The sequence below is a fragment of the Candidatus Mycoplasma haematohominis genome, from assembly GCF_902712995.1.
GTDB classification, from domain to species: Bacteria; Bacillota_I; Bacilli_A; order Mycoplasmatales; family Mycoplasmoidaceae; genus Eperythrozoon_B; species Eperythrozoon_B haematohominis.
This window is the reverse complement of record NZ_CACTIB010000031.1, coordinates 1-57671: the sequence shown is the minus strand read 5'-3', so window position 1 is coordinate 57671 and position 57671 is coordinate 1. Positions and strand designations below refer to the sequence as shown.

The window sequence follows — 57671 nt, the reverse complement described above, 5'->3', positions numbered from 1 at the left end:
CTCTTTATTATTCTTGAATCCCTTTGTTACTTTTTTAAATTCATCACTTATCTCAGACTCTTTATTGGTCTTGTCTCCAACTAAAACTTTATGCACAGAATTCCATCATTTTTCATTGCCTTCAAAGAAAGGATCTATCAACTGAGACTTATTGTTATCTCCGATAGTACCACTTACATAACTAGTAAAATTAGATTTTTCCAGAGTTGTGTAACTAACAGAAAGATAACTGTATCCCAAATAACTACCTCCTGCTAACAATGTCCCTGCTCCTAAAGCTCCTGCTGCTTGTGCCGCATTCATGATTAATTATTGAGCTGCTGTTGACTTTTTAAAAGTACAAAACTTAATAGCATCCGTAGCAGTAGCATCATTACCTTCTTTCAAGTAAGCTGTTTTGCAAACACCTTTTAATCTTCCTCCTGTTACGCTCAGAGAACCTCCTTCGTCAAATAATTCTTTAAATGCAGAACCATTCTCTAATGATTTGCCTATTGGTTGTTTTCCGTATCTGCCATAGAAAAACTCTTTTTCTTTTAAAGCTCAAAATCAATTGTTATTTTCAGAACTTATTGAAGCTAAAGTTTCTTCATTTTTCTTGCCTATTTGACTATCAGTGTAAGTTGTTCCGCTTGTACCTTGATCTTTCACAGTTTGTAAAGTTTTGCCGCCCATAGAACAATATTTCCAAATGTTTTCTTTGTAATCATTTTTGCTAGCCAATTCTGTCTCTGTTTTTTTATAAGCCGCATCACAAACTTTATTTAAAGACTTTTCGTTGTCTCCTTCTGTTTCAGAACTAGTTTTATAGGCTGACTTAATGCTATTCTTTCCAAACTCAGTTCCTAATTTATTATCAGTAGCCTCAGAATCCCTCTTTCAAATTTCAAAAACTACTTCTCATCATCGTTTATTGTCTTCAGACTTTTTATTAGCATCAGTGGAAGCGCCATATCCATAAGGAGATACAAAATATTCTCCATATATCTCTCCTAATTTGCCTTTATACCCTGAATTATCTCCAGGAAATCCGCTAAATTCAGACAAAGAAACTGGATCTCTATAGTTAGTTAAAGTTCAAGCTCCATAACCTGTTGCTCCAATAGCAACCACCGCTACCGCTATTCCTCCTGCAACTTTTGTTGAAACCATAAAATTAATTTTTAAAAGTCAGACTAAATAAACATTTAGATATACATCTATTGCCTTTATTTAGGTTAAGGGGTATATAGATATATGCTACAAAATGATTTTTTGTTATAGAAATAAAGATGCCTGTTTAATTGCCTAAATATTCACAAATCAAACTAATTCTTCAATACTGACTACTTATCTAACAAATGAAATTTAAGAAGATTTGAGTTTTTTAATAAGTTCTCTATCAATTGAGATCTAAATAAATTTTCTATATAAACCTACTTAATTTCCTTAGTGTTCGTTATTCAAATTAATTTGTTGTCTCAGGAACTAAATAACAGAATTTTTTAATGTCTTCATCTGTTACATTAGATGAACTGGAATCTGTAGGCTTAGTAGTTGCATAAACTGTTTTACAAGTTTTCTTTACAGTATCATTAGCTTCTTTGGCGTCTTTTTTGCCATAAAGAGTAGCAAAAATAGATCCTTGTGATAATCCATGCCCTGTTCCTTCTTTACCCTTTTCTCCGAAAAATTCTTTTTCTCTTAATTCTCAAAACATTCTGTTATCTTCCTCATTATCTTTGGCAGATGCGGCTTTATTGTGGTGTTTAGTATCTCCTCCAAATTTAGTATTGTCAGAATGATCAGAAGCAGAAATAAATTTAGGTTTAGAACTCAGTATTGAACAATAAGTCCAAACATTTGCTTCTTTATTTTCTTGAGAGTCTCAACCAACCGCGTCAGCCTTAATAGCTTCCCAACAAACTTGACTTAAAGCTGTTGCTTCTGATCCAAACGCTGACTTTATCTTTTCTTCATTTGCAACATAAAAAATTGAGTTCAATTTAGATTTCTTATCTTCAACTTTTATATCTTCTTTTAACCTCTTAAAACTAAGATCTCACCATCACTTGTTCTTTGAATTTTCGGGATCTACTAAATATTTCTTATATTTACTTGCAAATGAACTTGCTTCTCCATACTTAGGAACCAACTCAGTCCCGTTCAATCTCTCCAACAATATAAGTTCATTTCCTTTAAGCAATTGATCATATGTCAGATATCCTCCTCCTACAACAGCTGCTGCACCTAAACTTGCTCCAACTGCCAATTTAATTGATGCCATTAGTTAGATGTCTTCTCTAAATAACAATAATCTTTTAGATTCTGCTCAGTAACCACTGTTGTATTGCTTGAAATCTCGTTATACGCGTCTTGACAAATTTGTTTAACATGTCTTCCTGTCCCTTTTCCTTTTTTAAAAAGATTATTAGTGTCCGTCACGCTTGACAAATCTGCAGATTTAAGCTCTCTATCTTTTAAATCTCAAAATCAATCATTTCCTTTAACCCTGGTTGAAACCAAATTATCTTTTTTACTTTTGCCTCACTTAGTATTACTTCCTGCATCCCCTACAATTCCTTTATCAGTATCATCTTCTGAATTCACTAATAAAATCGGTTTATTTCTATTAGGAGATATGGAACAGAACATCCAAACATCAGACTCTTGAAATTTGCTATCTTCTTTTGCGACAGAAGGGCTCAAAATATTCTCCTTTGAGTCTTTATATGCGCTCTTACAAATCTGATTTAAAGCTTTATCTTTGTTACTTGTATCGCTATCTTCTTTGTAAGAAAAACTAACAGTTTGAAACTTCTTTCCTAACTGAGAACTATCTTTAGTTTTTCACAACCTAAAAGCTCATTCTCATCAATCTTTGTTCTTGGAATTTTCTAATTTATCTGGATCAACTAAATATCTACCATATGAAAAACCGTACTTTCCACTCGTATAATCTCCACTTGATCCAAAACCAGTTTTTGAATACAACAAATCGCATTCAGGCATAGAGTCAATGGAATTGTAAATTCCGTATGCTGTACCTCCAACAACTAGTGCAACAGCTCCTGCTCCTGCAGCGACTTTTATTGGATCCATAAGAAATTATCTATTCATTAAGTTCAAATCGTGATTCTATGAAAACAATAATTTGAAAACGGTATTTAGAATTTGTTGCTCACAAATTCGTAATTGTCAGAAGAACTTTTTACTTTATTTAAATAACGAATTAGAATCTCAATAAGATAAGTTCATATGAAATTTCCTTTATTAAGTTCCCTAAGTAAAAAACATGTAGCTGCTGGTGGCTTAATTGTGGCTTCTGGATCTGCAATTGCAGGTTCAACATCATCTGGAACCCCTACTCAGATTAATAAAGAAGAAACTTCAAAACAAGAAGAAGTTAAAGAAATCATACAAGAGAAAAAAGAAGTTCCTAAACCTAAAACTCCTGTCTACTCTCTACCTCCTAGAAAAGGAGCTTTTTATAAATACACACAAGACAACAAACTAAATTATTTAGCTAATTCAATGTGAAACTTAAATGAAAAATTTAGAAAAGATCGAGGGTTTAGCGGTAAATTTTGAAAAACAGTAAAAGAAAACTGGGGCGCATTTTATGACGAAAGATTAAAAAAAGATTGAGTGGGTGAGTACTGGACGACTTATCAAAATCCTTCATTAACCGAATACTGCGCTTACAGATGATGCGAATTAAAAGCTAGAGATGAGTCAGACGAAACAAGTCAAAAGTTTGAAAAGGAAAATGGAAATTACAAAGCTAACTTAGAACAAGATCCGGAATTCAAAATATTTAAAGCAGCTTGCATAGGTTAACAATCGTTCAATTAATACAAACAAAACATCTAAATATCAATCTCTAACAAACTACAAAGTATCAACAATAACAAATACACATTTCAAATGCTTTCTTTAAATACAATGGCCAACCACAATAACAAACAATTTAATCATGTTCAACAAAATAGGCAAATTAGTGCTTATCGTTCTTGGAATCAGTAGCCCCTTTATAACGACTATCTACTTAACCAACGCTCCAAAAGCTCCTAAACCTTTTGAAGAAAACATAACTCTTATGTCCATGATTGAAATAGAGGAAGAAGACAAGATTTTTATAAGTGACGGAACTGGGGATGGAGACAGTGCAACAGTAGGCGGTAATGGCGGAGGAGGGGATAAAGGAACTGATAATTCAGAACAAGGAGATTCTAGTGCTCAGAATCCAGAGGAAAAAGGCAAGGAGAACGAATCTAATGGAAAACAAACTCTTCAAGAACAAAAATCAGGCGAAAACGGCGACGAAGAATCTAAAAAAGATGAGCCAAAAACAGATGCAGAAAGTGAAGCTCCTAAAGAACAAAAAGCTAATGATGCTGATTCTACGCCACAAGAAACAGGAAATGAAAATCAAGATCCTTCATCTTCACAAAAATCATCAACAGGTTCAACAAATATAGGGGATCCTTGTGAAGATATATTGACTCTATTTAAAAAAATATCCGAAGCAGCTGACCAAAATTTAACTGTTTCAAATACCTTTTCAGTTACTAGAAATGTAGAAATAATAAGCCAATGCGTAGAATCACTAGAAAAAACAGAAAAATCCGGTTAATTATTTGTTACTTCTAACTTCTGTAGTAGTTCTTGTTGTAACACTATGAGTAGAAACATTTACTTGTTCTCCTTTGCCAGTTCCGTTTTTTAATTTATCTTCCGCCCTTACTGCTAACTCATCAAACTGTTTTTTAAGTTCTCCATCTTCTTTAATAGTAAACTCAGGCTGCCTGTTAAAGTCTTCCTTAGATTTATCAATCCCATATTTGAACAAACCTATAAAAGCTGCTAAACAAGCAACTCCTATACATGTACCGCCAACTAAGTAACCAGCTCCTAACCCAAACATTTCCTAATATTATCATTACTATTTATTTTTTGCTCATCACAAGTATTTAGAAGAACTCTTTACAAAGATGTAAATTATTTTTTGGTTGTAAAAACCTTATTAGAAATATAAAAAGAATTTTTTTGACTAAATATTCTCATTTATCTCTATAAATAGAAATTCTTTTATCAATACATGTTAAGAAACATTAGTAAGTTACTTCTAAGCATCTTAGGTATTAGTACTCCTTTTATGGCAACTATATACCTAACCAACACTCCTAAAGTTCCACAACCATTTGAAGAAAACTTAAAGCTTCTATCTATAGTACAAATAGAGGAAGAAGACAAGGTTTTTATAAGTGATGGAACTGGAACAGGGGAAGGAGGGGCAACAATAAATAGCGGCGAAAGTGGTGGGGGAGGAGATGCAGGTTCTAGTGATGTCGGGCAAGGATCCAGTTCTTCTTCAACATCAGGAGATGCAACGCCTCAGGCTGAAACAAATGGTGATAAGGGGGGGGAAGGAAATTCTCATTCTGAACCGGAAAAAGCTGATACTAAAACAAAAACAGAAGATAAATCTACTAAAGAACCGCAATCAGAAAGCGTCACTAAGGAAAGTGACGATCAAGAACAACAACAAAACCAAACACAAGAAAGTCAACCTCCAAGTTCAGAACCACAAGCGCCTTCCTCCGGTTCTCAATCTAAAAGTAATTCTGATATAGATCCAGAAGAACTACTAAAAGCTCTGATTGAAAAAGTAGCCGAAAAATCTATAAATTGAATAAACAATCCAAGAAGTTTTCACAATTCATTTGAAATGATCAACGATATATCTAAATTACAAAACGCTCTAGACTCATTTGAATCTCAATCAAAAACACAAGTTGCATAAAAATATTCTCTCTACAAAACCACCTACTTCAGTAACTTCCGTTTTTTTATTTTCTTAAAGAAATTTATTAGTATGGAACACTTTTCAATAATTAGTCCGATCACCATTAACAAAATGGCAACTCTTTTCTTTTTCTACACATGTTCGGACACATCAGTAAATTCCTGATGGGAATACTAAGCGTTGCTCCCATAATAACCACAATATATTTAACGAATACACCTAAACAAAAAGAAAGAGAAGAAAAGATTTCATTACTGCCTCTAATACAAGTACCTGAAGAAGATCACATACCTCTAAGTAATGGAACTGGAGAGTCTGGAGAAGCAGTTGACGGAAGTGGCTCACCTGGTGGAGCAGGAGGAACAGAAAGTAAAGATGGCACTCCTCCGGCTGGAGAAAATCAAGAAAGTACTAATCAAGCTGGAGATAAAGGAAATGCAGACAGCTCAAGCGGACAAGATAAAGGTAAATCTACAGAAGACGGAGAGAAAAAAGAAAAACAACAAGATGAAAATGGAGGCGGAAAAGATGAAGAAACACAGAAAGGTCAAGATGATGCAAAACAAGATCAAGCTTCAAATGCACAAGGGCAGGAAAACAATCAAGAACAAAGCAGCGGTGATAGTAATCAACCTCAATCTATGGGAGATTCCAGATCTGGAAATAACTCAGAAATGAATGAAGAAGAATTAGAGAAACTAATTGCCTCTCTTATTAAAAAAATGAACGCTCATATTCCAGAATGAACAAGCAATCTGAAAAGTTTTGAAAACAACTTCGAAATGATGAACGAAGTTGAAATGCTAAATAATGCTCTTAATTTATTAGATAAAAAATCAGCCAAACCAGCTTCTGATTAGTTATCAATAATGCTTTCAAGAATAAGTAAATTGTTATTAGTAATAGTTGGAATAAGCAGTCCCTTTATAACAACTTTGTATCTAACTAATGCCCCTAAAACTCCTCAACCCTTTAAAGAAAATATAGAAATTAAACCTATTCCAGAAATAGAAGAGGAAGACAAAGTCTTTATAAGTGATGGTCAGGGGGAAGGAACTGGGGAAGCAACAGTCGGTGGCAGTTCCGCTGGATGAGGTAATGAAGAAAAAAGAGAAGGGGAAGGAGAATCTGGAGGAAAACAAGATCCAGAAGCAGGAAAAGATACTGTTGATAAATCTGATCAAGAAAGAGGAGAACAAAAACAACAAGAATCAAAAGACCAATCCGACCAAAAAGATGGAGGACAAGATTCATCTGAAGAAGCAAAAACTATTGAACCAGAACAAGAAGGAGCTAAAAATGGAGCAGATGAGCAAGGAAATCCTGATCAAACAGGAACTAATAATTCTCAAGGAGGCAATCCTAGTGGAACTATGACAGATGAAGAACTAGCTGAATTGCTAGCAAGATTAATAAATCAAACGCAAATCAGTATTGATAAATGAAACGAAAATCCTAAAGCTTTTATTAATGCAAATAACTTAATCTTCAATACTGCAAAACTCGGTTCAGCTTTAAATAACCTAGAAGAGAAAAACCTGATTCTAAATAGATAAATACCGCATAAATAGAGGGATTTTACTGAATTTGTAAAATTATGCGGATATGTCAAGAATAGGGTTTAGAAAGTCCTTAATCTATACAGGCACAGCAGCAGCTTCAATACCAATATCCATAACAATCTACTTAATCAACAAATACAAAACAGTACTGCTTAATTCACTGATTTCGCCTTCAGTAAAGCCAGAAGTAGAAGAGGAAGAAATAAAACCTGTTCCTCCGCCTGCAGAAGAAGAGACTAGTGATGCTCCTTCTGAAGCAAGTTCCGCAGAAGGAAATCAAGAGGGAGGAAGTGCAGGGGGAGAGGGCGTTGCTGTCGAGGAAACAAGTGAAGAATCCGGAACTAAACAGCCCGAAGAAAGTCAAAGCGAAGAAGAAAAGGAAGTAGAAGAACCTACGGAAACAGAGCCAGAAGACAAAGATAAAGAAGGGGAAGATAATGAAAAAACAGAAGAGGGGGGTAAAGAAAATAACGAAGCATCTGGCACGCCAAAAGGATCAGAAGATGGCATTGAAAGCGGAATAGAAGGAGGTGTAACTTGAGAAGAAGCCTTTGTCAATACAGTAATGGAAATGACAAAAAGTTCTAGCAATTGGAACGAAAAGGGATTAAAGACTCTTGCAGTTTTAGAACCTTTATTTAGGAACATAAATACTATAAATGAGCTCCTAGGAAAAGTAAAAACCAAAGAAACAGCAAAAGTTCAAGAAGAATAAGTATGTTCATAAACCTAAAAAGCTTGACAAACGCAATATCTTTGTCAGATAAGCCGGCTATAGCAACTCCAGCTAAGAAATTATCAACAAGTGGAATTTTGTTCGCGGCTGTACCAATATCAATAACTATTTACTTAATACATCTTTACATAGATGAAATAATGGGAGGAGAAACAGGAGGAGCTGCTCCAACTGCTGCTGAATCTCAAGAAGAAGCAGCAAGTGCTGAGAGTTCAGAAAACAATGAAGAAAGTTCTGACACGGGAGAAATTAAAGCAAATGAAAGCGAAGAGGAAGAAAATAATGGAGAAGTAGAAGCTCAATCTGATGAATCACAAGCAGATGAAGAAGAAACTGAAGTTGTTGAAACAGCAAACGCAGAATCTCAAAAAACACAACCACAAGACGATGAATCAGTTCAAAAAGAAGTAGAAGCTACTGAACCTAGCTCTTCAAACAACAGCGAAGCATCTTTATCCGGAAACGGAATGGATAAAGTAATTCCAACCTTAATACACAATCTATCTCTACTTAAAAGAAATGGAAGAGATTGAATAAAGGATGCAAATGGTTTAAGGAATGCTCACGCTATTTTTCATACAGTAAGTGCTCTTAATAAAGTGTTAGCTATAGGACAAAAAAAGCTTCAAGAAGAAATAACAAAATACCAGGAAGCTAAAAAAGCTGAGTAACTTCCCTTGTTCTAAGGGCGGCAGAAGGGGTAATGATGAACTACTTTATATTTACTGTTCCTACACTGGGAGTAGGAACAAAGATTGGTTTTTCTTTAGGGTTGCTTGCTTTAGCAACTACTTCAACTGCCTTCTCTTTTATTTCCTACAATGCAAAAACCTTATCTGATCTAGAAGCTATTAAAAAGCCTTCAGAAGATTTCTTAAATGATATTTTTTCTGGTTTATTTACAACTGGAGGGGGAAATATATACAAAAAATATGAAGAATGAACAGGCAAAGCAAAGAAAGAAAACATAAAAGATAATTTCGATTCAGAAAATATAGATAGATTTAATGGCGCTTACAAATCATGAATAGCAGGAGCTAAAACTTTAGGAAGTTCATTGAACGATGAAACAATTCAAGATATCAACTACTACTTATTTAAATTAGGAGGTTTCACGAAAGCTGTCTTAAAAACTATTCCTTACGCTTTTAGAGACTCAATTTTTGAAGAAGTAGGTTTAAAAAGAAGAAGACTTCTATTTGGTTATCGACAAATAAAAAACTTAGTAGGCGCTAACGAATTTAAAAAATTTACTGAAGAAATTAAAAAAGTAATTAAGAAACATGAATCAATAGTTGATCAACTGACAGCTAAAGACGGAACAGACGTATTAAATATTCTTAAACATATCTCTCAAGAAGAGAGTAAAGCTAAATATGCTCTTAAATCTATAGCAGATAGAGCTAAAACAGCAGAGGGAAAAAACTATTCAAGCTATAGCAACCCTAAAGAAGAACTTCTAAAAGATTTGTTTGTTGGCGATTGGAAAATAATCAAACAAAAAGTCGAAGAAACCAAAAAGGGTATTGAAGCATTAAAGGAAGTGCTTGAAAAAATAGAAGAGTTAGGAGTAGGCAAAATAGAGGAATTCACAGAAATAATAAATCAACTAATTAGCAAACTTCCAGAAGCAGAAATTAAAGAAGAGGCCGCATAAACACAGGCATTTAAGGAAATATGTATAAATACCTGTGCAATATTTACTACTATCAAGTCCTATCCTAGGCCAAGGAGCCAAAATAGGTTTTTCAGCAAGCTTATTATTAGTTTCCGCTACTGCAACAATTTTTTCTTTCAATGCTCCAACTCAAGAAAAAATTAATGAAATACAAAAGATAAATGAACCTGTAAAAAACTTTTTCAATACCACTCTTTCTCAAGCCTTCACAGAAGGAGTAAGTAGTATTTATGAAAAATACAAAAGTTGATTTGGCGAAGAAATAAAAGAAAACATCAGCAAAGAGAGTTTAGAAAGAATTACCAACCAATTAAAAAAATGAGGAACTGGAACTAAATCATGAGGAGGGGCTATTGAAACAACATTTAAAAATGGAATGGTAGAAGAAATAAACTACTACTTATTCCAATTAGGAGGAGTAATAAAGGCAGTTATAAGGAATATTCCTCTAATAGCAAGAGACTCAATTATCGAAGGGATTAGAGGAGAAACCCCTGCAGAAGGAAACAAAAAAGTTCTATTCGGTTATCAAAAAATCCAAAAATTAGTAACAAACTCCAAAATGATCAATTTCTTAGAAGCAGCAAAAGAAGTTTTGCAAGTGCACGGAAAAGTTCTTAATAATCTCACTTACAGAGACGGAAAAGCAATAATCAACACCTTTAAACATCTATCTCAGAAAGACGAAACAAGAATAAAATCGGCATTAAGTCTTTTAGAAACAAATTCAAAATCAGTTAAATCTAAAAATTATTTAGAAAACGAAACTCAAAAGTTATTGAAAGATATATTCTTAGGTGAAGGTTGAAAAAAAATGAAAGGGGAAGTTGAAAAACTTAAAAAACAACTTGAAGAGATGGAAGCGCAAGTTAAAGAGGCTCTTAAAGAAGCAGGAATTTCCGTTGAAATAGAACAATTCAAAAAACTTTTAGAAGGATTGAAAGGTTCGCTACCAGAATTTGAAGAAGCGCAAGAATAACTCTAAATAAAAACAACAGATCCTACTATCAATAATTAACTAAGTGTTTACAAATCTAATTAAATAATCACGATTATTAAATGTAAAAGCTAGAAAACTTTTTAGTTTTCAATAGTGTCATATTTATTAACTGTTCCCTTTACATCTTCAACTCTTAGTCTTCCCCTTAAAGGTGGATTATCAGTAGGTTTATTAGGAGTCTCATCAGTAACAGCAGGAATATCTACTTGACAGAACCAGAATGTTTCTATAGATGATGAAGTCAAAAAAGTATTTAACGACACAATTCCTGCATTTCTAAAAGAGAATTTGTGAGATGGGGGAAAGTCTATATTTGACTCCTATGGAAGTTGAAAAGATGCTCTACAAGATGGAATTATTTCTACAGAAAATCCATTACTAAAAACAATGGGCGAATGAGGCAAAACTATTAAGGGGGGGGGTAGCGAGTGTAGGTAGTTCAACTACTTCCAGTTCTTCTTCAGATGCTGTATTAAAAATAGCTGAAGAAATCAACTATTACATATTTAAATTAGGAGAAATTAGTAAACAATCAATTGAATTCTTACCGACTGTAATCATAGATACCATAACTGAAACTGCTTTAGGGAAAGAACTGGAAGCAGTAACTTTAGGCTACAACAAAATAAAGAAGATAGCTGAGGACAGTGGTTTTAAAGATTTTGGCGCCGCTTTGCAAGGGGTAGCAGATACATTTAAAGAGGAAATAGAAGGATTAACCAGAAAACAAGCAAATGCTATTTTTCAAATATTTAGAGAGGCGGAAACAAACAATATCAATAAATTTTTGAGCGATATAAAAGAAAATGCAAAAAAAGTAAAGGGGCAAGGAAATGATTACAAAGGAAAACTAGAAAAAATACTTAAACACGTATTTATAGGGAAGGAAAAACTTGAACAATTGAAACAAACTATCAGTTCTTTACCAAGCATTATAGAAGCAGCAAAAGGCAAACTAAAAGAAATAACAGAAGATATGATACAAGCGCTTAAAGAAAAATTAAAACGATTAGAAGAAAGCATGAGTGCAGAATAATTAAATTAGAAAGTTCAAATATCAAATTTCACAATCAACAAAAACATTTAAGTATTTAAAAAAGTAACCCACAATATTAAATTCATCAGATATTTTCTAATCCCTCATTGAGGGTTAATGTCTTATCTACTAACTGTCCCCTTTACATCCTCTACTCTTAGTCTTCCTCTAAAAGGAGGTCTATCAATAGGTTTATTAGGAGTCTCATCCGTAACAGCAGGAATATCCACTTGACAAAATCAACATGTTTCTATAGATGATGAAGTCAAGCAAGTATTTAATAAAACAATCCCTTCTTTTTTCAAAGAAGAATTAGGAGGTGGAGGAGAATTAATATTTAATGCCTATAAAACATGAAATCAAGAGTTAAATGATGTTATTACCACTGATAATACATTATTAAAAACAATGGGCGCATGAGGAGAAACTATTAGGGGGGGGGTAAGCAAAGAAAGTATTTCAAAAATTCAAGGTTTTTTTAAAGTAGCCGAAGAAATTAACTATTACATTTTTAGATTCAGTGAAATAGTGAGGCAATTTGCTGAAGCCATACCAACTATAATCACGGACACCATACAAGAAGCTAACGCTGGAGCAAATAACGAAGTTGAAGCTTTAAGTTTCGGAAAAATAGAATCAATATTTAGCAGTGACAAATTTGACCCGTTTTATAAATCATTAGAAGAAGTTTCTGCTCAATTTGCCGAAACATTATCTGGAATAAACTCAAAGCAATCAAATGCAATTCTACAAGTTTTTAGATCTGAAAAGAAAAGCAAAATTAACGATCTTTTAGAAGAAATAAAGAAAAATGCGGAGAAGGTTAAAAAAGAGGAAAATAAGTACAAAAATAATCTAGATAAATTATTGACAGATGTTTTCATTGGAGAAGGAAAAATACAAGCACTTAAACAAATGATAACTTCCCTTAAACAATCTGTAAGTACAAAAACCGAAGCATTAAAAAAGATTGTGGATATGAGCTTGATAACAAGTCTAGAACAACACCTAGAAAACTTAAAAACCCAAATGTCAGCTAACAATTAATCGACACTAAACCCTTTCTAAAACTTCATCACATCCAGTAAATAAAACAACTTTCAACCAAAAATTCACTATATGAGACAAAAAAATCAAAAATAAATGAAAAAACTATTAGCCACAATATGTTACAAATAACTAATAATGAAAATTATTTAACGATTAAATGAACAAACATGCCCTCAAATTCATAAATAGTTATATTTTTTTAATACTTACTTGTTAAAAGAAATAAGAAAAATCCATTCACAACAAATGGCTTATGTCGCAAATATTACTATCCCCTATAACCTTAAATACTCTAAGTCCAACTCTAAAAGCTGGATTATCAATAGGCTTACTAGGAGTTTCATCTATATCTGCAGCAGTTGCTACATGACAGAATAAAAATCAAGGAGAAAACCAAAAAACTAAAGAAATTCTAGAACCAATAAAAAATGTATTTACAAATACAATACCTAACTTCTTAAACGCAGAGATAATAGATGGCGGAAAAAAGATATTCGAAGCATACAAAGATTGAAAAGACAAAATACCAGTAGAAGCATTTTCAACTAGCAATCCAGTTATAGACAAGCTTCAAAAATGAAGAGCAGCTTCCAGTTCAGAAATTAAGACAGCTATAAACAATTCCTCAAAAAATACAAAACTACTTGAAGAAATAAACTACTACATATTTGAAATAGGAAACATTATCCTAGAGATAATTCCACACATACAAACAATACTCATGGATACACTCAAACAAACATATAAATCAGATGATACTTCCGGATTAATAAGTATTCAAAAAATAGAAACAATAATTAAAGATAGCAACTTTAATCAAATGTCATCTTCTGTTGCAGAAATGGCTTCAAAACTAACTGAAACTATGTCTCAAATAAATCAAGAGCAAATTGATACTGCAGTAAATATTCTTAAATCTTTGAATCAAAACGATATTTCCAGCTTTCTTCAGAACACTAAGACAAATTCAGAAGAAATTAAAAATAATCAATCAGACTATGAAAACAATCCTGAGGAGCTTATGAAAGTCTTGTTGTTGGGTAAAGATTACTCTAAAAACTTAAAAACAAACGTAGAATCATTGATAAATCAAGTTAAGCAAAAGAAAAACCAACTGAAAAAGAAAATAAATGACAGCTCTAATGCAGTAGATAATTTGGAAAAATCTCTTGAAGGTTTGAAAAACAAATTACAAGAAAAAACTACAAATTAATAAAACCTTCTCTTCATAGCAGCAGCTTTTCTCTTCTCTCTCAATCTCAAACCAGGTCTCAAATAATAACTACCTCTAATTGTCTTTCTCTTTATTTCACTAAAGTGTTTTCTGCACTCCTTAAGAGCTGCATCAACATCATTATCGTTGACTTTAATTCTCATTAAGCTTCTTTTTGTTGTTGTAAATTAATCGCAAACCTAGACTTTAATCTATTGCATTTATTCTTTTTAATTATCCCTCTGCTCACTTGACTATCTAAAATCTTATATATTTTACTTATATCACCCTCTCTGACTATTCGTTTAAGCTTCTTCTTTTCAGCTATTCTGACAAGACGTCTTGCTCTTTCTTTCTTCAGAGACTTCTTACTAGATAATATATTAGGCATTTGAACAATAATTCTATTTTAAATGGAACCGATTTTGGTTCTATCTTTCTACTGTTTTTACCAGTAGCATTAATAATAATCACATTTATTTACATAAAAAAGAAAAAACAAGATGAAAACAAGGAATTCAATAGGTTCGGAAGAAGAGGGAAAAAAAACCACGTTTGACAGATAATAAAGGAATACCATAAGAAAAAAAATAAGATAGGAGGAACTATAGAAATGTACTTTTTATTTGAAAGAGTACATCCTGCAGATTTAGAAGACTATCTAAACAGGGCACATAAATTCAGAGTAAAACAAGAGGCCAAAAAACTAGGTATTAAACCTCCAAAAATAAAAAAACAAGATTTTTCAGAAATAAAAATATATTTTGATGATCTTGAAGAAGAGACAAATGAACTTAATAACAAAGAAAAAATAAACGCAGTTAAATCACAAAAAATAGAGAACATAAGAGATAGCATACCTAAACAAAGAAAGAGAAGAAAAAGATACGTAATTCTCTACAAAATGAAGGACAGAAATGTTGTCTCAGACTGAATAGCTATAGAAGTTGAATTAATAAAACAAAACACTAAGGAAGGGAAAATGGAAGATAATGTAGTAATCAACAAAGAATTAGATGTAGAAATGGAAATGAAATGAATGGAACCATTGTTACAAGAAAAACTAGATGCGAGAGATAAAAAAATAGAAGAAGATAATAAGAGAGCTCTTAAAGAACAAAAGAAGAAAGAAAAGAAATCTTGAATGTCAATATTTAAATCTTCAAACAAAAAGATTTAACTAAATACCAATCATCATCTTCTGATCTAAAAGGTACGCTATATCTTTGCAAACATCAATACAACAATTTCTCTTTAACATCTATACCTATATTCTTATGAGCAGATTTAGCTATCTCATATAACTCACTATCCTTAATATTTCCTCAACCTAAATAACCAACTAACTTTTTTAAATTCCTATCAAAAGCTGGATCATTGAAATTTAAATCCAATACTTCTACACTAAAGCTATCCTGAACAGGCATAGAACAGAAAATAAATACATCATCCAACAAATTCTTGTTCTCCGCAATACTCCCTTCGTACTTACTAGTACATCAAGCTTTTAATATATGACTATTCTTAAATCTATTCCTTGCTTCCCTCTTAATATTCAACCTATCTCTTGCATAATGTTCCTGAAACCTAAACCAGGCTGTCTTCTTCTCCTGATGATGATAAGAAATAATACTCCTATGTAATTTCCTTCAGTAAGCATCACTTGCTTCAACAGGTAATACAAAATACTTCAATTTTTCATAAACATTTGAATAACTACCTCCTACAGAACTTACGTTCCAAAGATAACTATTGCTTAAACCAACAACTAACGCACTTGCTAATGCAATCAACCCTTTTGAAACTCAAGTCATCTATCTTTAAAAGGGAGTCAATTGAGATAGGTAAAAAGAATCATTTACCTGTGTTGTATAAAACCATAACAAAACTACTAAATACTTCTATTCAAGGGCAGCAAATTAACTATTGTTCGTTTTGGTTCCAGACCATGAACAATATTTGAAGATATCTGTTTCCTGAGAATTATTGTTTTCGGTAGATGTTGAATACGCCTCTTTGCAAGCTCGCTTTACTGCATGACCCTTATTTGCATTTCCCGTACTACGTAGTTTCTTGAATATATTATTATCTTGACTGCCTGTACTACTTATTCCAGCACTAGTCTCTCCAAAAAATTCCTTATCTTTAAGAGTTCAGAACAAATCGTTTCTTGAATCAGTTACAGAAATTAATGTATTTTTATAAGTGCTTCCATATGTACTATTTGAATAACCATCAACCTCTTCTTTCTTTTGATGATTTCTCAGAACTCCATTAGCTTCAGAAATAACTGTTGGTTCTTTTACAATAGGTGAACAATATCTAAGCAGGTTCTCGCTTAATTTAGGTGTACTATTATCAGATTTAAATACTTCATTCTTAGCTTTCTTATAAATAGAATCACAAACTTGATTTAAACCGTTGACATTACTGCTATCTGACTCATTGGCTTTTGCAAAGGCAACTTTAATATTTGCCGACTTAAAATCTGCGTGCATAGAATCTGGCAGATTTTTCAAATCATAATTTCATCATTTATAAGATCACTCTCATCAATCTCTGTTATTTTCCTTATATGCATCTACTAGATATCCCTTATAAAAATGGCCTACTTTATCAGTTCCGCTTTCACTAAAAGTCAATAATTCATAGTTTTCAGGCATAACTCATGCTCAAGAATCGTAGAGTCCAAAACCAACACCGATACACAAAGAAATAGTTGCTAAAGCTGAAAATAATTTAAATGAATTCATGATTGCTTTTCTGAATTATTCAAATAATTGATCCAGTTTTTGAAATATCTGTCTTTAAATTTCTAAATTCCCTATTTCTTCAATAGTAAAAAAGAGGAAGACAACTTAGTAATATTTGTGTTCAACATCATTTTTTGAGCCCTTTTTAAATTATTTTTTTTGATTTTTTTTAAAAATTTATTACGCAACTAAATGTCGATTTTTCTAAAAAATACCAAACTTCAACAGTTTTTTATTAACTAGAAGACTTCGTCAATCAAAAAGGATTTTTCCTCTTCCGTAAAGCTAAAAAAGTCAATACGCTTATTAAAAAACCTGTTGAAGAGAACTATAACAAATGTCTTTTTAGTTTTGAAATTACTAACTTTTATGAAAAAAAATAAAAGCAAAAAAATTACAAACAAACAATTTTTATCGAGTTCGACTACTGTGAAATCTATCCTTATCTAATTTAAAAATTATTTTCCGTCTAGAGTACAAAACTTAGTTATGTCTGCTGTAGGATATTGAGTATTGCTTGTTGTTGTTACTGCTAAATAAGCTTCTTTACAAATTTCTCTTATGTCTTTTGATATTTGTCCGTTCTTTTTATTTGTATGCTCAGTTTTGAAAACTCCATTATTTGTCGCTCCAGTTCCGGATTTAGCTCCTGAATCTGCATAAAATTCTTTATTTCTAGCTTCTCAGAACTTGTCATTTCCTTTAACCCCTACATATTTAGTTTCATTAGCTTTTCCATTAGTGTTGTTTCCATAATCTTCCCCTGTTACTTCTTGAATTGTCTTTGGTTCTTCTCCAAAGAAAGAACAATACTTCCAAAGATTATCTCTTAGAATTTTGTTTGTCGTAGCCGAACTTCCTGTTGTTTCTATGCTAGTTTTTTCTTTTTCAAAAACATTCTTACAAACTTTATTTAAAGATCTGTCATCACCTTTACTGGTGTCAGTTTCAGTTGAATTTCTATAAGCATATTTAACATTTTCAACTACAAAATCGGCACTAAAAGTTAATCCCTTCTTGGAATCCTCTTGCCATCTTCTAAAAGATCATTCTCATCATTTCTGATTATTATTTCCAGAATTTCCGAAAGTGGCAACTAAATAATTTCCATATAAATTACCAATTTTGTCATCTCCAGAAATAGTTTCGCCACTACCAAAAAAAACAACATAATCGGTTGGCATAGGATCATGAGTTGCATAACTGTAAACTCCATAACCTGTTCCTCCTATTACTACTGCTCCTGCTCCTAAAACAGCGGCTCCTTTAATTGGATCCATCTAATTACTCTTTTCCTTTTAAAGAACAAAACTTAAGAACATTAGCTTCTGTTGCTTTATCTGATCCGCTTTCTGAGCTTGATAAACCGTATGCTTTTTTACAAGCATCCCTTATATGTCCTCTATTTTCTCCCACAGGGGTTTTAAAAAGTTTGTGAAATACTGAATCGTTTGTAGCGTCCGCGCTTGAGCCATTAATTTCCGCATCATTACCAAAGAATTCTTCGTTTCTTACTTCTCAGAAAACTGAATTTTCTGGATCAACAGTAGATATCAAATTGGCTTTCTTAGTCTCTCCATGTTTACCACTTTGATAAACCTCTTTTTCATCTTTAACTCCAACAGTTGTGGGACTTTTTCCTAAAAAAGAACAATATTTTCAAAAATTGTTTTTTAAATTATTAATTCCAGACGTAGGATCTACATCTGAAGAATTTCCCTTATAAAGCCCTTCACAAACCTTATTTAAAGCTTTCGCATTATCTGCTGAATTATCTTCTTTGACAGAAAAAGCGGACTTAATTTTGTCTGAGCTGTTGAATTTATCGTCTAATGTGTTGGAATTATTCTTCAAATCATATTGCCATCATCTATAAGATCAATTCCATCATTTTTCATTTTGCTTATCATATGCGCCAATCAAATATCTTCCATAATCCTTTCCTGCTTTATTGTCAGAACTGTAATCACCTTTATTAGAGCATTTAGACAAAACCAAATAATCATCTGGCATAATCCAAGAAACAGCATCATAAATACCGTAACTTCCGCCAGCTAAAATCGCAACCCCTAAAGCCCCAGCAGACAACTTAATTGGATCCATTTAACTTCTCTTGACTTTTAATTAAAGTAAAGCAATTTAATAAAAATAAACTTAAAAATGACATTAAAGAGATTAATTACAAAGAAGATAATAAAAAAATAGATATTGTTAAAACCTATTTGCTTTTAACAGCATAAGAACCTCTAATAGAACAAAACATAAGTACTTCCTTAAGTCCTACTTCATCTAACTCTTCAAGTTTCTTTTTGTAATTTTCTGCACATCTACCCTTCAAAATACCTGTTAAATTCTCATCTTGCTTACGTTTTTCAAAAATATCTTTAAATCCTGCTTTATCTGAAGTTGCTTTACTTCCTAAACCATTATCTGAATCGAAAAACCCTGCAGACTGATTCTCCCAAAAAACACGGTTATTTTCATTGATAGAAACTAATGAATCAGCGTAAACAGAGAATTGCAAAGCTTTTTTACTATTCCTATTTTCATCAGTACATTCAACTACAAGATCAGGAGGAAAGTTTTCGTCATCTTCAAACTCATCGCATGAATCTACCACATCCAAATCATCTTCTAAAGTAACCGGAGCATGCCCCTCTACGGAACAAAAAAATCAAACATCTCCCTCCAAAAATTTCTTGTTGTAATCTTGAACTTCAGCAGAATCTATTTGCTTAGAGTAAGTGTTTTTGCAAAGAGCCTTTAATTCAGAATAATCACTTAATTCATTGACTTCAGATGATCTGAAAAATAAATATCTACTCTGAAAACTCCATTTTCATCACTCATCATTAGTTTCATTTTCTGCATCAACAAAATGATGTTTAAAGTTATGTCCAAAAGTTGCTAATTGAGGACTTTGAATAAATTGATGTTTGGGAGCATTTTCGTTATTCAGAAATAAATTAAATTTCCTTCTCTCTTCGCCAGATCTAGAAAACAAACCTAGAAATTTCATTGCCAGCAAAGATGCTGTACAAACACCAAAAACTCCAACGCCTATAACAGGAATATAAAATTTCAAAGCCAAAACTTACTATTCAGAAGAACCAGCCAAAGAACAGAAACGCAATGTCTCTTTAGCTATATCTGTTATCACATCATTGTAAAGATGATTGTAATTTTTCTCACATAACGCCCTTAAAGAGTCAAGAGTTTTAGTTTCTGAGTGGAATAATTTTTTAAATCCAGCTTCATCACTTTTAGCGTCCTGTCCTGAACCGTTCAATTTATCTTTTTCTCCATAAAAAGATGCAGCATGTCTAGATCAAAATCTTCTATTTTCTGGAGAGCTAGTAGAAATCATTCTTGATGAATACACATTACTTAATCTACTTCTGCCTTGGAAAACATCTTTACTTTCTTGCACTGTTACAGGAACTTGCCCTTCTTCAGAACAATAAATTCAAACATCACGCTCATATTTATGTTGTTCTAGATTTCTGCTAATAGGAGAAATATATTTCCTAGTATTCTTCTTGTAAACATCCCTACATTTATCCTTTAGATCCTGAGCGCTTCTAACTTTAAGAAATACAGCGCTAGTTTTTCTATAACCCTCCCCACTTTCCAAATTCTTAAGAAATCTATTTGAATAATTTCAATCTCATCAACCATTATTAGCCGCATCAGTAGCATCTACAAAATGATTTTTGAAATCGGAACCGAATGTACCAGGATCAGAGTTTTGAATAAATTTACGAACAGTAGATCTCTTGCCAATTCCAGAACGACGTCTATAGTTGTGCCTAATGTTTAAAGTGACATCTCTAGACTTAAGTGAATAAATACTTACGCAAACTCAAATAAAAATAGCAGACCCTGCAACTAATGAAAGAGTTCCTCTAAAAGAATTAAACAATGTAATTTGATTGAAATTTAATTGTTGATTCTAGATTTTTTATACAAAAAAAATAAATAAAAAAACATTTTATTTTTAAGATTTTTCAATCATAAAATCTAACCTAAAATATAACTTCTACACAACTCTTTAAAATACTTAATTATTTTTTAATAATAAACAATACAAATAAATTAACAAGCAGCAAAAGAAACAGTTAATTAATCTTGTTTGCCCTGAAGAGAACAGAATCTTAAGGTTTCTTTTGGCTTAGTCATAATCACCTTTATATCTTTCTTTACAAATATCTTTAAGTCGATTCCTTAATATAGCTTTCGATCCTGAATTATTAACTGGTTCAAAAACGATACCTGATGACAAAAAAGCAGCTTAATTAAACCCGACAACTAACCACTTTTACTTCTTTTCAAAGAACAATATGTAAAAACCTCTGATTCAATAGCTTTTGGATTGATCCCACTTCCATCTTTCTTTTTTCCATAGGCTAACCTGCATTTATCTCTAAGAACATTATCGGGAATATTTTTCTTACCTTTGTGTTCGTCATAAAGCTTTTTAAAAATAGAATCAGTATCTTCTGAAGAAGAACCGCTTCTATTTCCTTTTACTTGGAAAAACAATCTTTGTTGCTCCTTTCAAAAGAATTTATTTTCTTCTGCGGATGTAGCAACTAACTGTGATTTATATTGTTTACCATAAGAAGTTGCTTCTGTATATTCTGCATCTTCTTTCTCGGTTGCTGAATTACCATCTTTCTTTGCGTGTTCAACTAATATTGGTTTCTTCTTAACAGCCGTACAATACCTCCAAACATCTATTTCTTCATATTCTCCACTTTGATTCGCTCCGCTCTTAACCTTACCTTTATCCGCTGAAAAAATCCCTTCACAAACCTTCTGAATAGATTGACTTGTTTCTCCTGAACCTGCATTTAAATTCATAAAAGATAACTTGGGATCAGGCCTGCTCTCGCCATCAAAATCTTTATTTTCTGAATCAACTAAATATCTTTTTTTGTAAACTCAATCCCATCAAGGAGCATTCTTTCCTTTAGTTGCATCCACAAAATAATCAGGATACTCATCTACATACTTGATTGTTCCTGTTCCTGAACTAACAAAAGGAGAATAACCCGGCATTTCCGAATTAACGAATAAAATGCTAATTCCATATCCTCCGCCTCCCAAAACTAATGCTGCAGCACCTGCACCAGCTGCTAACTTAACTGGATCCATCTTAAATCACCAAGAATAAAGAAATAGACACTTGTCTAACCTCTATTTGCGCAAAACATGAAAATTTCTCTTCTACGTTTCTTAGATAAATCTTGATCTTTGTCCTTAGGCTTAGTATAAACCTCAAGACATTTTTGTTTCACATGAAAAGTAGAAACATCAGATATATATTTATTGCCCAAATAAAGATCCTTAAATCCTAAATCTTTATCTTCTGCTTGAGCTCCTATACCTCGAGAATAATCTCTTTTTCCAAAAAACTTAATATCCTGTTTTTTTCATCACCAATCATTTTTACTTGACATACTTACCAATTCATACTTATATATCTCGCCTCATGAATCGGAAGAACCATATATTGTCTGATGATCAATAGTGCCTTCTGTATTTCCTTGCTTCCTACTTTGAAAAATAGTCAATGGAGGTCTTACAGCTTTAGATATTCCATAACCAGCAACACTAATTATCACTACAGCGGCAAAGGCTTTAAAAATTGAAATCATGGGATTATCGAAAAATTCTGCGTAATTATAGCCACACTCATAAATTTCGCCCTTATTTGAAATTCATAAACAAAATTTCGAATTAAATAACACTTTAAAAAGTGCTTTTTGCAAAAAAAGAAAATGGAAGCTAATACAAATATCATCTAATGCCCATTTGACCTCTATTTCCTCAACTTAATTCTTCCATTTTTATATTTTCGAAACAATACTTAATTAGAAAATTCAATGCAACTTTTAGACATCAAACATAAACAAATGCTATTTGGTGCAAGCACTAAAACAGCTACCAAAACAGTAAAAAGAAGCGGCGCTTCAACTGCAAAGAAAAAAGTTGTAAAAACGGCAAAAACAGACACAACAAAAAGTACAACGAATAAAAAAGAAACTGAAACTAAAACAAGCAAGACTTCAACTGCCAAAAAAACAAAAAAGGAATTTCCTGCTTCTTCAGGAATGATGCATGCTGCTGGTGCAGCACCCGAACCAAAAAAAGATGATGAAAAAACAATTAAGAAAAAGAAGAAAACACTAACTGAAAAAGAAATAAAAGCTCAAAAGAAAAATGAGGTCTACTCTGAATTCAACAAATATGGACTTATATCTATAACAAGCGGAGCTATATTAAATCACTCCGTGAACACAATAAATAAGTTAGTTGCAGCAACAAATGGAGATGAAAACAATTACAAATATTACGAAGAAAAATCAAGAAACTATTTAAAGCCACATTTTTCATTGCCAGCTCAATGAAGTCAAAATAGAGTTACATTTGGAACGCCTTGATACTATTAATGAAAAAATTAAATACAAGTCAAAAAAGACAAATATCAGCAGGAGCAATACCAGTTATAGGTGTAGGAGCTATAAGATTGCTGCATGGAATCTTGGCTATAAGTTGATTAATTTTGGATGTAATTAACATAGTCGCAGACTACATTCCCAAAGAAGAACCAAAATCAAAAAATCAAGATAATTACTTTCTCAAATTAGAAAATGGTCTTACTAGATCCAAAAATACTATATTGAGTTAAAAAATAAACTAACTTTTTCTTCGTTTGGATTTATACTTATTAAAAGATTTAAGAATTTCCATATCCTCTGAAGAAATCTGAATCTTCTTAGCATTTACTATCTCATTAATCTCTTCTGGAGAATTAACGGGAACTACAGGAACTATACCTAGTTCTAGTAGATAAGCGATAAGAAGGTTTTTGACGGAACATTCATATTTCTGAGATAGCTCTTTGAGAACTGGATTTTTAGAGTTTGACTTAAACTCTCCTAAAGGCTCATACGCCTGTAGTTCAATATTATTTTTTCTACAGTAGGAGAGAACTTCTAAATTTAGGTTATTTATAGAAAGATTGTGCTGAAGAGTATGAGGATGCTTTTGAGTAAACTTAAACAATCTTTCTAACAAGTCAAGGTCAAAATTACCTAGACCAACCTTCTTAGTCTGACCTTTGTTCATACATTCAATTAATTGTTTGTATGCCAATAAATTGGCAGCCCAAGAATCAGATGGATAGTGCAAGAAATAAGTGTCTATACAACTAAAGGCACCTATTTTTTGCAAAGCAAATTTAAGTGATTTGTTTATCCCTCCATTAAATTTAGTAGGTCAAACTTTTGATTGAAATGGCAAAGAAAGATCAAAAGACTTATCTTTTTGTCTGAGTTGTCTTAATGCCATTCCAATATAAGGTTCATTACCATATCTCCAAGCACAATCAATAAAATCAACACCGCTATCGTTGGCTGCTAAAAGAAAAGATTCAAGAGACTTTGTATCTCTTAAAGATTCTGTAGCTAATCCAAGTTTTCTAATTTTGATACTTTGATCCTGTTTTTTTGCATCAAAAATATTTGTTTCGCCCGTGACGACACAATCATTGCCAGTGTGAGTGCCGGCTACACTATCCAGTTTGCTAATAATAATTTTTTTTAAAAAGAATTTAAGCTATCAAAAATAAAAAAATATTTACTCTGAATAACTTACGTTGTTAGGATACTGAGAAGCAACCAAACGAAGATACCTTCTGAGGAAGGCGTACTCATATTCTAAATCTAACGGCAAATTGCTATCCCGAAATCTAAATAAAAATGTAAATTTTTCTTCTCTTAAAAGATTATTTTTTTCATTATTTGCATCTTTTTTCAAATTTTTGTTTTTTTCTACTGTTTTTGTAATAAAAATTTCTTCCCTGTTTTTTCATAATTCAGCAGCACCAGTAACTAAAACTGAGACTGCAGCACAAACCAAATCATTTCCCTTAGTGCCTGCATAGGCATGTCCACTAACACTAAGAAAATCTTTCTTAGCGACTATTTGGATCAATAAATTTGCATTACTTCTAAATTAGTGTATTTAGTTCTATGACCTTTTCATTTTTCATGTCTCTTCTGAGGCCTAAAATTCACTATTCTTAACTTCTTACTCAAACCTTGTTTAACTATTTTCAACTCAATCTTAGCTCCACTCAAATATTGACCAGCAGGAGAACCAATAGTATCATTGATACCTAATACTTGCTCAGTGAAAAAGATATCACCTATATCACCCCTTACAAAAGGACAATTAACAAGAATATCTCCCTTCTTTGCTATATACTGCTTACCAGCTACACAAAAATATGCGAACATAATTTAAATAATATTACAAATTTACTTCTCTTCTTTAAAGTCTAACTCTAAAGATTCAAAATGTTTATTTTTATAAGTATTCAACGACCTCATCAATTCTATATCTTCTGGGTCTAAAAGAATTTCTTTTGCCTTTAATAATTCTCCGATTTCTTCTACATTTTCAGGAATAACAACCGGAACTATACCTTGATTCAACAAGAAAGCTAAAAGAATATGTTTAATAGAAGTGTTGTACTTTTCTGACAATCTAATTAACAAAGGGTTCTTCAGATTCTCTTCATAATCTCCCAAAGGCTCATAAGCTTGAATCTCTATATTATGTTGTCTGCAATAATGAATTCTGTCATATCTCATATTATTCACTGACAACTCAATCTGCAAAAACTGCGGTCTAATTCCAGTCGCTTCATAAAGTTTTTCAATCAAATCCTTATCAAAATGACCTAAACCAATATTTTTAGTCAATCTATTTCTCTTACATTCAATTAATTGCTTTCATGCTGACAAATTAAGCGACATATCATGTGCTGGTCTATGCAACATATAAGCGTCTATAGCGCTAAGAACACCAATTTTCTGAAGAGTAAATTTAAGTGATTTAGTAATACCTCCAAAAAACTGAGTAGGTCAAACTTTAGACTGGAAATTTAATTTAAGTTCAAAATTAGGATCTTCTCTTCTCAAAGATTTCAAACTAAGACCGATAATAGCTTCGTTCCCGTATCTCCATGCACAATCAACAAAGTCATAAGGATGATTATTCACCTCTCTAAGATACTTAATTAAAGTCTCCTGATCTCTCAGTGTACTAGTACCAAAACCAAATCTAGCAGTTTTAGGGTCGTAACTGTAAGAATATGACATACTCACCGAATCTTTTAACTGTGACTTAAATACCTAAACACATAAAAAATTCAAAAAGAATAAACTCAGATAACAAAACAAACAAAGGGGAATGCAGTATCTAGTACTCCGGAGAAGGGATATAGTCGTATTTATGGAAAAAATACCTGATTATATCCTTTGATTTTAATCAGATAATTCAAAAATACGAATTTTTTTCTCTATCTTTTCGTAAACTGTGGAGATCTTCTAGCTCCCATTTTACCCACTTTCTTTCTTTCCTTAAATCTTTTGTCTTGAGTCAACAGATTATAGGTTCTCAAAATAGGCTTAAAACTAGGATCTATTTCAAGCAGAGCTCTAGCAATTCCTAACTTAACTGCATCTGCCTGAGCACACTTACCTCCTCCCTTAACAAACAAATTGATATCTAAAGAATCTTTTTTACCAACCAACTTTAAAGGATAAAGAAAACCATCAATCAAAAAATCATTGCAGAAATACTCTTTAACGTCTCTTTCTTTTCTATTCGCAACATTTCCTGTCCAAAGAGTAATCTTTCCAGTGCCAGCCATAAGATGAACCTTGGCTACAGACTCCTTTCTGTTACCAAAACCAAAATACTTTCTCTCTGCGCTCACTATGTTATTTGATAGTTAATTGGTTTCTGCGCCTCATGCTTCTTATATTCAGCATCAGGATAAACATGTAACTTATGCAAAAGAGTATGAGAAAGTGTTTTATTTTTAGGCAACATTCCTTTAACTGCTTTGTGAACAAGCTTATCAGAATATTTCTCAATCATCTCCTTCCCTTTTCTTGACTTAAGTCCTCCAGGATAACCAGAATGTCTATATCAAATCTCCTTATCTGCTTTATCTCCAGTCAGTCTAACCTTAGAAGCATTAATAACAACTACAAAATCTCCGCAATCTTGATTAGGAGTGAAATCAGGTTTATTTTTACCTCTTAACAAATTAGCGATATGAACGCACATTCTTCCCAATATTTGATCTTTAGCGTCAATTACGTACCAAACCCTTCTTTTAAGACCCTCTTCTCTAGTAATTTGTGTTGTTTTCATAACCTTATAAATATTACCCAAATAAATAGAAATATAGTGTTTTTAAAAGCGGAGCTCTGGGTTCACCAGTATTCTCACAGTGATCAATACTTGCAATATCCAAATGAATAAACGGAATATTATTAGTAAACTCTTTTAAAAACATAGCAGCTCTATTGCTGCCTCCCATACCAGTCTTAGCACTATTTTTAATATCTGCAACCTTAGTTTTCTGTAAAGCTTTCAAATAATAATCATCCATTGGCATTCTTCAAATTCACTCTGCAGCCTTCAAAGAACAACTTCTTAATTTATTTCATTGGTCATCATTAGTAGATCATGCTCCACCATACTTACTACCCAATGCATAACCAATAGCGCCAGTTAAAGTAGCAATAGTAATAATTTCCTTAGGTTTATACACCTCACTAACGTAAGCAAGTGCATCAGCCAACACCAATCTACCCTCAGCATCAGTATTATCTATCTCTATACTCATGCCATTTCTGCAAATAATCACATCATCAGGTCTATAACTATTCCCTGCCACAGAATTCTCCACTAAAGGAATAGCAACCACAACACTCTGTTTGCTTCCATTCTCAGCTAAAGCCTTAACCACACCAAGACTAACCGCTGCTCCTGACATATCAAATTTCATGGTTGCCATATATGAACCTGTCTTAATATTCAATCCACCAGTGTCGTAACAAACTCCCTTACCAACAAGAGCAATTAAATCATCACTTCCAGAAACAAGATACTTAATAATCAACAATCTAGGAGCATTAATAGAAGCCTTACCAACTGCAATAATCAACTCAAGTCTCTCTTTCTTAAGATCCTCTCCCTTAATCTCCTCTATTTCAACACCAGGAATTCCTTTAAGTGCTTCTCTTGCTTCCAAAACAAACTGTTCCGGAGTCATAATATTCGGAGGAGTGCTTTGCAATCTCTTTGTCAACGCAAAACTAGAAGAAATAGATGAAACATTACTATCAAAATTCCCTCCAACCAACTTCCACTTCTTAACATCCTTCTCAGAATTCTTAGAACTCTTCATAGTGAAAGCCACTGTTGTAAACATTGAAAGAACTGTAGAAAGAGCCAAATCCCTTTCTTGTGCTCCAAAATTCTTAAAGCTAAGATTCTTAAAACTTTCGTAATCTATCTCTATCTCTTTAGTAAACTTCCCTAACTTATCCTCCAATAATCTCTCTAATTCCCAACTATTCCCTAACTTATCAGTATTAATTTCAAACCTAGCCAGTGAGTCGCCGTCCTTAGTCAGCTTATTTTTCTCCCCTTTAAAAAAACAAATCTTATGCACAATACTACTTAAGTATGATTATACTGCCCTTTCTATGCTTAGGATAAAGGGTCAAACTCTTTTTATTCAACCTACCATCCAAAAAGTCCTTAATTTGCCAATAACAACACCCGATAATAAATCCAATAATTAGGATTAACTTAACTCATGAGTTGAATACATTGCTGTCTCCAAAACCTGTTGTGCCAACAATATAAGAAATGATTAAATAAAACAAAGCTAAAACGATAGTACCTCCAGAAAATAAGGCACAAACTTTAAATCCAACTGACTTCCTAATATTTTTTTTCTTGAAACTACCCAAAATGACAAATAACAAAATCAAAAACACAAAAACAGTAACAATATCAGCTAAAGAATCAATAATTTCCATAGGACTATTGCTTAGACCATACTGCTGCATAAAAAACACAATAAATCCAACTAATAAAAATCAAATAAGAGTCTTAAACAGCAAATAAATTCAGATAGTAAATCTCTCTTCAAAATTTTCTTCCTCTGCTATATTCTTGTAAAAAATAGATTTTTTAATCTTCACAATATCAGAAAACCTGTGAGTATCATGCATAGCAGTTAACTGCGGCAAACTACTCATTGCTATTGAATTAAGAGTCAATAAACTAGCACAACTAATAAGAATAGAAAACAAATCCTTAAGAACAGGTCTACCAGAAAAAAACCTAAAGTTTCTATAATCTGCCTCTAAAGAATCACCAATGTTAAAGCTAACAATAATGTTCAGATAGATAATAGTCACAATAACAATAGAAGCCAGAATAACGAAACTTAAACTTCCAGGCTTCTTCAATCTATCCTTCAAAGCAGCAACCCCATAGAAACCATCGTAAATAAATAAAAGAGAAGGCAAACCAGAAAAAAGCAACATCCAAGGCCCTAAACTAGCTAATCCAGATGCTGTCTTAGGAACAACAGTTGCCTCCATATCAGAAATATTTCTTGGAGCAGCAAGAGCAACTATAGGAAGCAAAAGTAAAGGGATAACAACTAAACAAGAAAGAATTATCTGCAACCTATGAGCTCACTTAAAAGATAAAAAGTTAATCAACATAAACACAAAAGCCAGAAAACAACTCAGAAACATAGTAGAGAAAACACCTAACATACCTTCCGTCATACCAACGATTGCATAAACAGAGAACAGTAAAAGGCTTATTGGATGGTAGAAATACCTCATGAAATTACAACAACAAATATGTAACCTAGGAGAACAAAGCTTATGACTCCAACCCATAAAACCCATATTCCCTTTCTGAGAAGGAATAATCTTCACCAACACTCGACAAAAAGCAAACATATTCACTAAGAATACTAGGAATAAGAAAACTATTGGCCCAACACGATTGTGAGCCAAAGAGTTCAGTGTCTGAGTCTTAATAAATATCCCTGCCCCTATCATGGACGTAAGGGATAAAAATATCGCCGATTTAGTACTTAACTTTTGTTCTGTCAAAATTAATAAATTCCTCCAACAAAATCTTTAGTTTCCTGATGAATAGGATTATTGAATATATCCCCTGTTCTTCCCTGTTCAATTACAGCTCCATTTTTAATAAATATTGTGTAGTCGCTTACTCTCCTAACTTGAGACAAAGAATGAGAAATCAAAATAATAGTAGACATCTTATTTTTAGTAATCTTTCTTATTAAATCCTCTATTTTTCTACTAGCTTTCAAATCTAAAGCAGAAGTTGGCTCATCCATCAACAACACTTTTGGTTGTAAAGCAATAGCTCTAGCTATACAAAGTCTTTGTTGTTGTCCAATAGAAAGATAATCCTCAGGCTTAGCATTTAACCTATTCTTAACTTCATCTCAAAGATGTGCTTCTCTCAAAGATCTTTCCAAAATAATCTCTAATTTACTGCTATTAGTTATTCCATAAGACTTAAGAGCAAACAAAATATTCTCTCTAATACTCATAGGAAACATAATCGGCTTCTGCATAACTGTTCCTATTTGAGACCTAAGATATTCCAAAGGATAGTTCTCCAGTATATTTCTTCCGTAAAAATTTACAGATCCTTTATATATATAAGAATCATCAAAATTAGTCCTATTAATAGTCCTTAACAAACTACTTTTTCCTGAACCAGATGGCCCAATTATTGCAACAACAGAATATTCAGGAATCCTAATATTTATATTCTTAAGTATCTGATTATTATCTGCAGTTTTTCCAGCTCAAAGATTTAAATTTTTAATTTCCAACACAAACTTTCTACCACTAATCCTCTCATCTATAGCCTTAGCTCTATTTACTTCTTCCTCAGTAGTTCACTTTTCTTTCCCAGCGAACAAAGATTTGAAAGACATATTTAACTGAGTCTAATAAACTAAAAAGTTAAAAGACTGAAATTTCTTTTTTCAAAACTCATAACTCAGAATACCCAAACCATATTTAGCTATTATCACAATCACAGATATAAATAACAAACAATAGAAAGTAGTTTCATTAATTATTTTTTCACTCTTTGCTAGGTTACTTTCATATAACTGAGAATATATTCTTGTTGTCAAAGTCTGTCCCTGATACATAAATAAAGTCTTAGGAGCGCTATTCAAGCCAGCAGTCAGATAAAGTGGAGCTGTTTCTCCTATTATCTTTCCAGTCGTCAAAAGAACTGAAAACACTAAATTATTAAAAGCTATAGGAAGAAGTATCTTCCAGAAAGTCCTACACTTAGAAATGCCCAATATATAAGAAGATTCTCTGTAGTTATCACTAATACCTGACAAGTACGTATAGAAAGAATGAGTTAAATAAGGCAGTATAAATAAGACCATAGTAAGCATTCCAGCCAACAAACTCTTACCAGAAGAACCAGAAGCGGTTCAACCTAATGTTTGAATAAAGACAAACAGACCAAAAATACCAAATATTATTGAAGGAGTTGCTGCTGCAGCATTTATCAAAGCTAACGTATATTTCTTAAATCTCTTATTAGATAAATACTCAGATACATAACAAGAAGCAAAAAAAGCTATAGGAGCTGCAAACAATATAGATAACAAGACAATCAAGAAAGTATTATTTATTGCTCTAAACAAAGTATCGTTTTGGCTAGGTACAAAACTAGCATCAGATACAAAAGACTTAATTCCTCCTATCAAAACAGTTATAGGAAGAGAAAAAGCATAGAGAACAAACAACCCTAAACATAAAAACTCCAGACCTCTCCTAATTAAACCAAAGAAAGTTTTCAAATTCTTGGTCTGTGCCTTATGAATGAAATCCCCAGTAGAACACTCATTATTCTCCCATTCCTTACAAGAACTAAAAAGGCAACACAAAATTCATCAATTTATTTTGTCTTTTGCCTTCTTAAAAAAAGATATCTTGCTTGTATTATTAACCTTCTCTCTGTCCATCTTCACTCACTCCATACAAAAAGTATTGAAAGTAAGAGAAACTAGAAAAATCAGGCCACCAAATAAAAACATCAAATTCTGAACATCCTCAGAACTACCATCAGAGAAGTAATTCTCTCCAATTAAAGCTGAAACGCTATTTGACTGAGAATTTATAAATCCAGAAAAACCATTTCCATAACTCTGCTGATAATTCTCAGAAGATAAAAGCATAGAAAGCATAATGCTTTCACTGATAACTCTCCCTACAACTAAAGATAAAGCAATAACAATCGTATGCTTAATCTTAGGAATAACAATCTTATGTATCGCATAATTCTTATCTAATCCCAATAATTCAGCACTAATAATTCAAGATTTCTTGTTCTCTAAAACAGAATTAAACAAAACTATTATCAGGGGAAGAATCATGCAAACTAAAGCTATAGCTGCAACTACTAGGTTAGAAGAGGTATTAAGAAACAAAGCCTTATGAGCAACAGGAGATATATATCTACGAATATAAAAAGCTAGAACTACAGAAGGAACATTAGCAAGAATAAGGAGAATAGTGGAAATCAACTTCCTATATTTAGTCGGGCAATAAAAATTAATTCAAATAGAACATCTAAGAGCTATAGGTATAGAGATCAGTACAGTAAGTAAAGCTAGAAATATAGTTATCCCAAAAGGAGCTCAAAAGCTAACCTTATTATTCGTAATATCGAAATCTAGACTAAAAAATAAACTCTTAAAACCATAACTAAAAGCTCCAGCTATACCCTTATAGGCTATATACCCAAAGAAAATAACTATTAAGACTCAAATTGTAAAAGTAGATAACAATCCTATGGATTTGGTTAAAGAATCTGCGATCTTCGAAGAAGAACGAGGATTTATGTCTATTTCCAAATCCGTAAATAAGAAGGGCTATGCATCTTAAAAACTAAAGAAACAGAAGATTTATATGTCTAGTAAATAGAAACAAGAAAGCAATAGCAGTTATTAATATACACCAGAACCAAAAGTAAAGATAGAAATCCGGATATCAGTTAATGTAGATACTCATAATGGTAATTCCCATAAATATAGATAAGAAAGCAAACAATCAAAAGTAAAGTTCACTAGAGATAATTCTTATAAAGAAAGAAGTTATTCTGTCTTCCTTAGGATTTACATTAATAAGTGATTTCAAACTGTGATTGATGCTTGTAATCCTATTAGACGCAATTCTAGAAGATATCCCTATATCCCAGCATAGATCAATCAAAAACATTCTAAATCTAGCTCATTTACTCTCAAATTTCATATAGTTGCTTGGCAATGCATCCTCAGCTTTAATAGACAATTTCTCTTTAGAAAAAACATTTTTAGAAATAACAAACAATCCAAAAAAACCCAGAGAGATAATCATTAAAAAGGTGATTATTTTTTTTCTTACGGAAGGAGATTTAAAAACCTTGGTTCTAAATGCATCAGCAAAACAATTAATTTTCAGAGGCAACCTAGTTTCACTCAACAAAAGACTTGAATACTCCAGTTGACCACGAGAGCCCAATAATTTCTCGGTAATATCGTCAAACTCTCTTAAATAAGAATGCTCTTTATGACTACTAATAATCTTGAAATCATTTCATCTTCCCCTGATAAGCAAGTAATAAACATGAAACAAACCAAGAGTCACTAAGGCAACAAGAATATGACTAACGATGAATAGGAAGGTCAAATAATGATCTTTAACTGGCTTTATTCCCTCTTTTGAAATACTCTTAGAAAGGACATGTCCAAGCTCAAATTCAACTTCTCTATCTAAACCCTCCTGAAGTTTTGTATTTACTAAATTTCTAATCTTCTCCTCTTTAGAAGCAAAATCAGTTGCGCTCTTTCTATTTAGAGCATCAACAGAATTATTTTCTATATCCTGATGAGTTAACCTAAGTCAACATTTTTCAACTCCGGTTAAGACGCTGGATAAGGCCAAATTAAATCCAAGTTTTATCTTTTCAAAAAAAGTAGTTGCCTCCTTTTTGACTAATGCAATCTCGCTCTTATCAAATGAACTATCAGATACCAGACGACACAAACTTTTATTTATCCCTTTAGCCTCCTGATAAGTTACATTCTCATCTTCTGATTTCTCTCATTTATATCTATCTTTTCCTAAATCTGAAGGAGTAAAAGGGCTCTCATGCTCCTGTTCTAAACAGAATAAGTAGTAAAGGTAATATCCACCTAATGTAAGGATAGAAGCAACTACAGTAAATCACTTACTACTAACTAAAATTCCGGCCTTCTCTTTATTAGTTAACCCCTTGTTAGTATTCTGATTTAGGTTAGGAGTTGGCTTTTTAACCTCTTCTAATTCGCCCTCAAGATAATTCTTTTTTTCCTCTAACATACCCTTAAAAAGTTTAGCCTAACACAGATTTGACTAATTCCCTTTAAAGAAATATTTAACTGGATTTCGTATTTACAGCACTTTCTTTATCAGTTTCGCTATTTAATTGTCTAGAAACTTCGCTTCCAGCAAAAGCACAAGCTGAACAAACAACAATACCACCCACTACTTGTAATTCTTCTCAACCCATAAGTAAAAATGATCAAACATTTGGAGGAATCAATGAATTTTATTTTATTTTCCAAATTCTTGTTTAAAGGTTAAAATTGCGAAAAAAATGCAAATTAGTCGAACACTGAATTTCTCTAATTTTTGAATATTATGGGTTTAACAGTAGGCAAAAGAGAAATCCTGATAGGCGTTGCCATTTCTTTAGTATGTTTGGGCTACAAAGCTTCAGAATATATAGGTTATATCAATGAAAAACGTCAGTGAGAAAACTATGTTAGAACAATGCAGAAAAATAGGGAAAGACTGAGAACTGGAGCAATTGAAAACGAACCAAAAAGGAAATAAACTATTTTTTAACTTCTTGATTCCTTTTCTTATTTTCAGTACAGTGTTCTAGATAAACTTCAAAATCTTTTTGCCTATCACTTTTTCAGTATACATTCACTTGATGAGAACACCAAATCTTTAATTTAGTAGCTGTCACATCATTTCTCAAGAGATCTCCTCTTTCTTTATTTCCAACGTTTTTCTTGAGGCTAATCGTTTTAGTATTCAAAAGATTCTTATAAGCATCCACTTTATGCTGTCAGACTTTATCATCAGCTTCTAAATCCAATAATTGATATCCCTGAGATAAAGCGTGTTTAGCAAAGTTCTCAGGTTTAGTACATATTTTCCTAGCTAACTCAAAATCAGAGTCACTAGAACCAGAAATATCGTTTCAAAGAATAGAAGAGCATTTCTCTTTTAAGTGGTCAGCATTACTGTAAGAACTCTTGTTCTCTTCAAACCTAACGTCCCAACCATCACTATCATTTGCATCTAATAATTCATATCCTTGTCTAACCAACTCAAACTTAACAAAAGAAGTATTTAAAGTTTTTCCTATAAAAATAGAAATTGCCAAGAAAGCAGCGACAGATAGTGTTTTTATAATTCCGAATGCCATAATCTTATAAATAGTGTATGTAAATTACTCTCTTAATATATATCTCCACCTATTTAAATAGACTTTACAAGAAACTTATCCAATCATGTCAGTATTTAACTGGATATTCTGAAAAAAAGCAATATTTACTTCTGGGATAGTAGGATTATCTCTAACTCCTGTAGCAATAATAAGAAAATATGGATCCGCATCTGAGAATCTAGAGATATCTCCTTTAAAGAAAAACCTAAAACACTTAACAAATAAGTACGCTGAACAATTCACCATACCAGGACTAGCTAAAGAGGTTCTGAAGATGTATGAAATGAAATCAAGTGTTGAAGATGTATTCGCTCAAGACTTGGCTTTAGAAGCTATCAGAAGTTCAGCTCTATATAGACAAGTCTACAAAGAATTCGAGAAAGAAGAAGCAGATGCATTTGAAAAAGCTTTTGAAACCTTCAACACAGGAAACAAGAGCATTCATAAGTTCTTCGACTCTAGAGGAGGTAACAGAGAACACATGAAGAGAAGAGAAATGACAAAGAAAGTCTATGAGTTATTTAAGAAAGAAATTCTTGCTTTTTCTAAAGAGAACTACATACTTCACACTAAATCAGATCAATACAAAGCTATAAAGAGAAGCTACTACTTAGATAAAGAAATAATAGATAAAACCGAAAACTGGAAACACATAGGTTTCTTCCCTGATGAAGATTCCAAATACGATCTAGATCCTAACTTCTTCAACTCCAAATTTGATTTCATAAATTTCGCTCACAAAAAATGATTTGAAGATGTAAGGCCTTTCTACGTATGAATGTCTCTTTGAAAACACAAAGAGAAAGCGCATAAAAGTGAACTTGCTTCTGTATGAGATGAAGCAAAACTAAAAGAAAAAAAAGTAGATTTAAAAGAAGCTTCATATGCTTTCCCTTACTTTGAAACTGATGACAGTAAAGGATTAAGCAGTACTTCTAAATTCAAAAAATTCTTTAAAGACAAAGTAAGTACATATACCAGCAACAGTACTATATTCATCCCTAAAGGTTACACAGATGACTCAGCAACTGCCATCTTTGTAGAAAGCAAAAACATGTACAGCAACTTGTACATTAAGTTCGCAGCTGCAGCTAACTACAAATATCAGAAGAAGTTAGAGAAGTTGCAAAATTCATCAAGCAACGGCAAAAACATAAATGAATTTCAAAAAAGCCAAAACTCAGATGTTGAGAGTTATAAACAGCCAACTGAATTATTCTTCTTCGATAAAGCTGGGGGAGGAGAAAACAAGGCTAAGATTCCAATTCTTAAGGACATGATTAAGGACAGTCAGAAACAAACAAAACATGAAGTCGCAGACTTAGTAGAAATTAAAGATACGCCCTGAGTATTTATAAGAAACCAAGCAGGTATACATGCAATAGCTGTTGATCTGGAAAATCTTGATAGTAAAAAAACTTCTGGAACATCAATAAATGATGCATATCATCACTTCCAATACAGAACACTTCAATTAGTCTACAAAAGAAAACTAGAAATAACTCAAACCTTAGACATACAAGTTGATAGCGTCTTTAAATCATTCAAAGACTATCTAGAACAAAACTTCAACAAACTAATCCTTAAATACTTATTCTCATTAACAAACAACAAATTCTTCGGCGCTTCCTATTCAACAGTAATTAATGATTTCAAAGATGCTTTCCAAAAAATGGAAGATCTTGAAATGCTGAGAAACAAATATCTATTCAGAATCAAACTAAGAGAATCTCTTCTATCCACCTATGCAAAAACATCCTGAGAAGTTAAAGACGAAGATAGAAAGAAAAAATTTGATCATCCAAAAGTTGAAGAGGGTTTAGCTGGTATGTTGCCCTATGATCTAAAAACTACAAATCCAACAGCAAATCAAGATAATTTTGTTTTCGAAGAATTAGAAAAACTCTATGATTTTGATTTCTTTAAACCAAAACCTGCACCTGCTAAAGTCAACAACGGCAACGAAGATAAATCCCTTCTAGGACAATACAAAAAAACAGAAAAAGAGTACCACCAAAAAATAGATCAATATGTTGAAAAATTAAACCTACTTCTTGACCAAGAAAACTCAAGCCTAGCTTCAGACCGTATCTTTAGTAACAACTACCATTGAAACAGCATAACTGACCAATTCCTAGAAAAAACAGAACTATTCAACGAATTTCTATTCAAATACCTAATGAAAACTGACTACCTAGGTAAATCTACTCTAGGTAATAAAGGTTTCATCTCAACATCAGGAGATGAGGCAGATTTTTCTTTCCTTATTCCTGCAGATTATAAAAATGCAACTGAGGATAACAATTTCTTAGAAGGAATAGAAAGTCCTGAAGACCAAGACAAAACAAAAAAATTATTCGGAAAAATAGATGAATCAGCTATTCAAAGCTATTACTCAAAACAACTTCTAGAAAAAGAAAATGTAACTCCTTGAGATGCCGTTAAGTATTCAGGGGAGTTGTTAGGGGAGTTAAACGGAAATGACGATTCTGCAAAAAAAGATGAATTAAGAAAAAAACTACACAAACTGGCAAAACAATCCTTTGAAGAAAAATTTGTTTTTGGAGTAGACAATTTCAGAAGCAGACACTACAAATTCTTGACTTCTCTAACCTACCTAATTAGGGACGGCTTTAAAGGATTTAGAAACTATGTTTCTTCTCAAATCTCATATGATGTAGATTCATACATCCTATTCTCCAATATAAAAATAGATAAACATCAAGTAAACCTGCCAGAAAACTCATTCTCTAATCCTTTCTTAAAAAACATTAACGATAATACAGAATTCAAAAAAGATATTCCCAACATAAATAAATATCTAAGTTCAGTTACATTCAAAGACAGCAAATCAAAAGTAAGTGATGGATTTATATATAGAGGTCTTTACAGCTCTAAGAGCAGCTTAGGGCTAAGCAAAGAAGATAGAGATTCTTTAAATGCAAACTCTTTATACAGATACGGAGATTCTGCTGAACAAATGAACAAATATGTATTGGACAAAATAACAACAGACGCTGAATTTAAAAAAGTAGTTCAAGCAATAAAGTCTGCTACTAAGAGTGATGCTACTGACTGAGTTGAAGCTTTAGAAAAAGATCAGATTTACATTGAAAGTACAAGTGGAAGTACAACGACTTCAGAAATCCGAACTTTAACTCTTCAAGAAAAGAAAAATCTATTATCTGCTGTCTTAAACAACGTAAAAACCAACATAACCAGCGACAAAATCCCGAAAGATAAATACAAAACAACATTCTTAGTAGATCCAGCAAATAACTACAACTCTACTGGCACAAAACACGAAAAAAAATCCTCCGGAAATGATCACGAAGAAAAATTCGGAAAAGAAAAATATTTCAAAAATAAAGAAGAAGTAAAAACATCAGACCAAACAGAAAAATTCAAACTATTCCAAATCAACCAACAAAATTTATCAAGCGCAACAGAATTTAAAAACTTCGGAAACAATAAACTAAGCAGAGATGTCTTCTGAGCCTGAGTATTAAACACAGCACTTATCTCAGAAGTACAAGATTTAGCCGTAAAAGATTTGGGCTCAAGTACAGATAAGATAGCGCCTTATGATCATAAATGGGTAGAATCAGGTAAGGATCAATTCATAAAAAAATAATCGATTATGCCAGAGGATTGCATATTCTGTAAGATAGCTGCTGACACGCCCAATAACTTTGTGGCTGAATCAGAAAAAGCATTTGCAATACTAGACATTAAGCCAATAACTAAAGGACACACGCTAGTAATTCCTAAAAAGCACTTTGCTAATCTATCAGTCACAGATGACGATTATCTAAAAGATGTAATCGTTCTAGCTAAACAAGTAGCTAAACAACTCAAAGAAATGTATCCTGATATAAAAGGATTTAATTACATTTCTAATCAAGGAAAAGAAGCAAAACAGGTTATATTTCACCTGCATTTGCATGTCATTCCGAAATATTAACTTTTCTTAGAATTAAAAATAAAGACCTCCCACATGTCAGATAAAGAAAATAAAAAAACAGGTGCCGAAAAAGAGGTGACAATAAAAATTGGCGCTAAATTACTAAAAAGACTTGAATCGCAAATTAAGTTACTAAAAGAAATAGGAGTTCCAGAATTCGAGAATATCCACAACGTGGAAGATTTGATATATTTTTACGTTGAACAACTAGCTCTCTCTGAACCTAAGCTCAAAGAAATACATAAAAAAATTGATGATGTTATGAATATATTTGCGGAAAAGGGCGTAAATATGAAAAATATTTTCAATAATTTTACTTTTGATGTTAATACGTGAACAGCGTTGAACGATGAAGATGAAGAAGAGAATAATGATGGAAAAGATGAAAATGATGACGGTTGAGATACAGTCCCAGAAGAAGATAAATAACAGACTAAAACCCTCTATTTTTATATAGAGATGGAAGATTTCAGAAAGTGGGTTCCTAATCTGCTGACAATCAGCAGATTGTTGTTTACGCCTGTAGTATTAATACTTATAAATGTAAACAGCACAACATCAAATATACTTGCAGGTCTACTATTTCTTTTCTGTTGTGTAACCGATTTCCTAGATGGTTACCTAGCTAGAAAATGGCAAGTAGAAAGTTCATTCGGAAAAACATTTGATCCATTAGCAGATAAGGTACTTATCTTAGGTGCTCTGATTCTCTTCATAGCTCAAAGCAAAGTACTTATATTATTAGCTATATTCCACATAATTAGAGACGTATCTATGGATGTAATGAGGCTATTCTTATACAAAAAAAATAGAATAATTCCCGCTTCCTTTCTAGCTAAATTAAAAACAATTACTCAAATGTTGACTATATTACTGATCATTTTCTCACAAGAAGTATTTAATAACTTGTTCTGACCTAGTGACCTTATGCAATGAATAACATCCTCAATACTAGCTGCATCAATGATTTTCTCAATAGTTTCATTCTGAGATTACATAAGAAAAATTCAAACAAATGCAAATTAAGGATATTCCTTAACCGGCTGTATTATTTATATTAAGACATCATAGACAAGGAATTGGATTCTACAATAAAGCTAGTAGACATCATCTACCTTGCCTTATTCTCTTTTGTATTAGTAGCACTAGCTTTTTTATATAGGTGCTTACCCAATAAAAAACTTATCAGTTCTCTATGAAAAAGTAAAAGGGAAGTAAATGCATCAGAATATGACATATTTGTACATCAATTATCACACGCACTAAAGTGAATGTCCAACAATAAAGTTGGCGCGCTAATAGTTATAGAAAGAGAACAGAATCTACAGAAATACGTATTACTAGGTTACGAAATAAAAGCCAAATTAACTTCAGAATTTCTAATAACTATCTTCAGTAACAAACAGTCTGCTTTACATGACGGAGGAGTAATAATAAGAGGTTATGACATTGCTTCTATCTCAAGTTACTTCCCAGTTACCCAAACTAGATTAATTACTACTTTTGGTGCAAGACACAGAGCATCTGCAGGTCTTACAGAAAACACAGATGCTATAGCTTTTGTAGTATCAGAAACAACAGGTAGAGTTTCATATAGCTCCAAAGGAGAATTGCATGAAATGAACTCATCAGATATAGATTCTCTATCTGATGAAATCTCTAAAATACTGAATTTCTATGTCTCTTAATACTCATCACAAAAAAATTAATTGCTGCTGTTATATTAGAATTTTAAGAAGGTAATCATGGGCGAATCTGTATGTTTAGGAAGAAGATTCGCAAGGAGGAAGCAACATATGACTCTAAAGTAGAGTCAGTAGTAGAAAAGATCAATTTTCTCTACCAAGAGAAGAACGATTTAGGAATAAAAACACTTTTAAAGAACCAACCGATCAACTTACTAGTCGATGCACTAGAAAAAATAGATTCTGAAAATGTAGCAATTAGATTTCTAATTGTTGCCCAAAAAATGAAAATGGGAGAACTATTTCTCTCATTTGGAGAAGCGCTACAACTGAGAATACTAAACACCATGAAGTCTGGTGTTATCACTCACCTTCTAGAAGACCTTAACTCAGACGATGTGTATGAAATATTTGCAGCAGCTACAGTACCTATACAAAGAAAGATAATTTTCAACGCCTCCAAAAGACTTAAAGAAGAAATCAAACAACTTAAATCCTTTGATTTCGCAGAAGTCGGATCAATTATGAACGTTACCTATCTATCTCTCAGTGAAAACATGAGCGTCTCAGAGGCAATAGATTTCCTTAAAAAACATAAAGCAGAATTTGATATCTCAGAAGAAATATTCGTAGTTAATTCAAATGGAGTAATAGTAGGTCAAGTAAACACGCAAAAGCTATTCTTTCTATACCTAGATAAATGCTCTACAAATAATTCAGAAATAAATATAGGAGAGATAACAGAAAAATCATTTATGTCAGTCTCAGAAAGAGATGACATAGATATAGTCTCTGACTTATTCAGAAAATATAGCATCAAAACATTAGCAGTAATCAACAACGAATCCAAACTAGTTGGAATCATAGACTATCAGGACGTAATACCAGAAATACTAGATAGCAATATAGAAGATGTTCACAAGTTCTATGGTATTAAGGAAACCAAAAGATCATATCTAAATAGCTCAATCCTAGAGATTGTTAAATCTAGGATTACATGCCTAATAATCATGTTATTTGTGGCAACTATAACTACCTTTGCCATAGATAAATTTGAAAGCTTAGGTGTTATGTATACAGCCGGTATATCTACTGCCATATTGGTACCAATAATACCAATAATTACTGATATGTGTGGTAATACAGGTTCTCAGACTACTGCAACAGTAATACAGGCTTATTCATTAGGAGAATTAAAGGAATCAGATTTCTGGAAAGTCGTCAAGAAAGAATTAAAAGTTGCAACAGTCATAGGAGCTATATTGGCTGTCTGTAACTTTGTAAGACTTTTTTTCTACTTCATAGTTACGACAAAAACTGATTTATCTGGGTTTCAAGCTAAAGTTCATACTGGCACAAATACTTCTGACAAATTAAATCCAATGAATGTCTACTTAATAAGCCTAGTAGGAGCAGCAGCTTCTTCACTGTCTCTATGATTAGTAGTTATCTTCTCTAAATTCTTTGGAGTTCTAATACCATGCTTAGCTATTAAATTTAATCTGGACCCAGCATCAGTATCAGCTCCTCTACTAACTACTGTATTAGACACAATAGCATCAATTATTTTCTTTGGAATAGGAGTCTTACTACTCCACTTTGCTATAAGTGGAATTCTTGGTGTAACAATTACTGGAGGTAAATTAAGTACTTAAGGTCTTTCTTTAACAAATCATCTAACCATAGTGTTTCAAGCTTCTTCACTATCTTCATCATAGTTCATCTTATTTATTATTTCTTTAGCTGTTTTCTTAACAATACTTATCTTTCTTTCCAATATAGAATTGTCATATTTAAAAATACTTGTACTCCCAATAATATTCTCTAAATTTATCTCTCCCTTAAAAAATCTATAGTTAACTATTCTCATTTCTCATATTTCATGATCTTCATCACTATTCTCTTCCATATTTAAAAAACTAAAACCTAGCTTTTTAGCCCTCTCTTTTATCCTGTGTGGAACTACACATCACTTCTTGGCCTGAATATAAACTTCATTACTTACATCATCACACTTAATCTTCAATATCTTCCTTGATTTTTTCTTTAGCTTGATAGATATGTACCTATCAACCAATCTATTTTCTGTCTTTATAAACTTAGGATTATGCTCTTGCTTTCTATAGACTTCAGCTATCTCTTCTCAAACCTTATCTTGATTAAAAACTCTTTTTACAAGCTTAAATCCCTCTTTTCTTAACCTCTTACCTACACGTATCTGTTTGTTTCAAAATAAGCCCAAAACAGGTTTATTCTGCAATAAATATGGTGGAAACTATGGGATTTGAACCCATGCACAAAAATTATTTTGTCTAACACATTAGCAGTGTGTCCCCTTGAGCCTCTTGGGTAAGTTTCCGCTATCTTAATTTTATTTATTGAACTTTTAAACTTATCCTATTAATTAATACATATATTTATCATTTAATTTACTTACTTTGTTCCCGCTTCTTCTATAGCTCTTCTTAGATCTTTAGTTTCTTTTAGTTTTTTCTGAACATTAACTTCAACGCAGACTGACTTAAATGTTTTGTAATGCGCTATATAAGCTTTATCTTCATACAATTTCTCATTTAAAGTTTTGTCACATCAATCTTTATATTCTTGAGCTGTAACAGTTTGCGCTTGATTAATGCCTGGTTTAACATAGGACTTTACGTTAAAATCGCCTTTTCATAATTCTTTTATTTCATCCCATGCTCCATTTGCATTTACATCTGAACTAGATTCTTTTTTCCAGCTTTCTCCATACATCTTTTCTATTCTTCCTTTTATTGTGTCGTAACCCAAAGGTTTGCATCATCAAGTTAATTGACTATAAATAGCTACACCTTCAACTTTTGAAGTATCAAGATTCAAATTTTCTGTACATCATTTTTTGAGTCTGGGAAACCCATCATTAGCCTTTGTTGTCTGTATATAAGGAGTTTGTTTTGGTTCAGCAGAATTGATGATCTCTAAAAAATCAAAAGAAAATCTATAAATAGAAAAAATTACTTTATATTGGTTATCATCCTTAATTCAATCTTTATAACCAAGCCTTCTTAGTCTAGATTCAACTTTTATAGGTTGACGATCAGAACAATACTTTACTAAATTAGATTTATTTTTCTTTCAAAGAGAGTAGGAATAGGCGGAGTTTAGTAAATTTTCGCATCAAGTTTGTATTTTGGAATAATCAGTTTCAATATTATTGCTGTCAATACCATCTATATCTTTTGATATTTCACTTTTGAAATCTAAAAAAATAGCTTTATAAGCATTTTTCTTATTTTCTTCTCCCGAAATAGATGAAATAAAGGCAATTCCCTCTTTTTCTAAAGCTTCTTTTAAAGTTTTAGGAATAGAAGAATTGTATGCATAGCCCCCCCCCACCGCCTAAAATGCCACCTGCGGCTAACGCAGTACTAAATTTGGATGCAAAGTATTTCTTCAAACTATTTTTTCAAAAAAATGTAACTTAGAAATTTAAGAAAACTTCCAATAATTTAGATTGCATCTAATGTTTGATTTAAATAACCTGTAACTACAAAAAAATATTTTGTCCGTGTTTCGTTTCTAATTTCTTAATTTACTGCGCTTCCTCTATTGCCTGTCTTAAGTTTTTGGTTGTTTTCAATTTTTGTTGAACCTTTAAATCCACGCAGACTGATTTGGCTATTTTGTAGTGTATTTGATATGATGACGCTGCATACAATTTTGCATCTAGAGTTGTTTCGCATCATTTTTTATACTTATCAGCTGAAATAGTGGCAGCCATACTTTCTGATGCATCATTAATATAAGATTTGGCGTGTGCATCATTATCTCATAATTTTTTTATCTCGCTTCATGAACTGCCATCATCAGTACTATCGCTAGATTCTTTTTTTCACTTGTTGTCATACATCTTATCTATTCTCCCTTGTATTGTGCTGTAGCCTAAGGGTTTGCAGTATCAAGTCAATTGGCTATAAACTGCCATATCTTGAACTTCTGAAGTTAGAAGATTTAAGTTTGTAGTGCATCATTTTTTTAATCTTTGGTATCCTTTTTCTGGTGTCGTATTTATTTTGTGTTCTTCTTCTCCTGATGCTTTAATTGAATTAACAATTGCCAAAAACTCAGGGGAAAATCTATAGATCGCAAAAATAACCTTATAAGATTCCTCCTCGCTAGTAGTATCGTCCTTAATTCAACCGTCATGACCTACCCTCTTTAATCAAGACTCGACCTTTATTGGCTTACGATCTGAACAATACTTGACTAAATGAGGTTTGTTTTGCTTTCAGCTGGAATAAGAGTATGCTGAATTTAATAGCTTTTGGCATCAAGTTTGTATTTTGGAATAAGCATCATCCGCTTTATTAGTATTTGAAATATCAGTAATAACCTTCGTTATTTCAGAAGAATGATCTAAAAAAATAGCTTTATAAGCGTTATCTTTCTGATTTTGATCTTCAATAGACTCAACAAAAAATATCCCCTCTCTTTCTAAAGCTTCTTGTAAAGTTTTAGGAATAGAAGAATTGTATGCATAGCCCCCCCACCGCCTAAAATGCCACCTGCGGCTAACGCAGTACTAAATTTGGATGCAAAATACTTTTTCAAATCTTTTTATGACTATAAAGTTCATGAATTTAAGATAAATTCAAGTAATTAAGATTCAACCTCTTTTTCAGTAAAAACTACCTTAACCACTAAAGAATATTTTTATGTAAAGTTAATCCATCTAATTTTCAAAGTCTAAAAATGCACATTACAAAAATTGATTTAATTTGTATTTGCTTCTTCTATTGCTTTTCTTAAATCTTTAGTTGTCTTTAATTTTTCCTGAACCTTAAATTTGACGCAAACTGATTTAGCAGATTTGTAATGTGCTATATAAGCTTTATCTGCATGCAATTTCTCATTTAAAGTTTTTTCACATCAATTCTTATATTCTTCAGCCGTAAGGGTGTCGCTTTTTTTATAACCTTGCTTAACATAGGAATTTACGTCAAAATCGCTAGCCCATAGATCTTTTATTTTTTCTCATTCTCCGTCAGTTCCTGTGTTTGTGCTAGATTCTTTTTCTCACTTACCGTCATACATCTTTTCGATTCTCTTTTCTATCGTGTCATAACCCAAAGGTTTGCATCATCAAGTTAATTGACTATAAATAGTTAAGTCTTCAACCTCAGAAGTTAAACGACTTAAATTTTCAGTACATCATGTTTGGAGTCTAGGATATCCTTCATCCGCCTTGGTTGTTTGTTGTTGCTCTACCCCTTTAGGATCGGCAGATTTAATAATCTTTAAAAAATCAAAAGAAAATCTATAAATAGAAAAAATTACTTTATATTCTTCAACGCTCTTATCGCTATCTTTAATTCAACCTGTCTGTCCTATCCTTCTTAACCAAGATTCAACCTTTATAGGCTTACGATCTGAACAATACTTGACTAAACTGGATTTATTTTTCTTTCAATTGGAATGAGAATATTTTTCTTTTAGTAATTTATTGCACCATTCTTTTATTTTGGAGTAATCAGACTCAACATTTGTTTTGTCTTTAAGATCATTTATATCTTTTGATATTTCGTTTTTGTAATCTAAAAAAATAGCTTTATAAGCGTTACCTTTCTGATTTTGATCTTCAATAGACTCAATAAAAGCTATCCCTTCTCTTTCTAAAGCTTCTTGTAAGGTTTTCGGAAAATATTGATTATAGGCAGTAACACCCCCCCCGCCTAAAGCTCCACCTGCAGCCAATGCGGTACTTAACTTGGATGCAAAATATTTCTTCAAACTACTTTTTCTTGGTCTCTAATTCACGTAGTCTGAAAAATTTAAAACAACTTAAAAAAATTAGGATTGAACCTCTTTTTTAATTAGAAGAGTAATATCTACTAGATTACATTTTTTAGAACTTACAAAAATAACAAAGATTGAAATTCAACCTTTCTTTCTTCAGTTCTAATTTAAGTCTTATTTGCCTCTTCTATTGCTTTTCTTAAATCTTTAGTTTCTTTCAATTTCTTTTGAACTTTAAGTTCAACACATACTGATTTAGCTGCTTTGTAATTCTTTACGTATATTCCCTCTTCAGACAACTTTTTATCTAGAATCTCTGAACATCATTTTTTATATTCATCAGCTGAAAGAACAGTGGCTGCATTTGAGTCTGATTTAATATAAGACTTAACATCAAAGTCTTTGTTTCAGAAATCCTTTATTGCATCTCAAGGTTTTCCTGTTTCTGTCTCATTGCTTTCTTCTTTTTTTCAACTTTCTCCATACATTTTTTTAATTCTTCCCTTTACATCATCGTAACCCAAAGGCTTACACCATCAAGTCAGTTGACTATAAAGAATTAGGTCTTGAACATCTGCAGTAAAAAGATTTAAATTCTGAGTACATCATTTTTTAAGTCTAGAATATCCTGTACCAACTTTTTCTGATGCGTAATAATCGTTCTCTCCCGTCTTTTTGGCTGTATTTATGACACCTAGAAAGTTCGAAGAAAATCTATAAACAGCAAAGATTGCTTTGTACTCCTCATCATTTGCCCAATTATTATGACCCAGTCTCCTAAGTCAAGATTCAACCTTTATAGGCTTACGATCTGAGCAATACTTTACTAAATTAGGTTTATTTTTCCTTCAAGCAGAATAGGAGTAAGCCGTGTTTAGTAATTTTGAGCATCACTCTTGAATTTTTGAATAACTATTTTCAAAATTGTCTGTACTGCCAGTTACACTTATGTCGCTTGATATTTCATTTTTGAAATCTGAAAAAATGGATTTGTAAGCATTATTTCTTTCAGTTTCTCCGGCAATAGACTCAATAAAAGCTATCCCTTCTCTTTCTAATGCCTCTTGCAGAGTCTTAGGAAATGAGGAGTTGTATGCGTAACCCCCCCCACCGCCTAAAATTCCACCTGCAGCTAATGCAGTACTAAATTTGGATGCAAAATACTTTCTCAAATTATTTTTTCTTAGCCGCTACTTTTGCTATCGCCTGATTTAAATCAATAGCAAATAATTCAGCTTGTACCTCTTGTTTAACGCAAACTACTTTAGCTACTAAATAATTCTTTTGATAGACGTCATTCTCATGTAGTTTTTTTCTTAAGTTGTCTGTGCAAAACTTCTGATAATCTGATCCTTGTAAGTTTTGACCATTATTTTCTCCTGGCTTAACTACTTTAAAAACAACTTCAGTCATCTGTCAATATCCCTTAATCTGATTTCACTTGCCATTTCCATTATCAGAACTTGTTTCTTCTTCTTTCTCTCAACCAGGATGTTCCTGTTTAATTCTCTCTTCAACTGTAGTTTTCTCTAAAGGTTGGCACCATCAAACAAGTCGGTTATATAAACCTTCAAAATCTTCAACCTCTTTAGTTTTTTTAGATAACTGTTCCTCGCAATATTTCTTTAATCTTTCAGATCCTGTATCTACCGCTGTATCCTTATTGTGCTTACTTTCTTCTTTTTCTACTTTATTTATCTCTTCTAAAAAGGGATCATAATACCTATAAACGGCAAACATAATCTTGTAAGAATCATCATCATTGCTTTTATTCTTTATCCATAAATCCTTATTAATCCCTAATTTTTGTAAATGAGCTTCTACAGTTACTGGTCTAGTGTCTTCACAATACTTAATTATTTTTTCCCTTTCTTTATTTGCTGCTTCCCCTCATTTCTTATAAGGTTTTCCTAATTCAGATTTACATCACTCTTGTATCTTGTTTCAATTATTATCAGCATTAGAGTCGCTAATGTCATCGCCAATTCCACTATCTTTATAAGAAAGATATATTGCTTTGTATGCATTAGATTTTTCATCTTCATTATTAATAGATTCAATAAAAGAAAAACCTTCTCATTCAAGACCTTCTTGTCAATTTCTAGGAGTTGTATGTTTATAAGCTGCTACTCCGCCGCCTCCTAGCGCCCCTCCAGTTACTAATGCAGCTCCTGCTTTAGGTAAAAATGAAGGTTTCAATTATTTTCTAGTTTCCTCTTCTACTTTCTCCACTGCTGTAGCTAAATCAAACTCAAATAATTTTGATTGAACTTTTTCTTCTACACAGACTACCTTAGCGACTAAATGAGTTTGTTGATAAACATTACTATCGTATAAATTCTTTTTTAAATTTTCCTCGCATCAAGTTTTGTATTCCTGGCCAGTCAACTTTGTGCCATCTGTAGAATCAGACTTAACAACTGAAAATACTTCTTGAGTCAACTGCCAATATCCCTTTATCTTGTCTCAAGGTTTGCCATCATCGGTTTCAGTAGAAGACTCTTTATTTCACTTAGGAAGATCATGTTTAATTTTGTTTTCAACTGTTTTGTACCCTAACGGTTGACATCATCAAGAAAGATGGTTATATAACTCTTCAAAATTTTCTACATCCTTTGTCTGTCTAGATAAATTCGTTTCACATCATGTCTTTAATCTTTGATATCCTTTGTCAACTGTAGTTGTATTGGTATATTTCTCAGATTCAGTTCCATTTATTTCACTTAAGAAATTATCGTGATATCTATAAACAACGAAGATAGTTTTATAAAAATCCGTTTGTTCACTTTCTGTTTTATTCTTAATTCATAAATCCTTATTAGTCCCCAACTTCTGCAGATGAGCTTCTACAGTTACTGGTCTAGTATCTTCACAATACTTAATTAATTTCTTTCTTTCTTCTTCTGATTCAGCACTTAATTTCTTAAAAGGCTTTTGTAACTCCTGTTGACACCATTGTTGTATTTTTTGTCATGTATTTTCTGAAGTAGCTTCTGAAATATCAGCTGAAATACTATCTTGATAGGAAATGTATACAGCTTTATAAGCATTTTGTTTATGAGTTGCATCCTGAATAGATTCAATAAAAGATAATCCCTCTCACTCTAAACCTTCTTTTCAATTTTTAGGAGTTGTTTTGCTGTAAATAACTGCTCCTCCTCCACCAAAAGCGCCACCCACAGCTAATGCGCCTCCTGCTTTAGGGATAAAACTAGCTTTCACTAGAGGATTTAAGAGACTCTTGCAAACTCTTCGTAGTAAGATTATTTTGCACTTTTTGTTCTACGCAAACTACCTTAGCTACTAAATAATCTCTTTTATAAACTTTTGGATCATATATTTTTTTCTTTAATGTGTCTTCACATCAACCTCTGAATTTATCTCCACTTAAAGTAGAACTATTTACTGCTTCTTCATTATTGCCTACTGCCTTATAGACTTCTGGAGTTGCCTTTCAAAATTCCTTTATCTTCTCTCAATTAGTACCTTGTCCAACTTGAGTTGTCGCTTCTGATTTTCAAGTAGGATGATCTTTATTTATTTTTTCTAAAACTGTTTTGTAACCAAGAGGTCTACACCACCATTCAACCTGGTTATAAAGTGTTTCACCTTCTATCTCTGAAGTGGGTTTTTTTAAACTATTCTCACATCAAGTCTTAAGTCTTTCGTATCCAGAAGAAGCCTCTGTGGTTTCTGAGTAATTAGATTCACTATCTTTCTTAGCCTTATTAATAGCATCTAAGAAAGTTTGGTTGTATTTATATACAGCAAACATAACCTTGTAATCTTCTCCATCTCCTCCTATAAACCCAGAACTGCTAATCCCTCTCTTCTGAAGAACACCTATTAAAGTCTTAGGGGTTATATCTGCACAATACTTAATTACTTTTTCTCTATCTAAAACAATTTCTGGCTTATATTCCTGGTTCAACTCTGCATCACATCACTTCTGTATTTCTTTAATTGCTTCTGTTTCGTTTTTAGAATTATCAATACCTAAATCAACATTTAGAAAATCTTTATTCTCTAAATATATAGCTTTATAGGCATTCTCACTATCTGATGACAGCAAAACTATCCCCTCCCTAGATAGAGCTGCTTTTCAGTCCTTGGGTAAAGATTCATAATAAAGAAAGGTTGATCCACATACAAGTGCAGCAACAGATGATACAGCTCCCACTGCCTTGGGAGCAAAGCTTAGATTCAAAATGTTTATGCGACTTTATCGCTTGCTGTTTTAGATCTCTCTATTGCTTCAACCAAACTTACCTGAAATAAATGTTTCTGTACTTTTTCTTTCACACAAACAACTTTAGCAACTAGGTGTTTCTCCTGATAAATACCGGTCTCAGACAGCTTCTTACTTAAATTTTCTTGGCATCATTTTTTGTAATCTGAACCCTTAAGAGAAGTGCCTTCGCTTGCTTCAGACTTTATAGTCTTAAAAACTAAAGGTGTTTGTTGCCAATAGCCTTTGATTTTGCTTCAATTACTGTTTTCTTCATCCGCATTAGATGCATCTACATCTTCTGATTCTCAACCAGGTAAGTCACCTTTTATTTTTTCTTGGACTGTTGAATAATTAAGTCCTTGACATCATCAAGTTAAGTGGTTATATAGCTTTTGAAGATCCTCTATTTCCTTAACAGATTTAGATAAATTAACAGTACATCAAGTTTTTAATCTTGTATATCCTGTACTTACATCTTGGGTATTTGAATAGTCCTGTTCTGATTCTTCCTTGACAGAATTAATAGCACTTAAAAAATCATCACTATATCTATAAACAGCAAAGATGATCTTATAAGGTTCATCTTGCGAATTAGTTTCTTTATTCTTAATTCATGAAGCCTGTGGCTTTATTTTCTTTAAATGAGCTTCTACAGTTCTAGGAGTCTTATCTTCGCAATATTTAATTATTTTTTCTTTATTTTCAAAATCTTCTGATACATAAGGCTTCTTTAATTCTGTTTGGCATCATGTCTGTATTTTCTGTCAATCTGTTTCTCCTGTTATTCCGGAATTAATAGAACTTATATCTCCTGTATTGTCTAAATATACTGCTCTATATGAATTTTGTTTTTGACTCTCATCTTCAATTGTTTCAATAAATAAAAACCCTTTTCACTCAAGAGCTTCTTGAATATTTTTAGGAGTTGTTTTGTTATAAATAACAGCTCCTCCGCCCCCTAAGATACCACCCGTAGCTAATGCGGCTCCTGTCTTAGAGGAAAAGCCAACTCCAAATTTCAAATTAGTCTGTATTATCCTTGTTTGCTATTGCTTCTTTTAAATTCTTATATTTTCCTAAAACTGCTTGAACCTTAACTTCAACACATACTGATTTAGCAATTAAATATTTTCATTGGTAAATTTGAGAGTCATATATCTTGGCTTTTAAAGTGTTTTCGCATCAAGTTTGATATTTGATGCTATCTATATTAGAGCCATTTATACTCTTTTTTGAATTTTCATCTATTCAAACATAAACTTGTCTTGTCATCTGCCAATATCCCTTAACCTTTGTTCAATCTTTGTTCTCTTCATTCCAACCCGGATAATCATGTTTAATTTTGTCTCTAACTGTTGCTCCATGGTCTAATTTCTTACATCATCAGAAAACATAGTTGTATAAATTCTCGTCCTCTACTAAAGACACTTTAGAAGATAATTTTTCTTCGCATCATTTCTGAAGTCTTTCATAACCAGTATTTGCATCTTCAGAATGGTCATAATCATTTCCATTGCCTTTAACGCTATTTATCTGCTTTAAAAAATCATCATCATACCTATAAATAGCAAAAATAACTTTATAAGCTTCTTCCTTGTTTTGTTTTTGATCCCTGATTCATATTCCTTCTGTAATTCTTTTCAGCCTCCCTTCTACTGTTTTGGGTCTTTGGTCTGAACAATAATTAATTATTTTTTCTCTATTTTTTTCTAAAGTAGATCAAGAATAAGGGGCATTTAACTGTTGATTACATCATGTATCTATTTCTGAATATGCCGCATCTTCTGTATCTTGTTTGATAGCTGCAATATCTTCCTTAATATTGCTTTTATTATCTATATAAACCGCTTTATAAGCTCTATTTTTCTCATTTGTATCTGATATTGAATCAATAAAAGGAATTCCTTCCCTTTCTAAAGCTGCTTGTATATTCTTAGGAACTGTATTGTTGTAAGCTGCAAATCCTCCTGTTCCTAAAATACCTCCTGCTATTAAAGAGCTTCCCAATTTGGGCATGAACTTTATGCCCATAATTATTTAGCTTTGACAGCTTCTATTGCCTCCTTCAAAGACTTTTTCTCTCCTAATTTGTACTGTATTTCTTTATCTGCACAAACAGATTTGGCTATTAAGTATTCTTTTTGGTAGACGTCTTTGTCATAAATATTTTTCTTAAGAGTAGCATCGCATCAGTTTTTATATTTATCATCACTTATATCTTTGCCGTCTGGTGAACTGCTCTTAGAAGTATCTACTACAGAAAAAACTTCAGAAGTATGTTGTCAAATTCCCTTTATGCTTGTCCATTCGCTAGATGCTTTTTTCCATCCAGAATAATCATGCTTAATTTTTTCCTCGACAGTTGTTTCATAATCCAATTTCTTACATCATCAGAAAACATAACTGTATAGATTCTCATCTGCAACTAACGCAACTTCAGATTTGAGATTTTTTTCGCACCAAGTTTGCAATCTTGTGTAACCTGTTTCGGCTTCTGTAGCTTGAGTATGCTTAGTATTTTCATCTCCATTTATAAGATCTAAAAATTTTTGATCATATCTATAAATAGCAAAAATCGCTTTGTAAGCTTCATCTTTCCCATTTGTCTCATCTTTAATTCACTTTTGATCCTCTATTCTTCTTAATCTGCCTTCAACAGTTCTTGGTACCTGATCAGAACAGTAATTAATTATTTTTTCTCTATCTTTATTTAAGGCGGAACCGGAATATTTTTGACTTAGTTTGTCATTACATCATTTTTCTATTTTGGAATATGCCTCGTCTGCTGATGTTGTTACGTTTGAAATATCTGATTTAATAGTTTTTTCATTGTCTATATAAACAGCTTTGTATGCTCTATTCCTTGCATTTTCATCAGAAATAGATTTAATAAAAGGAATTCCCTCTCTTTCTAAAGCTTCCTGAATATTTTTAGGGACAGTATTGTTATAGGCAACGAATCCGCTAACTCCTAAACCTCCTCCAGCAATGAGAGAAGTGCCGAATTTAGGTATAAATTTGATAGCCATAGTTCACCTAACTTAATAGTTAGTATTTGAAAATTTTTAAAAAATTTATTTAACTAATAAACATTTCACTTGAAAAGGGTTAACTAAATGCCAATAATCAAATATTGAATTGATTTACGAACTTAATTTATAAATAGCCAAATTATTTTCCCTTTTAGCTTGAACTATCTTTATTAGCTATCGCATCTCTAACGTTTTTGTGTATCCCTAAAATCTTTTGAACTTTTGCTTCAACACAAACTGATTTAGCCACTAAATAATCTTTTTTATAAATTCCATCGTCATAAAGATTTTTCTTTAATGTTGCTCCGCATCATTCCTTGTATTTATCTTTTTGTATTGTTGTGCCATCAGCTGAATTAAAAGCATTGGAATCAACCAACGAAAAAACATCTTTTGTGTGCTGTCATAAACCTTTTATAGTCTCTCAATCTTGCTCTCCGGCTTGAATTCAATTTGTATAATCATGCTTTATTTTTTCTTTAACGGTTGTTTTATAGCCAATAGGTTTACATCACCAAAAAACATAGCTGTACAAATTATCGTCTTTAACAATTTCTACTTCCGAAAGTAACTGTTTTTCGCATCAAGTTTTTAATAATGAAAAACCTTCTTGTGATGTCGTAGAAGACGAATAACTTTTTGATTGATCTTTATTTATCTGTGCTAAAAACGTTTGATCATATCTATAAACAGCAAAAATAGTTTTGTAAGCTTCATCAGCTCCACTTGTTTCGTCCTTAATTCATTTTTGATCCTGAATTCTCTGCAATCTTCCCTCAACAGTCCTTGGAACCTGATCCGCGCAATATTTGATTATTTTTTCCTTATTGTTTTTTAAGTAAGATCAGGAATAAGAAGAATCTAATTGGCCGTCGCATCAAGTAGATATTTGCGAAAAAGAATTTTCTTTTGTTGACTGTCCATTTATCTCATTAATAGTTGTTTTTATGTCACCTTTATTGTCTACATAAACAGCTTTGTAAGCCCTATTCTTTGCGCCTTCATCAGAGATAGATCTAATAAAAGGAATACCTTCTCTTTCCAAAGCATCTTGTATGTTCTTAGGAACTGTGTTGTTATAAGCTAAAGTTCCTCCGGCGCCTAATGAACCGCCAGCAACTAAAGCGGTTCCTAGTTTGGGCGCAAATTTAAGACCCATACTTATTTACCATTAGCTTTATAAGCTTCTATTCCCTCCTTCAAAGATTTTTTCTCTCCTAGTTTGTACTGTATTTCTCGCTTTAAACAAACAGATTTAGCTACTAAATATTCTTTTTGATAGACGCCTTTGTCAAAAATTTTCTTGGCAAGAATTCCTCTACATCAATTCAAATATTGTGTAGCTCCTATATCAGTTCCATTATTTTTGCTAGTGTAGGAAGGATTTACAACTGAAAAAACGTCATAAGTATGTTGCCACAAACCTTTTATTGAATCTCAAGGATCTCCTGAATTTGTTCCAGAAGTTTCAGACTCTTTTTCTCATCCAGGATAATCATGCTGAATTTTTTCTTCAACCGTTGTCTCATAATCTAATTTCTTGCATCATCAGAAAACATAACTGTATAGATTTTCATCTTCAACTAACTTAACTTCAGACACAAAATTTGTTTCGCATCAAGTTTTCAAAGTTTCATATCCTTTTTCAGCATCTGTATTAACATCGTTAGCTGATTCACTTCCCTTTACAGAATTGATCTGCGCTAAAAAAGTTTTGTCATACCTATAAATAGCAAAGATAGCTTTATATGCTTCATCTTTCTTATCCGCCTCATCTTTGATTCACTTTTGATCCTTAATTCTTTGAAGCCTCCCTTCAACAGTTCTTGGTACTTGATCTGAACAATATTTAATTATTTTTTCTTGATTTGCTTTTAGAACAGATCTAGAATAAGCGGAATTTAACTGGCCATTACATCATTCAGATATTTTGGAATATGCAACATCTGCTGATGTTTTTGCTTCTGAAATATCTGTTTCAATACTACTTTTATTATCTAAATAAACAGCTTTGTAAGCTCTATTCTTTGCATCTACATCAGAAATCGATTTAATAAAAGGAACTCCTTCTCTTTCTAAAGCTTCCTGAATATTTTTTGGAATTGTATTGTTATAAGCTAATGTTCCTCCAGCGCCTAATGAACCACCAGCAACCAAAGCAGTTCCCAGTTTGGGCATAAATTTAAAACTCATAACTAATTTTTCTTACTTGCCTCTATTGCTTTTTGAAGAGACTGTTCAGAACCTAACTTAACCTGTATAGTTTGCTTTACACAGACAGATTTAACTATTAAGTAATCTCTTTGGTAAACATCATTTTCGTAAAGTTTTTTATTTAATTTATCTTTGCATCAATTCATATACTGAGTAGGCTGTATGTTTTTTCCATCTGACTTACTCGACTTAGAAGGATCCACAACAGAAAAAACTTCACGAGTCATCTGCCAATATCCCTTTATTAAAGCTCATGGTTGTCCTTGATCTGTTCCAGAACTGTCTAGTTCTTCCTCTCAACCAGGAAAACTCTTACTTAATTTTTCTTTTACTGTTTTGTATCCTAAAAGTTTACATCATCAAGAAACATAACTGTAAAGATTAGGATCAGTTACTTCTTTAGTTTTTTTAGAAAGATTTTCAGAGCATCATTTTTTTAATCCATCTTTGCCTTCATCTACTGATGTTGATTGGTTGTATTTATTTGTCTCTGAACCATTAATTTCCTTTAGAAAAACTGGACTATATCTATAAATAGCAAAAATAACTTTGTAATCTTCATCTGCATTTGTTTCATCTTTAAGCCATTTTTCTTGACTATCCAATATTCTTTTAAGAGCCCCTTCAACTGTAATTGGCCTCTTATCTTCACAATATTTGAGTATCTTTTCTAAAGTGTTTTGATCATTTCTTACGAATTTTTCATTTAATTTAGTTTCACATCATTTTTTTATTTTTTTAAAAGCTGTAGACTCATCTTCCGAATCAGTAATTTCAGAAATATCATTTTTGATATTGGATTTATTATCCAAATAAACAGCTTTGTAAGCCTTTTCTTGTTTAACTTCTTCCTCTATAGACAAAATAAAAAAATGCCCTTCTCACTGTAATGCTTCCTGTCAAGTTCTAGGAATAGAATTACTGTAAATAACAGCCCCTCCGCCTCCAAAAACGCCGCCAGCTGCTAATGCACTTCCTGCTTTAGGAAGAAAAGATGCTTTCAAATTTGAAAAAATTTCGAGGAATTTTATGTTTATTAGTGAAATAAGAAAATCTATTTAGCAAAAAGACAAAATGAAAATGATCCGATTATTCAAATTTTTATAAAAAATACAAAGTTAAAAATCCTTCTCTGTTGACCAATTTGAAAGCTTTTTAGCAAATTTTTAATAAAAATATATAAAAAAACACTTACTACGAAATTTTAAATTTACACCTCTATATAAAGTTAATTTTTCAAACCAATAATAAATAGGGCGTGTTTGTTGTTTTATGGTTTCAACTGCATTTTTTATGTACTAAAACTTAAAAAACTCTATTTCCAACCCAAACTTCCTAATTTTTGAGCCCAAAAAAAATCGAAATCAAAAGAAGGGTGTATAAGGGGGGGGTTGAATATGGAAAAGACTGGATGAAGTCGTTCAATTCATCAGAGGCTTTAGTTTTGACGATAAAAAATACACAAGTTCAGGTTACCCAATAGTAAAGGTACTAAATATCC

At 32.2% G+C, this 57671-nt stretch carries 64 protein-coding genes and 1 tRNA gene (1 of these 65 running past the window's edge); 23 read left to right on the top strand and 42 right to left on the bottom strand.

Going from position 1 to position 57671, the window contains the following annotated elements; all coding sequences use genetic code 4:
- The 4 genes from H6411_RS04900 to H6411_RS04885 form a co-directional block, all read right to left on the bottom strand.
- A protein-coding gene (locus H6411_RS04900; RefSeq protein WP_216083527.1) for a hypothetical protein crosses the window boundary here: on the bottom strand, nt 1-303 show its beginning. The gene continues 531 nt to the left of window position 1, outside the view; 303 of the gene's 834 nt are visible here — the first part of the coding sequence; it begins with the start codon at nt 301-303; the stop codon falls past the left edge of the window.
- Nucleotides 304-309: 6 nt separating this feature from the next.
- Nucleotides 310-1152: a hypothetical protein gene (locus tag H6411_RS04895; protein ID WP_216083526.1), complete on the bottom strand. Its 843-nt coding sequence runs from the start codon at nt 1150-1152 to the stop codon at nt 310-312.
- A gap of 295 nt (nt 1153-1447) precedes the next feature.
- Nucleotides 1448-2266: a hypothetical protein gene (locus tag H6411_RS04890; protein WP_216083525.1), complete on the bottom strand. Its 819-nt coding sequence runs from the start codon at nt 2264-2266 to the stop codon at nt 1448-1450.
- Nucleotides 2266-3081 carry a hypothetical protein gene (locus tag H6411_RS04885; protein WP_216083524.1) on the bottom strand — a complete coding sequence of 272 codons (816 nt, stop codon included), beginning with the start codon at nt 3079-3081 and terminating at the stop codon, nt 2266-2268. Before H6411_RS04885 ends, H6411_RS04890 begins: the two co-directional genes overlap by 1 nt.
- Before the next feature lie 156 nt (nt 3082-3237).
- Here H6411_RS04885 and H6411_RS04880 point away from each other — a divergent pair, with 156 nt between their 5' ends.
- Both H6411_RS04880 and H6411_RS04875 read left to right on the top strand, forming a co-directional pair.
- Nucleotides 3238-3819: a hypothetical protein gene (locus H6411_RS04880; RefSeq protein ID WP_216083523.1), complete on the top strand. Its 582-nt coding sequence runs from the start codon at nt 3238-3240 to the stop codon at nt 3817-3819.
- A 136-nt stretch (nt 3820-3955) separates the two neighbouring features.
- A complete protein-coding gene (locus tag H6411_RS04875) occupies nt 3956-4615 on the top strand; it encodes a hypothetical protein (protein ID WP_216083522.1) in 660 nt (219 codons plus the stop codon).
- On the opposite strand, the gene H6411_RS04870 is transcribed toward H6411_RS04875, so the two are convergent.
- Nucleotides 4616-4906, bottom strand: coding sequence for a hypothetical protein (locus H6411_RS04870; RefSeq protein WP_216083521.1), 291 nt, complete (start codon nt 4904-4906; stop codon nt 4616-4618).
- 174 nt (nt 4907-5080) lie between these two features.
- Here H6411_RS04870 and H6411_RS04865 point away from each other — a divergent pair, with 174 nt between their 5' ends.
- From H6411_RS04865 to H6411_RS04815, 11 genes are all read left to right on the top strand, one after another.
- Complete coding sequence (locus tag H6411_RS04865; protein WP_216083520.1) at nt 5081-5785, top strand: hypothetical protein; 705 nt, start codon at nt 5081-5083, stop codon at nt 5783-5785.
- A gap of 140 nt (nt 5786-5925) precedes the next feature.
- Nucleotides 5926-6648, top strand: coding sequence for a hypothetical protein (locus H6411_RS04860; RefSeq protein WP_216083519.1), 723 nt, complete (start codon nt 5926-5928; stop codon nt 6646-6648).
- 9 nt (nt 6649-6657) lie between these two features.
- Nucleotides 6658-7344 (top strand): hypothetical protein, encoded by a 687-nt coding sequence (locus H6411_RS04855; protein ID WP_216083518.1) that lies wholly within the window; start codon nt 6658-6660, stop codon nt 7342-7344.
- A 49-nt stretch (nt 7345-7393) separates the two neighbouring features.
- Nucleotides 7394-8065 (top strand): hypothetical protein, encoded by a 672-nt coding sequence (locus H6411_RS04850; protein ID WP_216083517.1) that lies wholly within the window; start codon nt 7394-7396, stop codon nt 8063-8065.
- Between the two features lie 23 nt (nt 8066-8088).
- Nucleotides 8089-8757 (top strand): hypothetical protein, encoded by a 669-nt coding sequence (locus H6411_RS04845; protein ID WP_216083516.1) that lies wholly within the window; start codon nt 8089-8091, stop codon nt 8755-8757.
- A 35-nt stretch (nt 8758-8792) separates the two neighbouring features.
- On the top strand, nt 8793-9743 hold the full coding sequence (locus H6411_RS04840) for a coiled-coil domain-containing protein (RefSeq protein ID WP_216083515.1): 951 nt from the start codon (nt 8793-8795) through the stop codon (nt 9741-9743).
- Between the two features lie 34 nt (nt 9744-9777).
- Complete coding sequence (locus H6411_RS04835; RefSeq protein WP_216083514.1) at nt 9778-10743, top strand: hypothetical protein; 966 nt, start codon at nt 9778-9780, stop codon at nt 10741-10743.
- Nucleotides 10744-10857: 114 nt separating this feature from the next.
- Complete coding sequence (locus tag H6411_RS04830) at nt 10858-11202, top strand: hypothetical protein (protein WP_216083513.1); 345 nt, start codon at nt 10858-10860, stop codon at nt 11200-11202.
- A gap of 235 nt (nt 11203-11437) precedes the next feature.
- Complete coding sequence (locus H6411_RS04825) at nt 11438-11800, top strand: hypothetical protein (protein ID WP_216083512.1); 363 nt, start codon at nt 11438-11440, stop codon at nt 11798-11800.
- Between the two features lie 117 nt (nt 11801-11917).
- Nucleotides 11918-12847 (top strand): hypothetical protein, encoded by a 930-nt coding sequence (locus H6411_RS04820; RefSeq protein ID WP_216083511.1) that lies wholly within the window; start codon nt 11918-11920, stop codon nt 12845-12847.
- Between the two features lie 256 nt (nt 12848-13103).
- Nucleotides 13104-14063, top strand: a complete 960-nt coding sequence (locus tag H6411_RS04815) for a hypothetical protein (RefSeq protein ID WP_216083510.1) — start codon at nt 13104-13106, stop codon at nt 14061-14063.
- Here H6411_RS04815 and rpsU read toward each other — a convergent pair.
- A complete protein-coding gene (rpsU, locus tag H6411_RS04810; protein WP_216083509.1) occupies nt 14060-14227 on the bottom strand; it encodes a 30S ribosomal protein S21 in 168 nt (55 codons plus the stop codon). The two genes, H6411_RS04815 and rpsU, sit on opposite strands and share 4 nt — an antisense overlap.
- 227 nt (nt 14228-14454) lie before the next feature.
- On the opposite strand from rpsU, the gene H6411_RS04800 reads away from it, so the two are divergent.
- On the top strand, nt 14455-15243 hold the full coding sequence (locus H6411_RS04800; protein WP_216083507.1) for a DUF5385 family protein: 789 nt from the start codon (nt 14455-14457) through the stop codon (nt 15241-15243).
- Here H6411_RS04800 and H6411_RS04795 read toward each other — a convergent pair.
- The 8 genes from H6411_RS04795 to H6411_RS04760 all read right to left on the bottom strand — a co-directional run bounded on the left by H6411_RS04795 (nt 15218) and on the right by H6411_RS04760 (nt 22476).
- Complete coding sequence (locus H6411_RS04795) at nt 15218-15877, bottom strand: hypothetical protein (protein ID WP_216083506.1); 660 nt, start codon at nt 15875-15877, stop codon at nt 15218-15220. The genes H6411_RS04800 and H6411_RS04795 overlap by 26 nt on opposite strands.
- Before the next feature lie 105 nt (nt 15878-15982).
- Entirely contained in the window at nt 15983-16816 is an 834-nt protein-coding gene (locus tag H6411_RS04790) for a hypothetical protein (protein ID WP_216083505.1), read from the bottom strand.
- A gap of 458 nt (nt 16817-17274) precedes the next feature.
- Nucleotides 17275-18096 carry a hypothetical protein gene (locus tag H6411_RS04785; protein WP_216083504.1) on the bottom strand — a complete coding sequence of 274 codons (822 nt, stop codon included), beginning with the start codon at nt 18094-18096 and terminating at the stop codon, nt 17275-17277.
- 4 nt (nt 18097-18100) lie between these two features.
- Nucleotides 18101-18919, bottom strand: coding sequence for a hypothetical protein (locus H6411_RS04780; RefSeq protein ID WP_216083503.1), 819 nt, complete (start codon nt 18917-18919; stop codon nt 18101-18103).
- Nucleotides 18920-19034: 115 nt separating this feature from the next.
- On the bottom strand, nt 19035-19907 hold the full coding sequence (locus H6411_RS04775) for a hypothetical protein (protein ID WP_216083502.1): 873 nt from the start codon (nt 19905-19907) through the stop codon (nt 19035-19037).
- A 6-nt stretch (nt 19908-19913) separates the two neighbouring features.
- On the bottom strand, nt 19914-20738 hold the full coding sequence (locus tag H6411_RS04770; RefSeq protein ID WP_216083501.1) for a hypothetical protein: 825 nt from the start codon (nt 20736-20738) through the stop codon (nt 19914-19916).
- A gap of 386 nt (nt 20739-21124) precedes the next feature.
- Entirely contained in the window at nt 21125-21973 is an 849-nt protein-coding gene (locus H6411_RS04765) for a hypothetical protein (protein ID WP_216083500.1), read from the bottom strand.
- 35 nt (nt 21974-22008) lie between these two features.
- Nucleotides 22009-22476 carry a hypothetical protein gene (locus H6411_RS04760; RefSeq protein ID WP_216083499.1) on the bottom strand — a complete coding sequence of 156 codons (468 nt, stop codon included), beginning with the start codon at nt 22474-22476 and terminating at the stop codon, nt 22009-22011.
- Between the two features lie 228 nt (nt 22477-22704).
- Here H6411_RS04760 and H6411_RS04755 point away from each other — a divergent pair, with 228 nt between their 5' ends.
- Together H6411_RS04755 and H6411_RS04750 are read left to right on the top strand one after the other, a co-directional pair.
- Entirely contained in the window at nt 22705-23271 is a 567-nt protein-coding gene (locus H6411_RS04755) for a hypothetical protein (protein ID WP_216083498.1), read from the top strand.
- A complete protein-coding gene (locus H6411_RS04750; RefSeq protein WP_216083497.1) occupies nt 23271-23510 on the top strand; it encodes a hypothetical protein in 240 nt (79 codons plus the stop codon). The genes H6411_RS04755 and H6411_RS04750 overlap by 1 nt, the downstream gene beginning before the upstream one ends.
- 8 nt (nt 23511-23518) lie before the next feature.
- Here H6411_RS04750 and H6411_RS04745 read toward each other — a convergent pair whose 3' ends face one another.
- The 12 genes from H6411_RS04745 to H6411_RS04690 all read right to left on the bottom strand — a co-directional run bounded on the left by H6411_RS04745 (nt 23519) and on the right by H6411_RS04690 (nt 34351).
- Entirely contained in the window at nt 23519-24277 is a 759-nt protein-coding gene (locus H6411_RS04745) for an aldo/keto reductase (protein ID WP_369408508.1), read from the bottom strand.
- 183 nt (nt 24278-24460) lie between these two features.
- Nucleotides 24461-24817 carry a ribosomal-processing cysteine protease Prp gene (locus tag H6411_RS04740; protein ID WP_216083496.1) on the bottom strand — a complete coding sequence of 119 codons (357 nt, stop codon included), beginning with the start codon at nt 24815-24817 and terminating at the stop codon, nt 24461-24463.
- A complete protein-coding gene (gene rplU, locus H6411_RS04735) occupies nt 24805-25122 on the bottom strand; it encodes a 50S ribosomal protein L21 (protein ID WP_216083495.1) in 318 nt (105 codons plus the stop codon). The genes H6411_RS04740 and rplU overlap by 13 nt, the downstream gene beginning before the upstream one ends.
- Nucleotides 25123-25143: 21 nt before the next feature.
- Nucleotides 25144-25989: an aldo/keto reductase gene (locus H6411_RS04730; protein ID WP_216083494.1), complete on the bottom strand. Its 846-nt coding sequence runs from the start codon at nt 25987-25989 to the stop codon at nt 25144-25146.
- Between the two features lie 200 nt (nt 25990-26189).
- Nucleotides 26190-26609 (bottom strand): 30S ribosomal protein S9, encoded by a 420-nt coding sequence (rpsI, locus tag H6411_RS04725; protein WP_216083493.1) that lies wholly within the window; start codon nt 26607-26609, stop codon nt 26190-26192.
- Entirely contained in the window at nt 26609-27052 is a 444-nt protein-coding gene (gene rplM / locus H6411_RS04720) for a 50S ribosomal protein L13 (protein ID WP_216083492.1), read from the bottom strand. The genes rpsI and rplM overlap by 1 nt, the downstream gene beginning before the upstream one ends.
- Nucleotides 27053-27065: 13 nt before the next feature.
- The gene (locus tag H6411_RS04715; RefSeq protein ID WP_216083491.1) at nt 27066-28361 is read right to left on the bottom strand and encodes a M17 family metallopeptidase; all 1296 of its coding nucleotides are present in this window, start codon (nt 28359-28361) and stop codon (nt 27066-27068) included.
- Between the two features lie 4 nt (nt 28362-28365).
- The gene (locus H6411_RS04710) at nt 28366-29832 is read right to left on the bottom strand and encodes an amino acid permease (protein WP_216083490.1); all 1467 of its coding nucleotides are present in this window, start codon (nt 29830-29832) and stop codon (nt 28366-28368) included.
- Between the two features lie 2 nt (nt 29833-29834).
- Nucleotides 29835-30695: a phosphate ABC transporter ATP-binding protein gene (locus H6411_RS04705; RefSeq protein ID WP_216083489.1), complete on the bottom strand. Its 861-nt coding sequence runs from the start codon at nt 30693-30695 to the stop codon at nt 29835-29837.
- 12 nt (nt 30696-30707) lie between these two features.
- Nucleotides 30708-32642 carry an ABC transporter permease subunit gene (locus tag H6411_RS04700; RefSeq protein WP_216083488.1) on the bottom strand — a complete coding sequence of 645 codons (1935 nt, stop codon included), beginning with the start codon at nt 32640-32642 and terminating at the stop codon, nt 30708-30710.
- Between the two features lie 34 nt (nt 32643-32676).
- On the bottom strand, nt 32677-34128 hold the full coding sequence (locus H6411_RS04695; RefSeq protein ID WP_216083487.1) for a hypothetical protein: 1452 nt from the start codon (nt 34126-34128) through the stop codon (nt 32677-32679).
- Between the two features lie 55 nt (nt 34129-34183).
- The gene (locus H6411_RS04690) at nt 34184-34351 is read right to left on the bottom strand and encodes a hypothetical protein (RefSeq protein WP_216083486.1); all 168 of its coding nucleotides are present in this window, start codon (nt 34349-34351) and stop codon (nt 34184-34186) included.
- Between the two features lie 98 nt (nt 34352-34449).
- On the opposite strand from H6411_RS04690, the gene H6411_RS04685 reads away from it, so the two are divergent.
- Nucleotides 34450-34644, top strand: coding sequence for a hypothetical protein (locus H6411_RS04685; protein ID WP_216083485.1), 195 nt, complete (start codon nt 34450-34452; stop codon nt 34642-34644).
- A 1-nt stretch (nt 34645) separates the two neighbouring features.
- Here H6411_RS04685 and H6411_RS04680 read toward each other — a convergent pair whose 3' ends face one another.
- Nucleotides 34646-35248 carry a hypothetical protein gene (locus H6411_RS04680; RefSeq protein ID WP_216083484.1) on the bottom strand — a complete coding sequence of 201 codons (603 nt, stop codon included), beginning with the start codon at nt 35246-35248 and terminating at the stop codon, nt 34646-34648.
- 85 nt (nt 35249-35333) lie between these two features.
- Here H6411_RS04680 and H6411_RS04675 point away from each other — a divergent pair, with 85 nt between their 5' ends.
- The 6 genes from H6411_RS04675 (at nt 35334) to H6411_RS04650 (ending at nt 42573) form a co-directional block, all read left to right on the top strand.
- A complete protein-coding gene (locus tag H6411_RS04675) occupies nt 35334-38903 on the top strand; it encodes a DUF3713 domain-containing protein (RefSeq protein ID WP_216083483.1) in 3570 nt (1189 codons plus the stop codon).
- A gap of 6 nt (nt 38904-38909) precedes the next feature.
- A complete protein-coding gene (locus tag H6411_RS04670) occupies nt 38910-39233 on the top strand; it encodes an HIT family protein (protein ID WP_216083482.1) in 324 nt (107 codons plus the stop codon).
- A 33-nt stretch (nt 39234-39266) separates the two neighbouring features.
- On the top strand, nt 39267-39662 hold the full coding sequence (locus H6411_RS04665; protein ID WP_216083481.1) for a cytochrome P450: 396 nt from the start codon (nt 39267-39269) through the stop codon (nt 39660-39662).
- 30 nt (nt 39663-39692) lie between these two features.
- Nucleotides 39693-40259, top strand: a complete 567-nt coding sequence (gene pgsA, locus H6411_RS04660; RefSeq protein ID WP_216083480.1) for a CDP-diacylglycerol--glycerol-3-phosphate 3-phosphatidyltransferase — start codon at nt 39693-39695, stop codon at nt 40257-40259.
- 245 nt (nt 40260-40504) lie between these two features.
- Nucleotides 40505-40921: a diadenylate cyclase gene (locus H6411_RS04655; RefSeq protein WP_246307757.1), complete on the top strand. Its 417-nt coding sequence runs from the start codon at nt 40505-40507 to the stop codon at nt 40919-40921.
- 71 nt (nt 40922-40992) lie between these two features.
- Nucleotides 40993-42573: a magnesium transporter gene (locus H6411_RS04650; protein ID WP_216083479.1), complete on the top strand. Its 1581-nt coding sequence runs from the start codon at nt 40993-40995 to the stop codon at nt 42571-42573.
- Here H6411_RS04650 and H6411_RS04645 read toward each other — a convergent pair.
- The 15 genes from H6411_RS04645 to H6411_RS04575 form a co-directional block, all read right to left on the bottom strand.
- Nucleotides 42570-43160, bottom strand: coding sequence for a hypothetical protein (locus H6411_RS04645; protein WP_216083478.1), 591 nt, complete (start codon nt 43158-43160; stop codon nt 42570-42572). The genes H6411_RS04650 and H6411_RS04645 overlap by 4 nt on opposite strands.
- Before the next feature lie 24 nt (nt 43161-43184).
- Nucleotides 43185-43277: transfer RNA gene (locus H6411_RS04640), tRNA-Ser, on the bottom strand.
- A gap of 74 nt (nt 43278-43351) precedes the next feature.
- Nucleotides 43352-44293 (bottom strand): hypothetical protein, encoded by a 942-nt coding sequence (locus H6411_RS04635; RefSeq protein ID WP_216083477.1) that lies wholly within the window; start codon nt 44291-44293, stop codon nt 43352-43354.
- Nucleotides 44294-44489: 196 nt separating this feature from the next.
- On the bottom strand, nt 44490-45017 hold the full coding sequence (locus tag H6411_RS04630; protein ID WP_216083476.1) for a hypothetical protein: 528 nt from the start codon (nt 45015-45017) through the stop codon (nt 44490-44492).
- 653 nt (nt 45018-45670) lie between these two features.
- Nucleotides 45671-46687 carry a hypothetical protein gene (locus H6411_RS04625; protein ID WP_216083475.1) on the bottom strand — a complete coding sequence of 339 codons (1017 nt, stop codon included), beginning with the start codon at nt 46685-46687 and terminating at the stop codon, nt 45671-45673.
- Between the two features lie 173 nt (nt 46688-46860).
- Complete coding sequence (locus H6411_RS04620) at nt 46861-47865, bottom strand: hypothetical protein (protein ID WP_216083474.1); 1005 nt, start codon at nt 47863-47865, stop codon at nt 46861-46863.
- Nucleotide 47866: 1 nt separating this feature from the next.
- Entirely contained in the window at nt 47867-48892 is a 1026-nt protein-coding gene (locus H6411_RS04615) for a hypothetical protein (RefSeq protein WP_216083473.1), read from the bottom strand.
- Nucleotides 48893-49915: a hypothetical protein gene (locus H6411_RS04610; protein WP_216083472.1), complete on the bottom strand. Its 1023-nt coding sequence runs from the start codon at nt 49913-49915 to the stop codon at nt 48893-48895.
- On the bottom strand, nt 49905-50900 hold the full coding sequence (locus H6411_RS04605; protein ID WP_216083471.1) for a hypothetical protein: 996 nt from the start codon (nt 50898-50900) through the stop codon (nt 49905-49907). Before H6411_RS04605 ends, H6411_RS04610 begins: the two co-directional genes overlap by 11 nt.
- Before the next feature lie 5 nt (nt 50901-50905).
- Complete coding sequence (locus H6411_RS04600; protein ID WP_216083470.1) at nt 50906-51946, bottom strand: hypothetical protein; 1041 nt, start codon at nt 51944-51946, stop codon at nt 50906-50908.
- A gap of 1 nt (nt 51947) precedes the next feature.
- Nucleotides 51948-52940 (bottom strand): hypothetical protein, encoded by a 993-nt coding sequence (locus H6411_RS04595; RefSeq protein ID WP_216083469.1) that lies wholly within the window; start codon nt 52938-52940, stop codon nt 51948-51950.
- A 17-nt stretch (nt 52941-52957) separates the two neighbouring features.
- Nucleotides 52958-53953: a hypothetical protein gene (locus H6411_RS04590; RefSeq protein WP_216083468.1), complete on the bottom strand. Its 996-nt coding sequence runs from the start codon at nt 53951-53953 to the stop codon at nt 52958-52960.
- A 154-nt stretch (nt 53954-54107) separates the two neighbouring features.
- Nucleotides 54108-55115: a hypothetical protein gene (locus H6411_RS04585; protein WP_216083467.1), complete on the bottom strand. Its 1008-nt coding sequence runs from the start codon at nt 55113-55115 to the stop codon at nt 54108-54110.
- Nucleotides 55116-55117: 2 nt separating this feature from the next.
- Nucleotides 55118-56134 carry a replication protein gene (locus tag H6411_RS04580; RefSeq protein ID WP_216083466.1) on the bottom strand — a complete coding sequence of 339 codons (1017 nt, stop codon included), beginning with the start codon at nt 56132-56134 and terminating at the stop codon, nt 55118-55120.
- Between the two features lie 17 nt (nt 56135-56151).
- Nucleotides 56152-57174 (bottom strand): hypothetical protein, encoded by a 1023-nt coding sequence (locus tag H6411_RS04575; RefSeq protein WP_216083465.1) that lies wholly within the window; start codon nt 57172-57174, stop codon nt 56152-56154.
- Nucleotides 57175-57671: the final 497 nt, after the last annotated feature.